The sequence below is a fragment of the Streptomyces sp. NPDC052496 genome, from assembly GCF_040679095.1.
Taxonomy (GTDB): Bacteria; Actinomycetota; Actinomycetes; order Streptomycetales; family Streptomycetaceae; genus Streptomyces.
This window is the reverse complement of record NZ_JBFAUH010000006.1, coordinates 57,672-113,352: the sequence shown is the minus strand read 5'-3', so window position 1 is coordinate 113,352 and position 55,681 is coordinate 57,672. Positions and strand designations below refer to the sequence as shown.

Annotated in this window: 53 protein-coding genes (2 of these 53 only partly in view); 19 read left to right on the top strand and 34 right to left on the bottom strand. The window is 71.7% G+C overall.

Annotated elements, in window-relative coordinates; genetic code table 11:
* Positions 1-845 carry the 5' portion of a hypothetical protein gene (locus tag AB0L45_RS10820; protein WP_365838260.1) on the bottom strand. It extends 316 nt beyond the left edge of the window, so the window shows 845 of its 1,161 coding nt (coding positions 1-845); it begins with the start codon at positions 843-845; its stop codon lies off the left edge, out of view.
* 204 nt (positions 846-1,049) lie between these two features.
* Positions 1,050-1,310, bottom strand: coding sequence for a hypothetical protein (locus tag AB0L45_RS10815; RefSeq protein ID WP_365838258.1), 261 nt, complete (start codon positions 1,308-1,310; stop codon positions 1,050-1,052).
* A gap of 144 nt (positions 1,311-1,454) precedes the next feature.
* Between AB0L45_RS10815 and AB0L45_RS10810 the strand changes: the two genes are divergently transcribed.
* On the top strand, positions 1,455-1,952 hold the full coding sequence (locus tag AB0L45_RS10810; protein WP_365838256.1) for a PPOX class F420-dependent oxidoreductase: 498 nt from the start codon (positions 1,455-1,457) through the stop codon (positions 1,950-1,952).
* Positions 1,953-2,013: 61 nt separating this feature from the next.
* On the opposite strand, the gene AB0L45_RS10805 is transcribed toward AB0L45_RS10810, so the two are convergent.
* Positions 2,014-2,742 (bottom strand): SDR family oxidoreductase, encoded by a 729-nt coding sequence (locus AB0L45_RS10805; protein WP_365838254.1) that lies wholly within the window; start codon positions 2,740-2,742, stop codon positions 2,014-2,016.
* A 162-nt stretch (positions 2,743-2,904) separates the two neighbouring features.
* Between AB0L45_RS10805 and AB0L45_RS10800 the strand changes: the two genes are divergently transcribed.
* Complete coding sequence (locus tag AB0L45_RS10800; protein ID WP_365838252.1) at positions 2,905-3,444, top strand: MarR family transcriptional regulator; 540 nt, start codon at positions 2,905-2,907, stop codon at positions 3,442-3,444.
* 63 nt (positions 3,445-3,507) lie between these two features.
* Here AB0L45_RS10800 and AB0L45_RS10795 read toward each other — a convergent pair whose 3' ends face one another.
* Positions 3,508-3,798: a lactococcin 972 family bacteriocin gene (locus AB0L45_RS10795; protein WP_365838250.1), complete on the bottom strand. Its 291-nt coding sequence runs from the start codon at positions 3,796-3,798 to the stop codon at positions 3,508-3,510.
* Between the two features lie 831 nt (positions 3,799-4,629).
* Between AB0L45_RS10795 and AB0L45_RS10790 the strand changes: the two genes are divergently transcribed.
* The 4 genes from AB0L45_RS10790 to AB0L45_RS10775 all read left to right on the top strand — a co-directional run bounded on the left by AB0L45_RS10790 (position 4,630) and on the right by AB0L45_RS10775 (position 8,882).
* Positions 4,630-4,920, top strand: coding sequence for a lactococcin 972 family bacteriocin (locus AB0L45_RS10790; RefSeq protein ID WP_365838249.1), 291 nt, complete (start codon positions 4,630-4,632; stop codon positions 4,918-4,920).
* Between the two features lie 137 nt (positions 4,921-5,057).
* Positions 5,058-7,166: a hypothetical protein gene (locus AB0L45_RS10785; protein ID WP_365838247.1), complete on the top strand. Its 2,109-nt coding sequence runs from the start codon at positions 5,058-5,060 to the stop codon at positions 7,164-7,166.
* 38 nt (positions 7,167-7,204) lie between these two features.
* Positions 7,205-7,870 (top strand): ATP-binding cassette domain-containing protein, encoded by a 666-nt coding sequence (locus AB0L45_RS10780; RefSeq protein ID WP_365838245.1) that lies wholly within the window; start codon positions 7,205-7,207, stop codon positions 7,868-7,870.
* Between the two features lie 55 nt (positions 7,871-7,925).
* The gene (locus tag AB0L45_RS10775) at positions 7,926-8,882 is read left to right on the top strand and encodes a serine hydrolase (protein ID WP_365838243.1); all 957 of its coding nucleotides are present in this window, start codon (positions 7,926-7,928) and stop codon (positions 8,880-8,882) included.
* 105 nt (positions 8,883-8,987) lie between these two features.
* Here the strand turns inward: AB0L45_RS10775 and AB0L45_RS10770 are convergent, their stop codons facing one another.
* From AB0L45_RS10770 to AB0L45_RS10760, 3 genes are all read right to left on the bottom strand, one after another.
* Positions 8,988-10,448 (bottom strand): glutamate synthase subunit beta, encoded by a 1,461-nt coding sequence (locus AB0L45_RS10770; protein ID WP_365838241.1) that lies wholly within the window; start codon positions 10,446-10,448, stop codon positions 8,988-8,990.
* Positions 10,441-15,072, bottom strand: a complete 4,632-nt coding sequence (gene gltB, locus AB0L45_RS10765) for a glutamate synthase large subunit (protein WP_365838239.1) — start codon at positions 15,070-15,072, stop codon at positions 10,441-10,443. Before gltB ends, AB0L45_RS10770 begins: the two co-directional genes overlap by 8 nt.
* 311 nt (positions 15,073-15,383) lie before the next feature.
* Complete coding sequence (locus AB0L45_RS10760) at positions 15,384-16,115, bottom strand: VIT1/CCC1 transporter family protein (protein ID WP_365838571.1); 732 nt, start codon at positions 16,113-16,115, stop codon at positions 15,384-15,386.
* Positions 16,116-16,450: 335 nt separating this feature from the next.
* Between AB0L45_RS10760 and AB0L45_RS10755 the strand changes: the two genes are divergently transcribed.
* The 7 genes from AB0L45_RS10755 (at position 16,451) to AB0L45_RS10725 (ending at position 25,505) form a co-directional block, all read left to right on the top strand.
* Positions 16,451-17,614 carry a LacI family DNA-binding transcriptional regulator gene (locus tag AB0L45_RS10755; RefSeq protein ID WP_365838237.1) on the top strand — a complete coding sequence of 388 codons (1,164 nt, stop codon included), beginning with the start codon at positions 16,451-16,453 and terminating at the stop codon, positions 17,612-17,614.
* A 275-nt stretch (positions 17,615-17,889) separates the two neighbouring features.
* Entirely contained in the window at positions 17,890-18,981 is a 1,092-nt protein-coding gene (locus AB0L45_RS10750; protein ID WP_365838235.1) for an ADP-ribosylglycohydrolase family protein, read from the top strand.
* Positions 18,978-20,414, top strand: a complete 1,437-nt coding sequence (locus AB0L45_RS10745; protein WP_365838233.1) for an ADP-ribosylglycohydrolase family protein — start codon at positions 18,978-18,980, stop codon at positions 20,412-20,414. Before AB0L45_RS10750 ends, AB0L45_RS10745 begins: the two co-directional genes overlap by 4 nt.
* Positions 20,411-21,649 carry an ADP-ribosylglycohydrolase family protein gene (locus AB0L45_RS10740; protein ID WP_365838231.1) on the top strand — a complete coding sequence of 413 codons (1,239 nt, stop codon included), beginning with the start codon at positions 20,411-20,413 and terminating at the stop codon, positions 21,647-21,649. Before AB0L45_RS10745 ends, AB0L45_RS10740 begins: the two co-directional genes overlap by 4 nt.
* Before the next feature lie 2 nt (positions 21,650-21,651).
* Positions 21,652-23,208, top strand: a complete 1,557-nt coding sequence (locus tag AB0L45_RS10735) for an ADP-ribosylglycohydrolase family protein (RefSeq protein ID WP_365838569.1) — start codon at positions 21,652-21,654, stop codon at positions 23,206-23,208.
* Between the two features lie 51 nt (positions 23,209-23,259).
* A complete protein-coding gene (locus tag AB0L45_RS10730; protein ID WP_365838229.1) occupies positions 23,260-24,540 on the top strand; it encodes a CoA transferase in 1,281 nt (426 codons plus the stop codon).
* Positions 24,537-25,505 carry a CoA ester lyase gene (locus AB0L45_RS10725; protein ID WP_365838227.1) on the top strand — a complete coding sequence of 323 codons (969 nt, stop codon included), beginning with the start codon at positions 24,537-24,539 and terminating at the stop codon, positions 25,503-25,505. The genes AB0L45_RS10730 and AB0L45_RS10725 overlap by 4 nt, the downstream gene beginning before the upstream one ends.
* 83 nt (positions 25,506-25,588) lie before the next feature.
* Here the strand turns inward: AB0L45_RS10725 and lgt are convergent, their stop codons facing one another.
* The 11 genes from lgt to hisI all read right to left on the bottom strand — a co-directional run bounded on the left by lgt (position 25,589) and on the right by hisI (position 36,022).
* Complete coding sequence (gene lgt / locus AB0L45_RS10720; protein ID WP_365838225.1) at positions 25,589-26,725, bottom strand: prolipoprotein diacylglyceryl transferase; 1,137 nt, start codon at positions 26,723-26,725, stop codon at positions 25,589-25,591.
* A 198-nt stretch (positions 26,726-26,923) separates the two neighbouring features.
* The gene (locus tag AB0L45_RS10715; protein WP_365838224.1) at positions 26,924-27,976 is read right to left on the bottom strand and encodes a thioredoxin domain-containing protein; all 1,053 of its coding nucleotides are present in this window, start codon (positions 27,974-27,976) and stop codon (positions 26,924-26,926) included.
* A gap of 461 nt (positions 27,977-28,437) precedes the next feature.
* Positions 28,438-29,256 carry a tryptophan synthase subunit alpha gene (trpA, locus tag AB0L45_RS10710; RefSeq protein ID WP_365838222.1) on the bottom strand — a complete coding sequence of 273 codons (819 nt, stop codon included), beginning with the start codon at positions 29,254-29,256 and terminating at the stop codon, positions 28,438-28,440.
* Positions 29,256-30,560: a tryptophan synthase subunit beta gene (trpB, locus tag AB0L45_RS10705; RefSeq protein WP_365838220.1), complete on the bottom strand. Its 1,305-nt coding sequence runs from the start codon at positions 30,558-30,560 to the stop codon at positions 29,256-29,258. The genes trpA and trpB overlap by 1 nt, the downstream gene beginning before the upstream one ends.
* A gap of 296 nt (positions 30,561-30,856) precedes the next feature.
* Positions 30,857-31,090, bottom strand: a complete 234-nt coding sequence (locus AB0L45_RS10700) for a tryptophan synthase subunit(beta) (RefSeq protein ID WP_365838218.1) — start codon at positions 31,088-31,090, stop codon at positions 30,857-30,859.
* Between the two features lie 9 nt (positions 31,091-31,099).
* The gene (trpC, locus tag AB0L45_RS10695; RefSeq protein ID WP_365838216.1) at positions 31,100-31,909 is read right to left on the bottom strand and encodes an indole-3-glycerol phosphate synthase TrpC; all 810 of its coding nucleotides are present in this window, start codon (positions 31,907-31,909) and stop codon (positions 31,100-31,102) included.
* A gap of 265 nt (positions 31,910-32,174) precedes the next feature.
* Positions 32,175-32,618 (bottom strand): DUF2752 domain-containing protein, encoded by a 444-nt coding sequence (locus AB0L45_RS10690; protein ID WP_365838567.1) that lies wholly within the window; start codon positions 32,616-32,618, stop codon positions 32,175-32,177.
* A gap of 424 nt (positions 32,619-33,042) precedes the next feature.
* On the bottom strand, positions 33,043-33,288 hold the full coding sequence (locus AB0L45_RS10685) for an HGxxPAAW family protein (RefSeq protein WP_365838214.1): 246 nt from the start codon (positions 33,286-33,288) through the stop codon (positions 33,043-33,045).
* Between the two features lie 87 nt (positions 33,289-33,375).
* Positions 33,376-34,029, bottom strand: coding sequence for a TIGR02234 family membrane protein (locus tag AB0L45_RS10680; RefSeq protein WP_365838212.1), 654 nt, complete (start codon positions 34,027-34,029; stop codon positions 33,376-33,378).
* Between the two features lie 93 nt (positions 34,030-34,122).
* A complete protein-coding gene (locus AB0L45_RS10675) occupies positions 34,123-35,646 on the bottom strand; it encodes an anthranilate synthase component I (RefSeq protein WP_365838210.1) in 1,524 nt (507 codons plus the stop codon).
* Between the two features lie 10 nt (positions 35,647-35,656).
* Positions 35,657-36,022, bottom strand: coding sequence for a phosphoribosyl-AMP cyclohydrolase (gene hisI, locus AB0L45_RS10670; protein ID WP_365838208.1), 366 nt, complete (start codon positions 36,020-36,022; stop codon positions 35,657-35,659).
* 548 nt (positions 36,023-36,570) lie between these two features.
* On the opposite strand from hisI, the gene AB0L45_RS10665 reads away from it, so the two are divergent.
* Positions 36,571-37,203: a TIGR03085 family metal-binding protein gene (locus AB0L45_RS10665; protein ID WP_365838206.1), complete on the top strand. Its 633-nt coding sequence runs from the start codon at positions 36,571-36,573 to the stop codon at positions 37,201-37,203.
* 55 nt (positions 37,204-37,258) lie between these two features.
* On the opposite strand, the gene AB0L45_RS10660 is transcribed toward AB0L45_RS10665, so the two are convergent.
* The 6 genes from AB0L45_RS10660 to AB0L45_RS10635 form a co-directional block, all read right to left on the bottom strand.
* Entirely contained in the window at positions 37,259-38,515 is a 1,257-nt protein-coding gene (locus AB0L45_RS10660; protein WP_365838204.1) for an ATP-grasp domain-containing protein, read from the bottom strand.
* Positions 38,496-39,431 carry an EamA family transporter gene (locus AB0L45_RS10655; protein WP_365838202.1) on the bottom strand — a complete coding sequence of 312 codons (936 nt, stop codon included), beginning with the start codon at positions 39,429-39,431 and terminating at the stop codon, positions 38,496-38,498. The genes AB0L45_RS10660 and AB0L45_RS10655 overlap by 20 nt, the downstream gene beginning before the upstream one ends.
* 9 nt (positions 39,432-39,440) lie before the next feature.
* Complete coding sequence (locus tag AB0L45_RS10650; RefSeq protein ID WP_365838200.1) at positions 39,441-40,139, bottom strand: YggS family pyridoxal phosphate-dependent enzyme; 699 nt, start codon at positions 40,137-40,139, stop codon at positions 39,441-39,443.
* Positions 40,136-41,104, bottom strand: a complete 969-nt coding sequence (locus AB0L45_RS10645; RefSeq protein WP_365838198.1) for a cysteine synthase family protein — start codon at positions 41,102-41,104, stop codon at positions 40,136-40,138. The genes AB0L45_RS10650 and AB0L45_RS10645 overlap by 4 nt, the downstream gene beginning before the upstream one ends.
* A 102-nt stretch (positions 41,105-41,206) precedes the next feature.
* Positions 41,207-41,773, bottom strand: coding sequence for a phosphoribosyltransferase family protein (locus tag AB0L45_RS10640; RefSeq protein WP_365838196.1), 567 nt, complete (start codon positions 41,771-41,773; stop codon positions 41,207-41,209).
* A 273-nt stretch (positions 41,774-42,046) separates the two neighbouring features.
* On the bottom strand, positions 42,047-42,949 hold the full coding sequence (locus tag AB0L45_RS10635) for a LysR substrate-binding domain-containing protein (RefSeq protein ID WP_365838194.1): 903 nt from the start codon (positions 42,947-42,949) through the stop codon (positions 42,047-42,049).
* 95 nt (positions 42,950-43,044) lie between these two features.
* Here AB0L45_RS10635 and AB0L45_RS10630 point away from each other — a divergent pair, with 95 nt between their 5' ends.
* Genes AB0L45_RS10630 through AB0L45_RS10620 form a run of 3 tightly spaced genes read left to right on the top strand, consistent with a single transcriptional unit; the run spans position 43,045 to position 46,443 of the window.
* Positions 43,045-43,749, top strand: coding sequence for a succinate dehydrogenase cytochrome b subunit (locus AB0L45_RS10630; RefSeq protein ID WP_365838192.1), 705 nt, complete (start codon positions 43,045-43,047; stop codon positions 43,747-43,749).
* A 1-nt stretch (position 43,750) separates the two neighbouring features.
* A complete protein-coding gene (locus AB0L45_RS10625; protein ID WP_365838190.1) occupies positions 43,751-45,700 on the top strand; it encodes a fumarate reductase/succinate dehydrogenase flavoprotein subunit in 1,950 nt (649 codons plus the stop codon).
* Positions 45,697-46,443 (top strand): succinate dehydrogenase/fumarate reductase iron-sulfur subunit, encoded by a 747-nt coding sequence (locus AB0L45_RS10620; RefSeq protein WP_365838189.1) that lies wholly within the window; start codon positions 45,697-45,699, stop codon positions 46,441-46,443. Before AB0L45_RS10625 ends, AB0L45_RS10620 begins: the two co-directional genes overlap by 4 nt.
* Before the next feature lie 46 nt (positions 46,444-46,489).
* Here the strand turns inward: AB0L45_RS10620 and AB0L45_RS10615 are convergent, their stop codons facing one another.
* From AB0L45_RS10615 to hisD, 10 genes are all read right to left on the bottom strand, one after another.
* Positions 46,490-47,257: a LysM peptidoglycan-binding domain-containing M23 family metallopeptidase gene (locus AB0L45_RS10615; RefSeq protein WP_365838565.1), complete on the bottom strand. Its 768-nt coding sequence runs from the start codon at positions 47,255-47,257 to the stop codon at positions 46,490-46,492.
* A 168-nt stretch (positions 47,258-47,425) separates the two neighbouring features.
* On the bottom strand, positions 47,426-47,635 hold the full coding sequence (locus AB0L45_RS10610; RefSeq protein WP_365838187.1) for a hypothetical protein: 210 nt from the start codon (positions 47,633-47,635) through the stop codon (positions 47,426-47,428).
* A gap of 103 nt (positions 47,636-47,738) precedes the next feature.
* The gene (gene hisF / locus AB0L45_RS10605) at positions 47,739-48,494 is read right to left on the bottom strand and encodes an imidazole glycerol phosphate synthase subunit HisF (RefSeq protein ID WP_125056857.1); all 756 of its coding nucleotides are present in this window, start codon (positions 48,492-48,494) and stop codon (positions 47,739-47,741) included.
* On the bottom strand, positions 48,491-48,886 hold the full coding sequence (locus AB0L45_RS10600) for a RidA family protein (RefSeq protein WP_365838185.1): 396 nt from the start codon (positions 48,884-48,886) through the stop codon (positions 48,491-48,493). The genes hisF and AB0L45_RS10600 overlap by 4 nt, the downstream gene beginning before the upstream one ends.
* The gene (priA, locus tag AB0L45_RS10595) at positions 48,883-49,608 is read right to left on the bottom strand and encodes a bifunctional 1-(5-phosphoribosyl)-5-((5-phosphoribosylamino)methylideneamino)imidazole-4-carboxamide isomerase/phosphoribosylanthranilate isomerase PriA (protein WP_365838183.1); all 726 of its coding nucleotides are present in this window, start codon (positions 49,606-49,608) and stop codon (positions 48,883-48,885) included. Before priA ends, AB0L45_RS10600 begins: the two co-directional genes overlap by 4 nt.
* Before the next feature lie 11 nt (positions 49,609-49,619).
* The gene (hisH, locus tag AB0L45_RS10590) at positions 49,620-50,273 is read right to left on the bottom strand and encodes an imidazole glycerol phosphate synthase subunit HisH (protein ID WP_365838181.1); all 654 of its coding nucleotides are present in this window, start codon (positions 50,271-50,273) and stop codon (positions 49,620-49,622) included.
* Positions 50,264-50,428: a hypothetical protein gene (locus AB0L45_RS10585; protein WP_030679859.1), complete on the bottom strand. Its 165-nt coding sequence runs from the start codon at positions 50,426-50,428 to the stop codon at positions 50,264-50,266. Before AB0L45_RS10585 ends, hisH begins: the two co-directional genes overlap by 10 nt.
* Positions 50,425-51,018, bottom strand: a complete 594-nt coding sequence (gene hisB / locus AB0L45_RS10580; RefSeq protein ID WP_003984418.1) for an imidazoleglycerol-phosphate dehydratase HisB — start codon at positions 51,016-51,018, stop codon at positions 50,425-50,427. The genes AB0L45_RS10585 and hisB overlap by 4 nt, the downstream gene beginning before the upstream one ends.
* Positions 51,015-52,130, bottom strand: coding sequence for a histidinol-phosphate transaminase (locus AB0L45_RS10575; protein WP_365838179.1), 1,116 nt, complete (start codon positions 52,128-52,130; stop codon positions 51,015-51,017). Before AB0L45_RS10575 ends, hisB begins: the two co-directional genes overlap by 4 nt.
* An 8-nt stretch (positions 52,131-52,138) precedes the next feature.
* Positions 52,139-53,461, bottom strand: a complete 1,323-nt coding sequence (hisD, locus tag AB0L45_RS10570) for a histidinol dehydrogenase (protein ID WP_365838177.1) — start codon at positions 53,459-53,461, stop codon at positions 52,139-52,141.
* Between the two features lie 359 nt (positions 53,462-53,820).
* On the opposite strand from hisD, the gene AB0L45_RS10565 reads away from it, so the two are divergent.
* Complete coding sequence (locus AB0L45_RS10565) at positions 53,821-55,386, top strand: oxidoreductase (protein ID WP_365838563.1); 1,566 nt, start codon at positions 53,821-53,823, stop codon at positions 55,384-55,386.
* A gap of 174 nt (positions 55,387-55,560) precedes the next feature.
* Positions 55,561-55,681 carry the 5' end (the start) of an LON peptidase substrate-binding domain-containing protein gene (locus AB0L45_RS10560; protein WP_365838175.1) on the top strand. The gene runs 701 nt beyond the window's last position, so only the first 121 of its 822 coding nucleotides appear in the window; the start codon lies at positions 55,561-55,563; the stop codon falls past the right edge of the window.

Below are 55,681 nucleotides of genomic sequence, written 5' to 3'. Positions count from 1 at the left end.
GCGCCGAGCACCTGGGCGTCCCGCAGCGACGGCAACGCGGCGACCGCGCGCCGGTCCTCCTCGGACAGCAGGGCCACCAGCGGCAGCAGCGACTCCCACAGCCCCTGCTCATGCACGGTACGGACGAGCCCGTCCAGCCGTACGGGGTCCTGGCGGGCGGCGAGCGTTGCCACCTTGGCACGCCGTTCCGTACCGGCCAGCCCGGCCACGGCCAGCGCCTCGGGCCACAGCCCGTTCCCGGCCGCCGCCACCACCGAGGTCAGCCGCTCCTCCCCCATCAGCTCCAGGATCGCGTCGAGCCGTTCGGGCATGTCGATGAAGAACCCGACGCGCAGCACCACCTCGTCGTCGACGGACCGCAGTATCCGTTCCAGGGCCCGGTCCCGCAGGTGGCCGACGAAGCGGCCCATCGTCAGGTGGTCGCCACGTTCGGCGAGGGCGACCGCGATACGGACCACGAGGTCCTCGTCCAGCCGGTCGACGATGCCGCCGATCCGGCGGGGGTCGAGATGGCCGCAGGACTCGGCGGTGAAGGCGACCGGCAGCTTCTCGATGATGTCGGCGGCGCGCCCGGGGTCCAGCCGGCCCGCCACGGAAGCGGCCAGCCGCGGCCCGAGGGCCTTCTGCGAGATCGCGGCGGCGACACCGGCCGGTACGAGCTTGGTGGCGGCGGCGATGCGGTCGAGCATGTCCGGCACGTCGTCGAAGAGCGCGTCGACGGTACGGGCGCGGAGCTGCCGCACGTCCTCGGCGGGCAGCCCGTGCAGGAACTCCAGCTGTTCCGGCAGGACGTCGAGCAGCTGGGCGATCTTCTGTGCCTCGGCGCGGTTGCTGAGCGTGTCCATAGAGATCACCGTCCGGTCGGCGGAAACAAAAACAACGGCTGCGAAGGCGCCGGCAACGCACCGCCCCCAACAGCCCCGGCCTCACCTCAGCCTCAGCCCCGGCCTCACCTCAGCCTCAGCCTCAGCCTCAGCTCCAGCCTCACCTCAGCCACTGCCTCGGCGTCAGCGTCAGCGTCAGCGTCAGCGTCGGCGTCAGCGTCAGCGTCAGCGGAAGAGAATGCGGCGCACGGGTCCGCGGGCGATGGCAGGCACCAGCTTCAGCGCCTCTTCGGCCGCGTCGTTCAGGCCTGCGGCGTGGCTCTCCTTACGGGCACGCAACGCGCGCGTCAGCACGCCGAGTTCTTCGGACGCGGCGGCCGCGAGGCCGGGCGGGGCCGGGGCGCCGAGCGCTTCGCTCAGGGCGCGGAACGCTCCGCTGTCCGCGCCCGCGCCGGCCCGTGCGCCTGTACTCGAACCTGTACCCACCAGTCCTCCCGGGGTGCGGCTACGACGGCTGCCCAGCAGGGTCGTGCCCGACTGACTTTTAGTCAATAGCGCGGACACGACAGGCCGCGCAGCCCTCGGAACGTCGCCGCCTTCGAGTGCGCTCCACGGCCTAGGCTCGTTCGTATGAGCCCTTCCATCGCCACCAACACCCGCGTGGACCTCGACGCCCTGCTGGAGTTCGTGCGCCCCCGGCACCGCGCGATCCTGCTCACCCGGCGCTCCGACGGCACGCCGCAGGCCTCGCCCTTGACCTGCGGCGTCGACGACTCGGGGCGCCTGGTGATGGCGACGTACCCCGAGCGCGCCAAGGTGCGCAACGCCCGCCGGGCGCCGTCGGTGAGCGTGCTCGTGCTGTCCGACGAGTGGAACGGCCCCTGGGTACAGGTCGACGGCGAGGCGGAGATCCTGGACGCGCCCGACTCGGTCGAGCCGCTGGTCGAGTACTACCGCAACATCGCGGGCGAGCACCCGGACTGGCACGAGTACCGCGCCGCGATGCTCACCCAGGGCAAGTCGCTGATCCGGGTGACGCCCCTGCGCTGGGGCCCGATCGCCAAGGGCGGCTTCCCACCCCGCCTGGTCGAGGACGAGGACGAGGACCGTCCCGAGCCAACGAACTGACCCCCGCCCCGCCCCCTACTCGGTCTCGATCTCAACCTCAATCTCAACCTCGATCTCAACCTCAACGCGTCTTGTACGCCCCACCATTGACGTTCAGCACCTGGCCCGTGATGTGCCGCGCACCCTCCGACGCGAGGAACGCCACCGCCGCCGCGACGTCCTCCGGCCGGCCCGCGCGGCCGGTCGCGGTCTCCTCCACCAGCTGGGCCCGCCGCTCGTCGGCGAGCTGGTCCCGGAAGAACTCGGTGGCCTCGATGTAGCCGGGCGAGACGACGTTGGCGGTGATGCCGCGTGCGCCGAGCGCGTTCGCCAGGTCGAGGTTCCAGGTGGTCAGGCCCGCCTTGGCCGCGCCGTACGCACCGGCCGAGCCGGCCCCACGGTCCGCGGCGATCGAGCCGATGTGCACGACGGCGCCGCCCGGCGCGAGCCGGTCCTCGACGGCCTTCGTGGTGAGAGCCGCGGTGAGCAGGTTGGCGTCGAGGTTGGCGCGGAAGGCCCGTGCGTACGAGGCCAGGTCGTCGCCCGGCCCGCCGTCCAGGTCGGTGTTGCCGCCGGCGTTGTTGACCAGCACGTCGATCCGCTCGGGCAGTTCGTCCAGGAGGCGGGCCAGTGCCGCGGGGTCGGTGTGGTCGCAGACGACCGCGCGGGCACCGGTCTCCTCGGCGGCCTTCTCCAAGGGCGCGGCGCGACGGCCGGTGACGGTGACCGCGTCGCCCTGCTCGGCGAAGTGCCGGGCGACGGCCAGGCCGATACCGGTGGCGCCGCCGGTGACCAGGATGGTGCGTGACATAAGCTGACTCCCGACGTCGATCGTTCAGACCTAAATGCAGACCTAAATTCAGACCTGAAGCCAGTTCCGGACCCGGGCCCCACCCAGGGCAGGACCCAAGCCCCGCTCCGGGCTCGTTCAGGCCTAAATTTAGACCTGAACGTACCACCCGCAGGAGGGCCCATGGCAAGCGCGGACGCCCCGTACCCCATCCAGGAGATCGCCGACGCCTGGGAACGTGAGCGCCCCGGCATGCCCGTCTCGTCCATCGGGATCGTCACTCCCCTGTGGCAGCTGGCGAAGCTGCTGGGCGACGACCGGCGCCGGGTGCTGGCCCGCGCCGGGGTGGACACCGCCACCCTGGACCTGTTGAGCGTGCTGCGCCGGGCCGGCACCCCGTACACCCTCAGCACCCGCGAACTGGCGGCTCGTTCGATGGTGACGGCCGGCGCGATCTCCCAGCGCGTCGCGCGCGCCGAACGCGAGGGCCTGGTGACCCGCCGCCCGGGCGAGGGCCGCCCCCGCACGGTCCTGGTGGAGCTGACCCCGGCGGGCCACACCCTCGTCGAACAGACCGTGGACCAGGTACTGCACCGAGAGACGGAACTGGTCAGCGGCCTGAAGCCGGACCAGCAGGACCAGCTCGCAGCCCTCCTGAAACTGCTCCTCCAGGACGTCCAGGCCCGCCTGGGAGACGACCGGATCACACAGGTCGGGGAATAGCTCACGGAGCGCCACCCCTACAGCGAACGGGAGCGGCGCCCGAGCCCCCGGAGGAGCTTCTCGTCAGCAGTTGGAGCGGTAGTACGTCTCGTTGCCCCACATCGCCTCTTCCGCCGACGCGTACGCCCAGCCCCTCGGCTGCACATCACCACTAGAGGCGTAGTACTTGCCCTTGACCGAGGAACCGTGACACTGCTTGAGGTGCAGGTAATTCGAGTACACAGTGTCGTCCTTGGTCCCGTAGTCCCACTGGCCGCCACTGACATTGACGGACGCGGCCACTGCCGGAGTAGCGACCCCGAGGGTGATGACGCCTGCCACGACGGCGGCCTTGAACTTGCGGCTGATCTGCACGAATAGCTCCCGTTCGACGAGTCCGGGGCCCGGTGGGCCTCGGTCGGGACGTAATGATCAGTTGGGGCATGCTCATGATCAATAGCAAATGAGCTGCATGTCTGGATCAAGCACCTGAGACACGACAAGACGCACCTCATCGGCCCGGCACGTGAACACCCCTCTCCGTCGCTCGCAGCCGGAGCAGGGCACCCTGGCCACAGAGGGCCTCCCACGCAACCAAGAGCATTCACAGGATCACTCAACGCCCTTGAGCAGCACGCTCGTTGACGCACACGTCGAGTCACGGGTCGGGCAATCGGAGGCCACGGAAAACTCGTCCGCCACACCTGCCGACTCCAGCCCCCCGCCCGCATCGCCTGGCCCACGACCAGCCCCTTAGCAAGCCGCCCACTTTCGAACGTCCGCTGGCCGATTGCCATCCGTACGACTACCGGCCACCAACTTGTCGAAGTTGAGTGCGCGATGGAAGGGCCGGTCACAGCCTCGCGGGTGGGTGCCGACCCCAGTGGCGACTGATGGCGCGCGGCCCCGGAAGGCCGGCGCCTGTAGGCGTTCGACTGCGAGGCCGACAGACAACCAGGCTGCGCCACAACGCACTTGACTGTTGCCGCACAGTAACCGACCGGAGCTCGGGCAACCGCATGCGAAGGCCAGGAGAACGATGACGTGCCGCCTCCGAGCGCCGGGCCGGCATGCGCGCCGTGTCACGCCTTAAGGCCTGATTCCAGACATGCAGCCCATTGGCTATTGATCATGAGCATGCCCCAACTGATCATTACGTCCCGACCGAGGCCCACCGGGCCCGGACTCGTCAAACGGGAGCTATTCGTGCAGATCAGCCGCAAGTTCAAGGCCGCCGTCGTGGCAGGCGTCATCGTCCTCGGAACCGCTACACCGGCACTGGCCACGAAGGTCAACGTCAGTGGCGGTACATGGGACTACGGCTCCAAGGACGACAACGTGTATTCGAACTACTACCACCCCACGGCGTGTCACGGTTCCTCGGTCAAGGGGAAGTACTTCGCCTCCAGCGGAAACACCGACAAGGGGCTGTGGTCCTACGCCTCGGCCGAAGAGGCGATGTGGGGCAACGAGACGTACTACCGCTCCAACTGCTGACCGACACCACCGGGTTCGGTGCCCGTTCGGGCACCGAACCTGAGCTGTGGGGTCGCAGCTACGCCCCCACAGAGCGGTCATCACGTCCAGTCAGCCCCACCAGACGCGCTCCCCGAGTGCGCTGAGCTAGGTAACCGATGCTGCACCGAGGGATAAAGTTCGTCTACGCTGCCGTCTTTGCGTTCTCCGCGATGGTGGCGTTTCTGTTCTTGCGCGGGTTGGACGAGCACTGGGTGCTGGGGCACTCAGCTGTGGTCTGGGCACTTGAGTCCGACGATTCCACCAGTGGCGCGCAAGTAGCTCGCGATGTGGCGTCATTCGCGGCCGACCACAGGGTCTCGGTCGCCCGCGAGGTGCCGGATCTCAAAGACCCGGACGGCCGACGGCACCTGTATCTCACCTCCGGCGACCCGGGTTCCGAGCAGGCCGAATGGCTGGACTCCGGATACCCGTCGTTCGGCCGGGACTACCGGACCGAGGTCCACCCACTCACCGAGATCGGGCAGCGTGACCCACGCGGCTTTTATTACGTATTCGGGCCGCCCGAGACCGGCGACGCCTTGGTGCGCGAGTTCGCCGGTCTCGGTCTTCGCGCGAGTGTGCACCATCCTTTGTCATTCGCTGAACTGGCTCCTCTCTACCTGGACGGGGTGCTCGCCTGGTCCTTGGGGGTGATAGCTCTGGCCGCGGTGACGATGACGGGCGCCGGCGTGCTGCTCAACGCGAAGACCTACGGAGTGCTGCGCCTCCAGGGAAAGTCGTTCGCCGCCGTCTTTCTTCGTGATCTGCGTCAGCTGGCGGCTTTCTCGGGAGTCACCGTCGGGCTGGTGATCGCCGCTGTTATGGCACTTCTCGGCCTGTACAACGGTCTCGCCTGGCTGAGGCTGTTCGCTCTGATGTCCGTAAGCTTGGCCGGCCTCCTCGTGATCTTGATCCTGGCAACCCATGGGATCGTGCTCGCCCTCACCTTCAAGACCGATGTACTTCGGGCCCTCAAAGGTGAGCTTCCGGCCCGTACGGCCTCTTTTGCCGTGTACCTCGTGCGCGTGCCCGCCTTGTTGCTCGCCCTCAGCATTGCCACCTCCGTAGTCCTCGCCGGTCAGGACATCGCTTCTCGCGAGGACAGCCGCACCGTCTACGCCAAGGTCGGCGCCACCTCTGCCATACGGCTCAACGGCAGCCTCGGCGACCGGATACCGCAGATGGAGGCGCAGGTCGGCCGATGGCTGCGCCAGTCGGACGCGGCGGGCAAGGTGATCGTCGCCGGACGCCGGGAACTCCGGAACATCTCTCCGGGCGCCCTACCACAGGGGGAGCTGCTGATCGTCAACGAGAGATTTCTAGCCGAACAGCCCATCCTCGATCCCCAGGGGCATCCGTACCCGGCAAGCGAGCACGGTGCGAAATCCGCACGACGGCAGCAAGTGCGGCTTTTCGTCCCTGAGTCCCTCAGCCAGTACGCGGCAACCATCGCGGACAGAATCCCCGGGCTACTGAGTCCCGCCAAGCCGGAGCTCATCTCGAAGCAGCAGGTCCGAACACTTACGGCGAAGAACGGGCACCGGGTTTTCGGATACAACCCCGGCGACCAAGCCTATACTGCCGCCCGAAACTCCAAGGAAGACCGGTCCCTGGTACGCGACCCAGTCATCGTCGCCGTACCCAACGGATCTCATTTTCTCACGAACAACGCATACACCGCGTTCGCCACTCAAGGTGGCGTGGTTTTCCCCGACCCGGATGACATTCGTACGGGAATATCCCGGAACAAACTGGAAACCTATGTGGTTGCCATCCGGCCTGTGGGACAGAACGCCGCATTGCAAATGCGTGACGCGGTGAATGATTTTCGGCTGCAGATATTCGACCTGTTGATGGCCCTGGCCGTGCTCCTGATAACCGGCGTTGGCGTCTGCATCGTCTATTCACGCAAGAACGCTCAGTCGATCTTCGTCAAGCACTTCAGCGGCTGGCGGTTCACCGCGAACCACCGAACGCTTCTGGCAGTCGAGGGACTGCTTGCCGTACTCCTGGCAGCTTGGGTTCCCTTCCATGCTTGGCAGCAGAACCAAGACCTGAAGCGGTACGCAGCTCTCGGCATTCCTGCGCCTCGTCCGCCCGTACAAGTCACCGCGCTGGACTTCGGCGTCACCACAGGATTGATTGTGGTCGAAGTCGGCGCAGTGCTTGTCGCACTGGCATTCTTCCACCGCCGTATCGCCAAGGAAGGGGCCGTCGGAGCATGACCGGCCCGCCGCACCTTCCGTTCAGCAGGAGCACCACTGTGATTGACATCGATAAATTGTCGAAATCTTTCGGCCGACACACGCTGTGGTCGGACGTCACCCTGACCGTCAAAGGTGGCGAGATGCTGGGTCTCGTCGGCCCCAGCGGATCAGGGAAGTCTACGCTCCTCAACTGCGTGGGACTGCTCGAAAAGCCTAACTCCGGCGCGATATGGCACGACGGGAAGAACATCACAGGATTCGGACGACGCCAAGTTCGGGCATTCCGGCGCGAAACCCTGGGCTACCTTTTCCAGAATTACGCCCTCATGGAGAACACCACCGTCGCGGCCAACCTCGAGGCCGCAGTCAAGCCACGGCGGTCACCCAGGGGAAGCCTTCCGGTCAGCAACTCCGAAGCCCTCGCCCGGGTCGGCCTTGCCGGGCGGGAGAAAGAGAAGGTGCACCAACTCAGCGGCGGCGAACAGCAGCGAGTGGCCCTCGCCCGGTTGCTGGTCAAACAGCCGAGCCTGGTGCTCGCGGACGAGCCGACCGGCGCTCTCGACCACGCCAACACCGTCATGGTCGTCGACATCCTGCGAGAGATGAGCGCGGCCGGCTGCGCCGTCGTCATCGCCACCCACAACGACTATGTACGTGACCGCTGTGACACTGTCTTCGCTGTTGATACAGGCTCCCTCATGCTGAATGCTCCCGCGGCATGAACGCCGACGACCCCACTCAGAAAGGCAGAGAAGCATCTTGCGCCATCGAATACGCATGTCAGGTTCCGGTCAGCGACGCCTCTCGGCGGTAACGGTTGTCACCGCCGCCCTCTCCTCGCTCCTCGCGGTCGCCGCCCCGGCGACGGCCGCCGAGGCGGCCGGAGCACAGCCGGCCGCCCCAAAGGTGGCCTGCACGTCTGCCAAGGATGGGCTGGCCGACCGGCTTTCGAAGGGCCTCGGCCAGGTGTTGAGTGCGCATACTTCCGGCCATACGTCATTCGCCCTGTACGACCGCACGAGCGACACCCGGTGCGCGTACGACGCGGACCGGCAGTACGACTCGGCGAGTGTCGTGAAGGTCGTGGTGCTGGGCACCCTCTTGCGGCAGGCCCAAGAAGAACAGCGCATTCTGACCGCGGACGAGAAAAAGCTCGCGGAAAAGATGATCACGAGGTCGGACAACGACGCCACGACCACGCTGTGGAAGCGGGCCGGCCTCGGGCGGATAAACAGCTTCCTGAGCCTCGCCGGAATGCACAACACCGTGCCGGACACGGAAGGGTACTGGGGGCTGACTCAGATCAACGCTGCCGACCAGCTGACCCTGCTGCGGCTCCTCACGTCCGACAATTCCGTGCTCACCCCCTCCTCGCGCGCCTACGCCCTGGACCTGATGAACCGGGTGATTCCCGAGCAGCGCTGGGGCGTTCCGGCCGGCGCGCCGGCGGGCGCGAAGGTGCATGTGAAGAACGGGTGGCTGCAGCGGTCCGCGGGGGGCTGGCGGGTGCACAGCGTGGGCGCGTTCACCGGACAGGGGCACGATTACGGTCTCGTCGTCCTGACCGCGGACCACCCCGGCATGCCCGCCGGCGTCAAGGTGATCGAGAACGTGGCCCGTACGGTGCACCAGGAACTCAACGGGAAGGCCGCGGCCACGGCGCAGAAGCCGAGCAGCAGGGCCGCCCTCCCCCGTACGTCGGACGGCTCGCTGGTGCCCGACACCGGACGCTGAATCCGTCACACATAAGTCGCGGCGCCTGCCCTCCGGTCGGGGAGGTGGACAGGCGCCGCGGGTGTTCCGCACGTCGTTGTGCGGGACATCTGTGAGCCGGGGCCGCTACACGGTCAGTGCGCGGTCCGTCGGCTTGATGGGCGCGGGCAGCGCGCTGGCGCCCGCGAGGTAGCGGTCCACGCCGCGCGCTGCGGAGCGGCCCTCGGCGATGGCCCACACGATCAGCGACTGGCCGCGGCCCGCGTCACCCGCAACGTACACGCCGGGGACGTTGGTCGCGAAGTCGGCGTCGCGGGCGATGTTGCCGCGCGCGTCCAGCTCCAGTCCGAACTGTGAGACCAGGCCGTTCTCCTGGTCGGTGCCGGTGAAACCCATGGCCAGGGTGACCAGCTGTGCGGGGATCTTGCGCTCGGTGCCCGGCTTCGGCTCGGGACGGCCGTCCTTGAACTCCACCTCGACCAGGTGCAGCCACTGGACGTTGCCGTCCTCGTCGCCCTCGAAGTGGGTGGTGGAGACGGAGTACAGCCGCTCGCCGCCCTCCTCGTGCGCGGAGGTGACCTTGTAGAGCATCGGGAAGGTCGGCCACGGCTGGTTCGGGTTCCGCTCGTCGCCGGGCTTGCCCATGATCTCCAGCTGGGTGACGGACTTCGCGCCCTGGCGGTGCGCGGTGCCGACGCAGTCGGCGCCGGTGTCGCCGCCGCCGATGACCACGACGTGCTTGCCCTCGGCGGTGATCGGGGCGACGGTCAGGTCCCCCTCCTGCACCTTGTTGGCGAGCGGCAGGTACTCCATCGCGAAGTGGATGCCGTTCAGCTCGCGCCCGGGGACCTTCAGGTCACGCGAGGTGGTGGCACCGGCGGCGATCACGACGGCGTCGTAGCGCTTGCGCAGCTTGGCGGCGTCGATGTCCCGGCCGATCTCCACCTCCGTACGGAACTTGGTGCCTTCCGCCCGCATCTGCTCGATGCGGCGGTTGATGTGGCGCTTTTCCATCTTGAACTCGGGGATGCCGTAGCGGAGGAGGCCCCCGATACGGTCCGCGCGCTCGTAGACGGCCACGGTGTGGCCCGCCCGCGTCAGCTGCTGGGCGGCGGCCAGGCCCGCCGGGCCCGAACCGATGACGGCGACCGTCTTGCCGGACAGGCGCTCCGGGGGCTGCGGGGTGACGTCCCCGTTGTCCCACGCCTTGTCGATGATGGTGACCTCGACGTTCTTGATGGTCACCGGCGGCTGATTGATGCCCAGCACACAGGCCGACTCGCACGGGGCTGGACACAGGCGACCGGTGAACTCCGGGAAGTTGTTGGTCGCGTGCAGCCGCTCGCTGGCGGCCGTCCAGTCCTCGCGGTACGCGTAGTCGTTCCACTCGGGGATGAGGTTGCCCAGCGGACAGCCGTTGTGGCAGAAGGGGATGCCGCAGTCCATGCAGCGCCCGGCCTGCTTGCTGATGATCGGCAGCAGCGAACCGGGGACGTAGACCTCGTTCCAGTCCCGGACGCGCTCCTCGACGGGGCGGGTCTTGGCGACCTCGCGGCCGGTGGTCAGGAAGCCCTTGGGGTCAGCCATTGATCGCCGCCTCCATCATCTTCTCGTGGGTCTCGGACTCGGAGAGCCCGGCTCGCTCGGCGGCGTCCTTGGCGGCGAGCACTGCCTGGTAGGTGGCCGGAATGACCTTGCTGAAGCGGGCCAGCGCGGCGTCCCAGTCGGCGAGCAGCTTCTCGGCGACGGTGGAGCCGGTCTCCTCCTGGTGGCGGCGCACGACGTCGTGCAGCCACTGCCGGTCGGTGGCGTCCAGCTCGGTGGATACGGCAGCGGTCAGCTCACGGTTGACGTTGGCCGGGTCCAGGTCGATCACGTACGCGATACCGCCGGACATACCGGCCGCGAAGTTGCGCCCGGTCTCGCCCAGGATGACGGCGTGGCCGCCGGTCATGTACTCGCAGCCGTGGTCGCCGACGCCCTCGGAGACCACCGTGGCACCCGAGTTGCGGACGCAGAACCGCTCGCCGACGCGGCCGCGCAGGAACAGTTCGCCGCCGGTGGCCCCGTAGGCGAGGGTGTTGCCCGCGATGGTCGAGTACTCGGCCAGGTGGTCGGCGCCGCGGTCCGGGCGGACCACGATCCGGCCGCCTGACAGGCCCTTGCCGACGTAGTCGTTGGCGTCGCCCTCCAGGCGCAGCGTGACACCGGGCGGCAGGAACGCGCCGAAGGACTGGCCGGCCGAGCCGGTGAAGGTGATGTCGATGGTGTCGTCGGGCAGGCCCGCGCCGCCGAACTTCTTGGTCACCTCGTGGCCGAGCATGGTGCCGACGGTCCGGTTGATGTTCCGGATCGCGATCTGCGCCCGTACGGGCTGCGCGGCCTCGGCGGTGTCCGCGGACAGCGCGTCGGCGGACAGCTTGATCAGCTCGTTGTCGAGCGCCTTCTCCAGGCCGTGGTCCTGGATGGTGACCTGGTGGCGTACGGCGCCCTCGGGCAGCTCGGGCACGTGCAGCAGCGGGGCCAGGTCCAGGCCCTGTGCCTTCCAGTGCTTGACGGCCTTGGAGGTGTCCAGCAGGCCGGCGTGGCCGATCGCCTCGTCCAGCGAGCGGAAGCCCAGCTCGGCGAGGATCTCGCGGACCTCCTCCGCGATGAACTGGAAGAAGTTGACGATGTACTCGGCCTTGCCGCTGAAGCGTTCGCGCAGCGTCGGGTTCTGGGTGGCGATGCCGACGGGGCAGGTGTCCAGGTGGCAGACGCGCATCATGACGCAGCCGGAGACCACCAGCGGCGCAGTCGCGAAGCCGTACTCCTCGGCGCCCAGCAGGGCGGCGATGACCACGTCGCGGCCGGTCTTGAGCTGGCCGTCGGTCTGCACCACGATCCGGTCGCGTAGGCCGTTGAGCAGCAGCGTCTGCTGCGTCTCGGCCAGGCCCAGCTCCCAGGGGCCGCCCGCGTGCTTCAGGGAGGTCAGCGGCGAGGCGCCCGTACCGCCGTCGTGTCCGGAGATCAGGACCACGTCCGCGTGCGCCTTGGAGACGCCCGCGGCGACCGTGCCGACGCCGACCTCGGAGACCAGCTTCACGTGGATGCGGGCCTGCGGGTTGGCGTTCTTCAGGTCGTGGATGAGCTGGGCGAGGTCCTCGATGGAGTAGATGTCGTGGTGCGGCGGCGGGGAGATCAGGCCCACGCCGGGCGTCGAGTGCCGGGTCTTGGCGACCCAGGGGTAGACCTTGTGGCCGGGCAGCTGGCCGCCCTCGCCGGGCTTGGCGCCCTGCGCCATCTTGATCTGGATGTCGTCGGAGTTGACCAGGTACTCGCTGGTCACGCCGAAGCGGCCGGAGGCCACCTGCTTGATCGCGGAGCGGCGCGCCGGGTCGTACAGGCGCTCCGGGTCCTCGCCGCCCTCACCGGTGTTGGACTTGCCGCCCAGCTGGTTCATGGCGATGGCGAGGGTCTCGTGCGCCTCTTGGGAGATGGAGCCGTACGACATCGCGCCCGTCGAGAAGCGCTTGACGATCTCGGAGACGGGCTCCACCTCCTCCAGCGGCACCGAGGGGCGGTCCGACTTGAAGGAGAACAGGCCGCGCAGCGTCATCAGGCGCTCGGACTGCTCGTTCACCCGCTCGGTGTACTGCTTGAAGATGTCGTAGCGGCGCGAGCGGGTGGAGTGCTGGAGGCGGAAGACCGTGTCCGGGTCGAAGAGGTGCGGCTCGCCCTCGCGGCGCCACTGGTACTCGCCGCCGATCTCCAGCGCGCGGTGGGTGGCGGCGATGCCGGTGGCCGGGTACGCCTTGGCGTGCCGGGCGGCGACCTCCTTGGCGATCACGTCGAGGCCAGCGCCGCCGATCTTCGTGGTGGTGCCGTGGAAGTACGCGTCCACGAAGGACTGGTCCAGACCGACGGCCTCGAAGACCTGCGCGCCCCGGTAGGAGGCGACGGTGGAGATGCCCATCTTGGACATCACCTTCAGGACGCCCTTGCCGAGCGCCTTGATCAGGTTCTTGATCGCGACCTCGGGGTCGGTGTCCTTCGGCAGGAAGGTGCCGGCGCGGACCAGGTCCTCGACGGACTCCATCGCCAGGTACGGGTTGACGGCGGCGGCGCCGTACCCGATGAGCAGCGCGACGTGGTGCACCTCACGCACGTCACCGGCCTCCACGAGCAGACCGACCTGGGTGCGCTGCTTGGTGCCGATGAGGTGGTGGTGCACCGCGGCGGTGAGCAGCAGGGACGGGATCGGTGCGTGCTCGGCGTCCGAGTGCCGGTCGGAGAGCACGATCAGGCGGGCGCCGGCCTCGATGGCGGCGTCGGCCTCGGCGCAGATCTCCGCGATACGGGCGGCCAGCGCGTCGCCGCCCCCGGAGACGCGGTACAGGCCGGAGAGGGTGACGGCCTTCATGCCCGGCATGTCGCCGTCGGCGTTGATGTGGATGAGCTTGGCCAGCTCGTCGTTGTCGATCACCGGGAACGGCAGCATGACGCTGCGGCAGGAGGCCGCGGTCGGCTCCAGCAGGTTGCCCTGCGGGCCGAGCGAGGAGATCAGTGAAGTGACCAGTTCCTCGCGGATGGCGTCCAGCGGCGGGTTGGTGACCTGCGCGAACAGCTGGGTGAAGTAGTCGAACAGCAGCCGCGGGCGCTCGGAGAGGGCGGCGATCGGCGAGTCCGTGCCCATGGAACCGATCGGCTCGGCGCCGGCCTTGGCCATCGGCGCCAGGATGACGCGCAGCTCCTCCTCCGTGTAGCCGAAGGTCTGCTGGCGGCGGGTGACCGAGGCGTGGGTGTGCACGATGTGCTCGCGCTCGGGCAGGTCGGCCAGCTCGATCAGGCCCGCGTCCAGCCACTCCTGGTACGGGTGCTCGGCAGCGAGCTGCGCCTTGATCTCGTCGTCCTCGATGATGCGGTGCTCGGCGGTGTCCACCAGGAACATCCGGCCGGGCTGCAGGCGGCCCTTGCGCACGACCTTGGCCGGGTCGATGTCCAGGACGCCGACCTCGGAGGAGAGGACCACCAGGCCGTCGTCGGTGACCCAGTAGCGCCCCGGGCGCAGACCGTTGCGGTCCAGGACCGCGCCGACCTGGGTGCCGTCGGTGAAGGTGACGCAGGCCGGGCCGTCCCAGGGCTCCATCATCGTGGAGTGGTACGCGTAGAAGGCCCGCCGCGCCGGGTCCATGGAGGTGCTGTTCTCCCAGGCCTCCGGGACCATCATCAGCACCGAGTGCGGCAGCGAACGGCCGCCGAGGTGCAGCAGCTCCAGAACCTCGTCGAAGGAGGCCGAGTCGGAGGCGTCCGGCGTGCAGACCGGGAACAGGCGCTCCAGGTTCTCGCTGTTGCCGGTGGCGTCCGCGAAGAGCTTGCTGGCGAGCTGCGACTCACGGGCCCGCATCCAGTTGCGGTTGCCCTGGACGGTGTTGATCTCACCGTTGTGGGCGACGAAGCGGTACGGGTGGGCCAGCGGCCAGCTCGGGAAGGTGTTGGTGGAGAAGCGGGAGTGCACCAGCGCGATGGCGGTGGCGAAGCGGCGGTCGGACAGGTCCGGGAAGAACGGCTCCAGCTGCCCGGTCGTGAGCATGCCCTTGTAGACGATGGTGCGCGCGGACAGCGACGGGAAGTAGACGCCCGCCTCGCGCTCGCAGCGCTTGCGCAGCACGAACGCCTTGCGGTCCAGGGCGAGGCCGGTGTCCTTGCCGTGCTTGTCGGCGACGAACAGCTGGGAGAAGGCGGGCATCGTGGCGCGGGCGCCGTTGCCGAGCAGCTGCGGGGCCACCGGGACGACGCGCCAGCCGAGGACCTCCAGGCCCTCCTCGGACGCGATCGTCTCGATCCGCGAGACGGCGGCCGCGGCATCCTCGGCCACGGACGGCAGGAAGGCGATGCCCACGGCGTACGCGCCGGCGGCGGGCAGGCCGAAGGTGACGCTCTCGCGCAGGAAGGCGTCCGGGACCTGGAGCAGGATGCCGGCGCCGTCCCCGGAGTCGGGCTCGGAACCGGTCGCGCCGCGGTGTTCCAGGTTGCGCAGGACGGTGAGGGCCTGTTCGACCAGTGCGTGGCTGGCCTCGCCGGTGAGGGTCGCCACAAAGCCGACACCGCAGGCGTCGTGCTCGTTGCGGGGGTCGTACATCCCCTGCCGGGCGGGGCGCCCGTCCATGGGCGACCAGGGGGCGGCGCTGGCGCTGCCGGTGGTCGCGGAGTGCGTGGACGCGGAACGCATCGGCTCTCCCAACGTCGTCGTGGCATGTGAGGTGCCGAGGGACGACGTTGGCCCTCCGCGAAATTTCGTGCAGGTTACAGGATGGCTCGCTTCTCGAAAAGCGGATAGAGCCTTCCAGAATGCGGACACCACTCGTGGCGGTGGACCGGGGACGCGGGCGGACGGATCGGCCTCCACCGGCGTCGTGTGCGTCGTTTTCGAGCAGGCGACATTGCCCGCAACGCTTGGGCCTTATGCCCGGCCCCCAGTCGAACGAAACCGCCAAGTAACAGTTTAGTTATGCGAGCGCCCGCATAGCGCTGCACGAGGGGTCACCCTACGGCCGTACCGAACAATGCGCCCAGGACGTACGTCACACCCGCCGCCGCGCCACCCAGGGCCAGCTGCCGCAGGCCGCTGAACCACCAGGACCGCGCCGTCACCCGCGCCACGACGGCCCCGCACCCGAAGAGCCCCACCAGCGCCAGCAGCACCGCGGGCCACAGCTGGGAGGCGCCCAGCAGGTACGGCAGGACGGGCAGCAGGGCGCCCAGCGCGAAGGAGCCGAAGGACGAGACGGCGGCGACCGCCGGGGAGGGCAGGTCGGACGGGTCGATGCCCAGCTCCTCGCGGGCGTGGATCTCCAGCGCCTGCTCCGGGTCCTTCGACAGCTGCTTGGCCACCTCACGGGCCAGCTTCGGCTCCACACCGCGCGACTCGTAGAGCGCGGCCAGCTCCTCCAGCTCGTCCTTGGGGTGTTTACGCAGCTCACGCCGCTCCACGTCCAGCTCGGCCAGGACCAGCTCCCGCTGAGAGGCCACCGAGGTGTACTCACCGGCCGCCATCGAGAAGGCGCCGGCCGCCAGGCCCGCGAGACCGGTGATGATGATGGTCTGCTGCGAGACCGCGCCGCCGGCGACACCGGTCATCAGGGCCAGGTTGGACACCAGTCCGTCCATCGCGCCGAAGACGGCGGGGCGCAGCCAGCCACCGTTCACGTCGCGGTGGGTGTGGTTGTCGCGGTGCGCAATGTGGGTGGGCGCCGAAGCGTCCATGACATCCATGACGGACATATGAGGACCCGTTCCCTTCTCGCGAGGTGTGGGCCGATGTCGGCGCTTCCCCCTTCGACACCTCGAAGCTATGCGCCGCTCACCCTGTCGCGCTAGCAAGGAAGGCCGAACTTACCGCGCTGACCTGCGGGTTTGTGGGAGGGGCGGGCGGTGGTGAGGGGTGGATCACATGGGATGGGGTGCGGCGGGGTGCGGCGGGGTGCGGCGGCGCGCGGCGGGGTGCGGGAATCCGCATTCAAGACTGCGGAAAACCTCAGTGCGGTGGGGGTGGCGGAGCGGGATTCTGTAAACGTTTTCAGTAGCCGGTGCGCGAAGGGGCGTTGGGGATGGGACCGAAGGTGGGAGAGCGGGAGTACGGGAGTGGTGGGACGAGGGCCGGGGGCGGTGGCGGGCCGGGGGTGCGGGCCGACGGTGGGCCGGGGGCCGCCGATGGCGGCGGGGCTGGGGCCCGGCTCGGCGGGGCGCCCACCGTGGAGACCATCGCGGCGCGGGCCGGGGTGTCCATCGCCTCCGTGTCGCGGGTGCTGAACGGCCACGGGGCACGCCCCGACACGGTCACCCGCGTCGAGCGGGCCGCCGCCGAACTGGGCTATGTCGCCAACGCGGTGGCCCGCTCCCTCAAGGGCGGCCGCTCCATGCAGCTCACGTTCGCCATGCAGGACATCGGCAACCCGGCCTACGTCTCCATGGTCCGCGAGATACAGGCCGTCATGAAACCGGCGGGCTACCGCCTGCTGCTGCACTCCACCGACGCCGTCGTCGCGGACGAACTGGCCGTGCTGCGCGACCTCGCCGACCGGACGAGCGACGGGCTGATCCTGTGCCCGATCCGCGTCACCCCCCGGCATCTGGAGGCCCTCGCCCGGGCCGCCCGCCCGGTCGTCGTCATCGGCTCCCTGCCCGACGGCCCACCGCACGGCCCGCTCGTGGACAGCGTCCGCGCCGACTCCGTGACCGGCGCCGCGGCAGCCGTACGGCATCTGGCCGAGACGGGCAGACGCCGTATCGCTTTCGTCAACGGCCCCGCCGACACGGTGCCCGGCCACCACCGCGCCCTCGGCTACCGCACCGGCCTGGAGTCCTGCGGCATCGAGCTGGACCCGACGCTGACGGCGACCACGGACTTCACCGTCGAGGCGGGTGCCGCGGCGCTGCACGGGCTGCTCGACGCCCGGCCCGACCTCGACGCCGTCTTCTGCGCCAACGACCAGCTGGCGCTGGGCGGTTCGCAGGCGCTGCACTCCCGAGGCCTGTCCATTCCCGGTGACGTCGCGGTGGTGGGTATGGACGACACGCTCCTCGCCCGGGCCGGGTGGCCGCCGCTGACCAGCGTGGACCTGGGATCGGCCGAGCGCGGCCGGATCGCGGCACAGATGATGCTGGACCGGCTGCGCGAGCCCGCCGGCGCTCCGCGCGCACCGGCCCGCCGCGAGACCGTCATGCCCCGCCTGATCGTCCGCGCTTCCTCCGCTCCGGTCGATTCCATATGACGCCCGGCCGGGGTGTGCCGCCCCGGCCGGACACCCCGCGTCGGGACCGCCTCCCGGTCGCCCGCTGCTCGCCGCCTCCGGGTCATCCGCCACTCGCCGCATCCCGCTCGGGACGCGCTCGCGCGTCGCACGGCGCGTACGTCCCCGTACGTGCCCGCCAACGCCCGCCCTGCTCCGCGCCCTTCGCCCCCTCCCCTCGCTCCTCCACCGGCCTCCCCGCCGCCCCTCACACCACCAACCGCCAACCGCCAACCGCTCAACAGATCGGCACGCACATGAGCGCACTGCACCTTCCGCTCCCGAAGCCCCCGTCGGTCCGGCGCCCGCTGTTGCGCCCGGTGCCGCCTCCCCGGTCCGAGTGCCCCGCCGGTCTGCGGGAGCGCGCCCGCGGCGCCCTGCTCGGTCTCGCTGTCGGTGACGCGCTCGGCGCCCCCGCGGAGAACATGAAGCCGTCGCAGATCCGTCAACGCTGGGGCCGTATCGAGGGTTTCGTGACGGACGACCCGGCCGGTACGGACGACACCGAGTACGCCGTCTTCTCCGGGCTGCTGCTGGCCGAGCACGGCTCGTCGCTCACCGTGGCGCACGTCGAGGCGGCCTGGCACCGGTGGATCGCCGACCTGGACGAAGGCCCGTTCCGCGGCGCCGGTTTCAGCGAGCGCGGCACCTTGGAGAACCTGCGCCGCGGGCTGGCCGCCCCCATCTCCGCCCAGCACCGCCACGCCTGGAGCGACGGCCTGGCCATGCGCGCCGCGCCCTTCGGCGTCTTCGCCGCCGGCCGCCCCGCCGAGGCCGCCCGGCTCGTCGCCGTGGACGGCACGGTCAGCCACGAAGGCGAAGGGATCTACGGGGGCCGGGCCGTGGCCGCCGGTGTCGCCGCGGCGATGGTGGCCGGGTCCACGGACGCCGTCATAGCAGCGGCGCTGTCCGTGGTACCCGAGGACTCCTGGACCGCCCGCTCGCTGCGCCGCGCGGTCGCCGCCGCCCAGCGCTCCCGGCTCACCCCGGGCAGCACCCAGCTCGGCACCGAGCGCGCGGTCCGCTCCGCCGTCGTCATCGGCGGCTATCCGTGGACCGACCTGGCGCCCGAGGCGGTGGGGCTGGCGTTCGGCGCGTTCGCGGCGGCGCGCGGCGACTTCAGCGCCTCGGTGCTGACGGCGGTCAACATGGGCCGGGACGCCGATACGACCGCGGCGGTCGCGGGCGCTCTGGCGGGTGCGCTGGGCGGTGCCGGAGCCGTCCCGGAGGAGTGGGCGCGGGCCATCGGCCCGGTCCGCGGCAGTTGCCTTCCGTCCATGGCCGGCTATCACGTCCTGGATGTCGCGGAGTTGCTCACTCCCCTGCCGGACGAGGTGACGGCGTCATGACCCGCGAGCCGCGCCCCGCGGGCGAGCGCCGGGCCTCGGCGGAGGCCGGTGCCACCACGCTCACCGGCGCCACCTTCCCGCCACCCGCTCGGTCCGATGCGGACCGGTCACCGGCCACCCGTCCCCCACCGAGGTGCACCGGAGCGGACCGGCGCGGCGCCCCGTTCGCGGCCGACGATCTCCCGTATGACGACGCGAGTGCCGTACCGGGCCGTATCGAAGGGCTGCTGCTCGGGCTGGCGGCGGGGGACGCCGCCGGGTGGCCGGCGGCGCGCCACCGGGCGGCGCGGATGCCTGAGTGGACCCGGCGGCTGACCCGCGAGCTCGACACGTTCGCCGAGCAGAACGCGACGACCACCCTGCCCGTCCCCATCGCCCTCAACCAGCCGCCGGAACCGCTGCGCCTGGGCCCGTCGGACGACGCCGAATGGGCGGCCTTCACCGCGGAGGCCGTCCTGACCTCCGCGGGCACCCCGCTCGGTGACCTCGGCCGGGACCGCCGGCTGCGCACCGCCATCGACCTCGCGTGGAACGCGCTGGCCGACGAGATCGCCGCCGCCGCCGAGCGGGCGCCCGAGGTCGAGTCGGCGGTGCTGCCCCTGCGCGCCCGCATCTCCGTACGGGCCGGGCTCGGCAACCTCGCCGCCGGACTCCGCCCGCCGGCCACCGGCCACGACAACCCGCACTTCTTCGACGACGCCGCCTGCGTACGGGCCTGTGTGCTGGCCGTCGTCCACCCCGGCGATCCGCTCGCCGCCGCGGAACTGGCCGAGTTCGACGCCCGGTACACCCAGGACGGCGACGGTGTGCACGGTGCGCGTGCCATGGCCGCCGCCGTCGCGGCGGCGCTCGGCGGCGCCTCGGCGGCCGCCTGCGCCGACGTGGCGCTGGCCCAGTTGCCGGAGGGGACGGAGATCCGCCGCAACGCCCTGCACGCGGTACGCCTGGCCCGCGCCGTGGCGACGGACCGTCCCGGCTCCTGTACCGGTTCCGGTGACGCGTTCGCCCTCGTGCCCACCCTGGAGCACGAGATCGTCGATCACGTCTACAGCTACGGCATCGCCGCGGCCGAGACCGTCCCGGTGGCGCTCGCCCTCGGTATCGCGGGTGGTGGCCGGCCGGCCGAGGCCGTGCCCGCCGCTGCCTGCCTGTCCCGCGTCGCCGACTCCGCCCCCGCGCTCACGGGCGCGCTGACCGGAGCGATCAGCGGTGCGCCCGGCCTCCCCGGCAGCTGGCGTGGCGCCTGCCGAATCCTCTCGGGGTGCGCACTGCCCCGCCTGGCAGGCACCGACCTCGTCGAACTGGCGGCGCGACTGGCCCGTACGGAATTGACCGCACCCCAGCCGACCGCCCACCCGCCGGGGACACCCCAGAGTCCCCGGCCCCGCCCTCGTACGTCGGAACCCCGTCCCGGAAGGACCGACCGGTCATGACGTATTCCGCCTCGCCCACACCCCAGCCCCAACCCCAACCCCGACCGCACGAACGCCAGGCACAGGTGCAGGCACCGCCGCAGGCAGAGTCCTCGTGCCCGTCCCTGGAGGACCGGGCGATCGGCTGCCTGGCCGGTGCCGCGGTCGGTGACGCCCTCGGCGGGCCCGTCGAGGGCTGCACACCGGAGCAGATCACAGCGCGGCACGGTGGCCGCGTCACGGGCATCGTCGGCCCCTTCCACGCCGACTGGCGCACCGCGCGGCCGCTCGCGCCCTACCACAAGGGCGACGGACACGTCACCGACGACACCCTCATGACCCATGCGCTGGTGCGGGTCTACGAAAAGGTCCGCGATCACCTGGACGCGTACGCCGTCGCCGAGCACCTGGTGCCCGACCTGATCGACACGCCCCGCTGGATCCCCGAGCTGGAGGCCGAGGCACTCCCGCTGCACCGTCTCTTCCTCGCCGAGAAGTGGCTGGTGACCCGGCTGCACTACGGGCACATCGACCCACGCGAAGCGGGTGTCGGCAACATCGTCAACTGCGGCGCGGCGATGTACATGGCGCCGGTCGGCATCGTCAACGCCGGTTACCCCGAAGGCGCTTACGCGGAGGCCCTGGACCTCGCCGGCGCCCACCAGTCCTCGTACGGACGTGAGGCCGCCGGCGTCTTCGCGGCCGCGGTGGCCGCCGCCTGCAAACCGCGGGCCACGCCCGCCTCCGTGGTCGAGGACGTACTGCGCCTCGCCAAGGACGGGACACGGGCCGCCATCGAGGCCGTCTGCGAAGTGGCCGGCGGGTACACGGACTTCGAGGCCGCACTGACGCCCCTGCGGACGGCCGTCGCGCCCTTCGACACGGTGGGCCCCGTCTACCGGGAGCCCTCCCTCGGGGCACGGCGCCCGTCCCGGACGCACGCCATCGAAGAGCTTCCGATCGCCCTGGGCATGCTGCTCGTCGGCGCGGGCGACTTCCGCAGCACCGTCCTGGGCTCGGTCAACTACGGACGCGACTGCGACTCCATCGCCACCATGAGCGGCGCTGTCGCGGGGGCCTTGCACGGTGCGCGCACGATTCCCGTGGAGTGGGGCGAGGACGTCTCCCGCGCGAGCCGGCTCGACCTGCGCGCCCCGGCCCTGGCGCTCGCCCGGGTCGCCCGCGAGGTCTTCGCGAGGGACCGGCAGCGCCGGCGTGACCACGAGCACGCCTTCGCCACGATCGCGGGTGCGTGACGGTGCGCCGGCAGCCGGGCGAGACCCCGGACCAGCGGCCCGGAGCCCTGCGCCTGACCTGGGTGCAGCCCGAGGACCTGATCGGGCACGAACTGCGGCAGGCCGCCGAGGACGGGCGCGACGCCTCGGCCGTCGAACGCCGCTGGCGCACGGCGGGCGGCCACCCCGCTCCCGACCGGTCCGGCGCTTCACCCCGCCCGGCGGACCCGGGCCTGCGCGCGCTGGCCGGCCGGCTGCTCGACGAACTCGCCGATCTGCCCTCCCCCTCGGCCGACGACGAGCCCACCGACCTCCCCGCGATCAGAGCGGCCTGCCCCGACTGGCCGTCCACGCCCGCCCCGGCCCCAGCCTCCGTCACCACCGCCGGGGCCCGGTCCGCGTCCACCCACCCCACAGCGGCCCCGCCCGACTCCCTCCGCCCCCGGCTGGAGGCCGCCTGGCTGGGGCGGGCGGCCGGGTGTCTGCTCGGCAAGCCGGTCGAGAAGCTGCCGCTCGCCGGGATCCGCGCACTCGCCCGGGGAACCGGCAACTGGCCGCTGCGCACCTGGTTCACCGAGGCCGGCCTGGACCCGGCGATCGCCGCCCGCTACTCGTGGAACACCCACAGCCGTGCCACCTCGCTGGCCGAGAACATCGACGGTATGCCCGAGGACGACGACCTCGACCACCCGGTGCTCGGGCTGCTGCTCCTCCAGCGTCACGGCCACGGCTTCCGCACCACCGACGTGGCCCGGCTCTGGCTCGACGAGCTGCCCGCGGGCCGGACGTTCACCGCGGAGCGCGTGGCGTACCGCAACCTCCTGGACGGGATCGAGCCCCCGCACACCGCCTCCTACCGCAACCCCTTCCGGGAGTGGATCGGCGCGCTGATCAGGGCGGACGTCTTCGGCTGGACCCGCCCCGGCGACCCGGCCGCGGCAGCGGCAGCCGCCTGGCGGGACGCGACGCTCACCCATACGGCCAACGGTGTGTACGGGGAGATGTTCGCGGCGGCCGCCATCGCGGAGGCGGCGGGCGGGCACACGGACGTGCACGGCTGCCTGCGGGCCGGGCTCGCCGTCGTACCGCGGCAGTCGCGGCTGGCCAGGGCCGTCCGGTTCGGTATCGAGACGGCGCAGGACGAACCCACCGGCTCCGACGCCGGTTTCGCGGACGTCGTCGACCGGCTCCACCGCGCCTTGGGGCACCACCACTGGGTGCACGTCCTGCCCAACGCGGCGCTGCTGGCCGCCGCCCTCACCCACGCGGACGGCGCCTTCTCCGGCTCCGTCTGCCGGGTGGTGTCCGGCGGCTGGGACACCGACTCCAACGGCGCGACGGCCGGGTCGATCGCCGGCCTCCTGGCGGGGTCACCGCACGCGCTGCCCTCCCGCTGGACGGAACCGCTCCACAACCGCCTCACCACCACCGTCAGCGATCTGAACGGCATCGGTTTCGACACGCTCGCCACCCGCACCGCCGCACTGGCCGTCAGCCGGACCTCCGGCCTTCGCACCACCGACTCCCGTACCTCCGACACCCGCGCCACCGGCCGACCTCCACGAGACACCGGCCCTTGAACGCACCTCTCCCCCAACCCGGCACACCACCCGAAGAAAGCGAGGCACCCCATGCAGCACCAGGAACCACCCGAGACCCGCCCTCCCACCGCCTCAGACGCCTCAAACGCCTCAACCACCTCAACCACCCCGATCGTCCCCCCTTCCGGCCCCCTCGCCGGGCTGCGGGTACTCGACCTGGCCACGCTGTTCGCCGGGCCGCTGGCCGCCACGCTGCTCGGGGACTTCGGGGCCGAGGTCATCAAGGTCGAGCATCCGCGGCGGCCCGACCCGTCCCGCGGGCACGGTCCCGCCAAGGACGGCGTCGGCCTGTGGTGGAAGCTGCTCGGCCGCAACAAGAAGACCGTCACGCTCGACCTCGCCGCCCCGGGAGGCCAGGACGTCCTGCGCGAACTGGCCGCCGGCGCGGACGTCGTGATCGAGAACTTCCGCCCGGGCACCCTGGAGAAGTGGGGCCTGGGCCCGGCGGAGCTGACCGCCGTCAATCCGCGGCTGGTGCTGGCCCGGGTCACCGGGTTCGGCCAGTTCGGGCCGTACGCGCACCGCGCCGGTTTCGGCACCCTCGCCGAGGCGATGAGCGGGTTCGCCGCGCTCACCGGTGAGCCGGACGGGCCTCCGACGCTGCCGCCCTTCGGACTCGCCGACTCCATCACCGCGCTGACCTGCGCGTACGCCGTCATGGCGGCGCTGCGTGGCCGGGAGAGCACCGGCCGCGGCCAGGTCGTGGACCTGGCGATCATCGAGCCGATGCTGACGGTCCTCGGTCCGCAGCCCCTCTGGTACGACCAGCTCGGCCATGTACAGCCCCGTACGGGCAACCGCTCCGCCAACAGCGCGCCGCGCAACACCTACCGCACCGCCGACGGCGCCTGGCTCGCCGTCTCCGCCGCCACCCGGTCCGTCGCGGAACGGCTGCTGCGCCTGGTCGGCCACCCGGAGTTCGTCTCCGAGCCCTGGTTCGCCACCGGGGCGGGGCGGGCCCAGCACGCCGACGAGCTGGACGCGGCGGTGGGCGGCTGGATAGCGCGGCACGGCCGGGACGAGGTGATGGCCGCGTTCGAACGGGCCGAGGCGGCGGTGGCGCCGGTCTGCGACATCCGTGGGGTGATGGAGAACGAGCAGTACCGGGCGCTGGGTTCGATCACCGAGGTCCCGGACGACGAACTGGGCACGGTCCGGATGCAGAATGTCCTCTTCCGCCTCTCCGCGACGCCCGGCGCCATCCGGTGGGCGGGGCGCCCGCACGGCGCGGACACGGACGCGGTGCTGTCCGGTCTGCTCGGCCTGTCCGCGGCGCGGATCGCGGCGCTGCGTGCGGACGGTGTCGTATGACCGCCGCCACCGCACCGGCCGCTGCCGCGCCCGCCGTCCCGCCACTGACCTGGCTGTACGTGCCGGGTGACCGTCCGGCGGTGGTCGCCAAGGCGCTGGCGTCCGGGGCCGACGCGGTCGTGATCGACCTGGAGGACGCGGTCCCCGCCGACCGCAAACCGTACGCCCTGCGGGCCACCACCGAACTGCTCGCCGCACGACGGCGCACCGCCCCCGGCTCGGCTCCCGGGCCCGCCCTCCACGTCCGGGTCAACGCGCTCACCGGCCCGTACGCCGCGACGGAGATCCGGGCCCTCGCGGCCCTCCCCGCGCTGGACGGGCTGCGGCTGCCCAAGGTCGACAGTGCCGCCGACATCCAGCGCGCCGCGGCCTGGGCGTCCGCGGCCGGCTCCGGCGGCGCGGGAGCGGTGCCGCCGCTGCACGCGCTGCTCGAATCCGCCCTCGGCGTCGAGAACGCCTTCGCCGTCGCCACCGCGCACCCGGCGCTGCGTGGCCTCTCCCTGGGCGAGGCCGACCTGCGGGCCGAGTTGGGGATACAGGACGGCTCGGGGATCGGGGACGAGGACGGGCGGGGCGAGGACGGGCTGGGCGAGGACGGGCTGGGCTGGGCTCGCGGCCGTACGGTGATCGCCGCCCGCGCGGCCGGGCTGCCGCCTCCGCCGCAGTCGGTCTTCACCGCCCTGCATGACACCGAGGCGCTGGCACGGTCGTGCGCACGGGGCCGGGCCCTGGGCTTCCTCGGCCGGGCCGCGCTGCACCCGCGCCAGCTGCCGGTGATCGAGCGGGCCTACCTGCCCACCGCGGAGGAGGTCGAGAGGGCCATGGAGACGGTGCAGGCGGCAGTCGGCCGGGCCGGTGCCTGCGCCCTGCCCGACGGCCGCTTCGTCGACCCGGCCGTGGTCGCCGCCGCCCGTCGGGTCCTGGCGCTGGCGGCCCGCGGGGCCCGGCTCGGGGAGGAGCAGTGAGTCCGCCGGAAACGGCGGCGGCCGCCCCGACCCCGCTGGGTCCGGACGGCCTCCGTCGAGCTTCGGCGGTGCGCTGCGGTGCCTCAGGACTCCTTGCCGGTCCGGCTCCCGGCCCCGGCGTCCTTCGTCAGCTTCGCGGCGCCCTTGGCCACGCTCGCCTTGCCGCTGCCCGCGGTCTCGGCAGCGTCCTCGGTGTCCTCGGCGCTCTTGGCGTCCTTGGTGCTGTTGGCGTCCTCGGCCTCCGTGGCGCTCTTGGCTTCGGTGGCGCTCTCGCCGCCCTTGCCGCGCTGGTCGCCGTCGGCGGTCGCGGTCCCAGCGCCGGCCGTCTTCGTCCCCGCGCCGGCCGTCTTCGTCCCCGCGCCGGCCGTCTTCGTCTCCGCGCCGTCCACGGCCGCTTCCAGGGCGCCCGGCTCGACGACCTCCTCGCGGCCCGGGATCTTCTTTGCCGAGATCACGATGTAGGCGATGGAGAGGACGAGGCCGATGAGCGCGGTCCACACGTTCAGGCGCAGGCCCAGGATGTGGTGGGCCTCGTCGACCCGCATGTACTCGATCCAGGCGCGGCCGGCGCAGTAGGAGGCGACGTACAGCGCGAACGCCCGGCCGTGGCCCAGCTTGAAGCGCTTGTCCGCCCAGATCACGAGCACCGCGACACCGATGCACCACAGCGACTCGTACAGGAACGTCGGGTGGTAGGTGCCGCCGACCCGGCCGATGGACGGGTCGTCGCTGATCTTCAGCGCCCACGGGAGGTCGGTGGCGCGGCCGTACAGCTCCTGGTTGAACCAGTTGCCCCAGCGGCCGACGGCCTGGCCCAGGGCGAGGCCGGGCGCCAGCGCGTCCATGTACGCGGGCAGCGGGATGCCCCGGCGGCGGCAGCCGATCCAGGCACCCACCGCGCCGAGCGCGACGGCGCCCCAGATCCCGAGGCCGCCCTCCCAGACCTTGAAGGCGTTGAGGGGGTGGCCGCCCTTGCCGAAGTACGGCTCGTACGTCGTGATGACGTGATAGAGGCGGCCTCCGACGAGCCCGAAGGGCACGGCCCACACGGCGATGTCCGCGACGGTTCCGGAGCGGCCGCCGCGCTGGATCCAGCGCTTGTTGCCGAGCCAGACGCCGATGAAGACGCCGATGATGATGCAGAAGGCGTAGCCGCGCAGCGGGATCGGGCCGAGGTGTACGACGCCCGTGGAGGGGCTGGGAATGAATGCGAGGTCCATGGCAGGGATGACGCTACCGCGCCAGGTGGGCGCGGCGACAACCCACCCGGCTACGGCTGTGTAACGACCGTCACTCTCGGCGGTCGGGCACGCCGGGCCCGGTACCGGGCCGGTGCGGCGGCCCGGACCGAGCCGTCACCCCTCCGGCCCCGCCCGATGCGGCACCAGTCCGGTCCGGTGCCGCGCCGGACCGTCTCCTCACGGTGCCGGAACCCTCTCCCCGCTCCCGCCCGTGTGTCCGGCACCGGATCCGGCGCTGTGTCCCTGCCCGGCGCTGTGGCCGGCCCCGGTGCCGTGTCCGGTACCGGCGCCCTGACCGGTCCCGGCGCTGTGTCCCGCGCCGGCCGAGGCGCCCGCGCCCGCCGAGTGCCCGGTTCCGCTGCCCGCCGAGGCGCCGACCGTGCCGCCCCCGGTCTCCGTCTTTCCGCTCCCGGCCTTGACGCCGGACGGCTTGTCCCCGGAGGCCCCGCCGCCCGCCTTCTTGTCCTTGGCGGCGTCCCGCACCTTCTGCTTGAGCCCGTCGGGGGTGAGGTTCTTCTCGTCCGCGAGGTTCTTGCCGTTCAGCAGGACGGTCGGGGTGCCCCGGTAGCCGGAGTTGGTGAAGGCGCTGTTGGACTTGTATACGAAGTCCGTGTACGTGCCCTTGTCGACGCACTGGTCGAAGGTGTCACCGGCCAGCCCGTCCACCTTCTTGGCCAGCTGCTTGAGGTACTTCTTGTCGGCGAAGCGGTCCTGCTGCTCCGGCGGCTGGTTCTCGTAGAGCACGTCGTGGTACTCGCGGAAGCGGCCCGCGTCCTGGGCGCAGAGTGCGGCGTTGGCGGCGGTGACCGACCCCTTGCCCTGCATGCTGCCGTCGATGATCGTCGCGAGGTGGTAGTCGGTCTTGAGCAGCCCGGCGTCCTCCATCTCGTGGATGGCGCCGCGGAACCCCTTCTCGAACTGGGCGCACGCGGGGCAGCGGAAGTCCTCCCACACCGTGAGCGTGGACGGGGCCTCCTTCTTGCCGACCGGCACCGCGGGCTTGTCGCTGTCCTGGGTTCCCTTGGGCAGGGCCACCTTGCCACTGCCGGATTCATCGCCTCCCGAAGAAGCGGCCCAGACACCGACGCCGCCGGCGACGGCCAGCACCGCCACCACCGCTCCGGCGACCTTCAGCTGCCGGCCGCGCCGTTCGCGCGCCTTCTCCTTCGCGCGCTGGGCCTGGAGCCGCTCACGGGCGCTGTTCTTTTTGTCTTGATTGTTCTGGCTCACGCCCCTGAACAACGAAGCGGAGGGGCACCCTCGCACCCCTCCGCCGCGTTCTTCGTCCTAACGAGGGACAGCCCTGCCGGACACCGGCCCGGACACGCGCAGGCCCCCCACTCAGACGTGCGAGCGCCCACCCGAAAAGGCGGTCCACCCACCCGAGAAAGCGGTCCGCAGGCCCGAAGGCGCCGCCCGTACGCCCGAAAAGTCCGCCCGTACGCCCGAAGAGGCTGCCCGCCCGTCCTCCGGGAACGGGCGCTCCTCCAGGAACGGCCACCCTCCCCGAGCCGGACGCCCTCCCGGAGCCGGACGCCCTTCCCGAGCTGGACGCCCTCCCCGAGCCGGACGCCCTTCCAGGGCCGGCCACCTCCCCGGTACCGAGCGCCCCTCCAAGACCGCGCACCCCTCCAGGACCAGTCACGCCACCGGCCCCGGAGGAGCCGCCCAGACACCGCCGGGCCCGTGTGTCAGCCGCGCTTGCGTACGCCTGCCGCCAGGTCGCCGGCCAGGTCGCGGACGCCCGTGAGGCCGGCCTCCAGGTCGTCGCCGGCGTCCAGCAGCCGCTTGACGAAGGCCGACCCGACGATGACTCCGTCCGCGAACTGCGCCACCTCGGCGGCCTGTTCGGCGTTCGAGACGCCAAGGCCGACGCAGACCGGCAGTTCGGTGGTGGCCCGGGTGCGCCGCACCAGGTCCTGTGCCTCGCGGCCGACCGACTCGCGGGTTCCGGTGACGCCCATCAGCGAGGCGGCGTACACGAAACCGCTGCCCGCTTCGGTGATCTTCGTGAGGCGTTCGTCGCGGCTGCTCGGCGCGACCACGAACACGGTGGCCAGGCCGTGCTGTTCGGCCGCCGCGCGCCACACCCCGGACTCCTCGACCGGCAGGTCGGGCAGGATGCAGCCGGCGCCGCCCACCGCGGCCAGGTCGGCGGCGAAGCGCTCGACGCGGTACGCGTCCACCGGGTTCCAGTACGTCATGCACAGCACCGGCGCGCCGGTCGCCGCGTACACCTCGCCGACCGTACGGATGACGTCCTTGATCTTGACGCCGCCGCGCAGCGCGATGTCGTCGGCGGTCTGGATGACCGGACCGTCCAGGACCGGATCGCTGTGCGGCAGTCCGATCTCGACGACGTCGCAGCCGCCCTCGATCATCGCGGTGACGGCCCGTACGCCGCCGTCGACGGTCGGGAAACCGGCCGGCAGGTATCCGACCAGCGCGGCCCGGTTCTCCTCCTTGGCCGCGGCCAGGGTGCTGCTGAGCAGCCCGACGTTGCCCGCCATCACTTGCTCCCCTCGTCGTGCGCGCCGAGCGCGGTGTCCGTGGCGTCGGTGTCGTCGGCCTCCACCGCGTCGTCGGCGGGCGCCCCGTACAGCCCGAAGTACCGGGCCGCGGTGTCCATGTCCTTGTCGCCGCGTCCGGAGAGGTTGACCAGGACCAGTCCGTCCTTGCCCAGGTCCCGGCCGATCTCCAGGGCGCCCGCCAGTGCGTGGGCACTCTCGATGGCCGGGATGATGCCCTCGGTCTGCGAGAGCAGCCGCAGCGCCTGCATGGCCGCGTCGTCGGTGACGGCGCGGTATTCGCCGCGGCCGGTGTCCTTGAGGTAGGAGTGCTCCGGGCCGATGCCCGGGTAGTCCAGGCCCGCGGAGATCGAGTACGGCTCGGTGATCTGCCCGTCCTCGTCCTGGAGGACGTAGGAGCGGGAGCCGTGCAGGATGCCGGGGGTGCCCTCGGTGAGGGTGGCGGCGTGTTCGCCGGTCTCGACGCCGTGGCCGCCGGGTTCGCAGCCGACCAGCCGTACGGAGGCGTCCTGGAGGAACGCGTGGAAGAGGCCGATGGCGTTCGAGCCGCCGCCGACGCAGGCCACCGCGGCGTCCGGGAGGCGCCCGGCGCGCTCCAGGATCTGGCGGCGCGCCTCGACGCCGATGACCCGGTGGAAGTCGCGGACCAGGGCCGGGAAGGGGTGCGGTCCGGCGACCGTGCCGAAGAGGTAGTGGGTGCGGTCGACGTTGGCGACCCAGTCGCGGAACGCCTCGTTGATGGCGTCCTTGAGGGTGCGGCTGCCGGACTTCACGGCGATGACCTCGGCGCCGAGCATCCGCATCCGGGCGACGTTCAGGGCCTGCCGCTCGGTGTCGATCTCCCCCATGTAGATGGTGCATTCGAGGCCGAAGAGGGCGCAGGCGGTGGCGGTGGCCACGCCGTGCTGGCCGGCGCCGGTCTCGGCGATGACGCGGGTCTTGCCCATGCGCTTGGTGAGCAGCGCCTGGCCCAGCACGTTGTTGATCTTGTGCGAGCCGGTGTGGTTCAGGTCCTCGCGCTTGAGGAAGATCCGGGCACCACCGGCGTGTTCGGCGAACCGCGGCACCTCGGTCAGGGCGCTGGGCCGGCCGGTGTAGTTGACCATCAGGTCGTTCAGTTCGGCGGCGAAGGCCGGGTCCGCCTTGGCCTTCTCGTACTCGGCGGCCACCTCGTCCACCGCGGCGACCAGCGCCTCGGGGATGAACTTGCCGCCGAAGTCACCGAAGTAGCCTCCGGCGTTCGGGACCTGACCCTCCGGGTCCGGGATGAAGAAGTCAGAAGACATCCGACGTACTCCTCGATACGGGGCTCGCGCCCCGGAAGTGCGGGCATACGGGCATCACGGTGTGCGGTGCGTCCCGCCGGCCCCGGGCGCCGGTCGCGCGTACGGCGAGCCGGCGGCAGGGCGGGGACTGAGGAGCGCTGCACGGGCCACGGCCTTGCGGCGCCCCGTCCGGGCACCTGACCACGAGGGCAGGGGACGGGACGGAACGGCACACAGGCCGACAAGGCGAGAACGAGCCGACACAAGGGGCGAGACCCCCGTACGGGGATCAATCACCCACACTCGGCAACGAGCGGCTACAGCGCGCCGTACCGACGCCATCGCCGGCCGTTGATCTGGCCCGGCTCCGCGCCGATGTGGTACCTGACCCGCCGGCCGCGCACCCGGCGCGCCGGCGCCCGGCAGCCACGCGGCCGGCACCCACGCCCCAGCGCCGCGTGCGGATCGCGCGCGGCACCGGCCGCGGCGAGCACGCCGGCCGGCCCCGGGAGGGATCCCGGGCCGGGGCGGTGGGGGCGGGTGGCGGTCATGGTGCGGGGTCAGCCCCGTCCGTGCCGGATGGCGGGATGGGAACCGGCCGCGACCAGGTCGGCGACGGCGGTCTTCGGGTCCTTGCCGGTGACCAGCGACTCGCCCACCAGCACCGCGTCGGCGCCCTCGTTGGCGTAGGCGATCAGGTCGTGCGGTCCGCGCACACCGGACTCGGCGATCTTGACGATGTGGTCCGGGATCTCCGGCGCGATGCGCGCGAAGTTCCCGCGGTCGACCTCAAGGGTCTTCAGGTTCCGGGCGTTGACCCCGATGATCCGCGCACCGGCGTCCACGGCCCGCTGGACCTCTTCCTCGTCGTGCACCTCGACCAGCGGCGTCAGCCCGATCGACTCGGCCCGCTCGATCAGCGAGACCAGTGCCTCCTGCTCCAGCGCGGCGACGATCAGCAGGGCCAGGTCGGCGCCGTACGCGCGGGCCTCCCACAGCTGGTAGGCGGTGACGATGAAGTCCTTGCGCAGGACGGGGATGTCGACCCGGGCCCGTACGGCCTCCAGGTCGGCGAGCGAACCGCCGAACTTCCGCTGCTCCGTCAGCACGGAGATGACCGCCGCGCCACCCGCCTCGTAATCGGCGGCGAGGCCGGCCGGGTCGGCGATGGCGGCGAGCGCGCCCTTGGAGGGGCTGGAGCGCTTGACCTCGCAGATCACCGTGACGCTGTCGCCCTTGAGGGCCGCGACGCCGTCCTTGGCCGGGCGCGCCTTGAGGGCCCGCTCCTTGAGCTCGTCGAGGCCGACACGCGCCTGCCGCTCGGCAAGGTCGGCGCGGACTCCCTCGATGATCTCGTCGAGCACACTCACGCGAGCGGCCTCCTTCTTGAGCGGTGGAGGGTGACAGTCGCCCTCCGGGCCAGTTTCACCCCGTCAGGCTCTCCGATGGTATCCGTCGAGGGGCAAAGGTCTCACATCCGGTTGACGGCGGTCCCACCAGGTGGACGGAAAGGTCGGCCATCGGGCGATGAAGCCGCAGGTCGGGAAGGGTTTGTGGGTGCTGTGGCGGGGTCGCGTCACCCGTGATCCACAGCTCGCCCGGCGGCTCGGCCCGGCTGCCCGGGCGCGCTCTCCTTTACGGAGTCAGCCATTCCCCCGACGGGAGATTGCGTACGACCATGAAGGCCAGCAGCAGCCCGCCCAGCGCCCACCAGTGCCCCGCTCGCGGCCGCGGGCCCGCCGTCGGGAGTCCGCGGGCCGCCCGTACGGCCCAGGCCGTCCAGAAGAGCGAGAAAGCCGCGTAACCGGCGACCGCCAGGAGGTTGGCTCCGGCGGCCGTGGCAAGGTCGCCGTGCGCGACGGCGTGCGCGCTGCGCAGTCCGCCGCAGGCCGGGCAGTAGGTGCCGGTGAGCGCGAGCAGGGGGCAGGCCGGGTAGTGACCGGGCTCGTTGGGGTCGACCACCCCCACGAAGGCGAAGGAGGCGACGACGGCCGCCAGCACGCCGAGCGGCGCCGCCAGCCGCCGGACGAGGCCGTGGGCGGGGCGCGGGCGAACGGGCCGGTGGCCGGTCCCGGCCACCGGGACCGGCCCGCCACCGGCCGGAGCCGCAGGTTCACTCACGTGGCGATTGTGCTGCCGTACGGGCAGGGCCGCAGCCCACGGGCCGCCGTACGGACGACCGAACGCCCCACCGGCCCGACGGCCCACCGGCCCAGCCATCCAGCCACCCACCGGCCCAACGACCCACCGGCCCAACGACCCACCGGCCCAGCCACCCACCGGCCCACCGGCCCAACGACCCACCGCCCCAGCCACCCACCGGCCCACCGGCCCAACGACCCACCGCCCCACCCAACAGCCCACGGGCAAGCAGCCCCCCGAACACACAACAGCGCGCCCCCGGGCCTCCATACGGGTGATGCCTCCGGGGCACCTCTCCGTACGGGCCGCAGGGCCGCGCCGTCGTAGGATCCGCTGTCGCCGGGCCGGGCCCGGCGGGGACTCAGCCCTCCTGGGGCCGGGCCTTGGCCTGGCTGCGGGCCGTGCTGCCCTTGTGGCCGTTCTGCCCCATGCCCATCGCGCGCAGCACGCCACCCGCGACGGCGCCCAGACCGATCAGGACGATGCCGGCCCAGAACCCGGGGACGTTCGCCAGCACGGTGAAGGCGCCGGCGACGCAGAAGCCGATGAACGAGATGATGACGCCGGTCCAGGCGGCGGGAGTGTGTCCGTGGCCACTGCTCGACATGAGTGCTCCTCGTAGCTTTTTTCGCGCCTGAGTCGGGGCGCGGTGATCCCTCGCGGTCCATTGTCCCCGATGGCCGGGGCGCGGCCACTACCGGGTCGGGTCCTCACCCCGGTCCAGGGACTTCCACATCTCTTCCGGGCGGTCCGGGTCGGCGGCGGCGGAGCGGCGCGGGCCGCGGGGGGCCGCCCCGGCGCGCTCGTAGCGCCCGGACATCGCGGGCCAGTAGCGCCCGTACAGCAGTGCCAGCACGCCCGCGACCGCCAGCAGGAGGCCGCCGACGACCGCCGCCCAGGGCCAGAAGGTGTGCGAGACGTCCTGCACGCCGGCGTCGGAGAGCCCGGTCGCGGTGGCCGCCTTCGCGCGGAGCGCCGCGGTGTCGGAGATGCCGAGGTACGCGCCGACGACGGCGCCCAGGCCGCTGAGGGTGAGCAGCACGGCGACCGCCGTGCGGCCCGCCCCGCGTACGGCGAAGAGGGCCACCAGGGCGGCGAGCCCGACGATGGCGAGCGCGCCGGGCACGCCCGACACGTCCTGGCCCGAGGCGGTCTGCGGCAGCTGCCCCTGGGCGACGACGGCGGTGGCCTTGGCCCAGGTGCGGCCGGAGGCCAGCAGCACGACGGCGGCGCCGGCCGCGCCGGCGATCAGCGCCAGGGCCAGGCTCTTGCCGCTGCGCGCGGGCCTGGCCGGCGGAGACGACGGCGACGCGCTCGCGCCGGTGCGGGGGTGGTCTACGGCAGTCACGCCTACCACTGTACGGAGGCGGCGCGCGCGCTTCCCGCCCGCGGTCCCCCGGCCCCGGAAAGACCCTGCTCAGGCTCCGGCTCGCCGGCTCCCTCAGGCCCCCAGCCCGTTGGCCGTGTGCACCGCCCGCAGCACCGCCGCCGCCTTGTTGCGGCACTCCGTGTCCTCCGCCACCGGGTCGGAGTCCGCGACGACGCCCGCGCCGGCCTGGACGTACGCGGTGCCGTCCCGCAGCAGCGCCGTACGGATCGCGATGGCCGTGTCGGAGTCGCCAGCGAAGTCGAGATAGCCGACGCAGCCGCCGTACAGGCCGCGCCGGGACGGCTCCAGCTCCTCGATGATCTGCATCGCGCGCGGCTTGGGGGCGCCGGAGAGGGTGCCCGCGGGGAAGCAGGCGGTCAGCACGTCGAAGGCGCTGCGGCCGGGCGCCAGGCGGCCGGTCACCGTGGAGACGATGTGCATGACGTGGCTGTAGCGCTCGACGGACATGAAGTCGACGACCTCGACGCTGCCGGGTTCGCAGACCCGGCCCAGGTCGTTGCGGCCGAGGTCGACGAGCATCAGGTGCTCGGCGCGCTCCTTGGGGTCGGCCATCAGCTCGTCGGCGAGGGCCTGGTCCTCGGGAACGGTCGCGCCGCGCGGCCGGGTGCCCGCGATGGGGTGCAGCGTGGCCTGCCCGTTCTCGACCTTGACCAGCGCCTCGGGACTGGAGCCGACGATGTCGACGCCGTCCTCGAAGCGGAGCAGGTACATGTACGGGCTGGGGTTGGTGGCGCGCAGCACCCGGTAGACGTCCAACGCGGAGGCGGTGCAGGCGGTTTCGAAGCGCTGGGACGGTACGACCTGGAAGGCGTCGCCCGCGCGGATGCGCTCCTTCACGGTCTCGACCGCCTCCTGGTAGGACGCACCGCCCCACTTCGCCGTGTACGGCGGAAGTTCGGAGGGCGGCAGGGCCGCGGCGCTCGCGGGGGCCGGGCGGGCCAGGTCGTAGGCCATGGTGTCCAGGCGGGCCACGGCGTCCGCGTACGCCTCGTCCACGCCCGTGTCCAGGTCGTTGTGGTTGATGGCGTTGGCGATCAGCAGGACCGTGCCGTTCCAGTGGTCCAGTACGGCCAGGTCGGAGGTGAGCAGCATGGTCAGTTCGGGCAGCCCGAGGTCGTCCGTGGTGCTGTCGCCGATCTTCTCCAGCCGGCGCACGATGTCGTAACCGAGGTAGCCGACCATGCCGCCGGTGAAGGGCGGCAGGCCCTGGCCCTCGATGAGGTCCCTGGGGGTGTGCAGGGTCTCGACGGTGGCGCGCAGCGCGGCGAGCGGGTCGCCCTCGGTGGGCACGCCGACCGGCGGGGTGCCCAGCCAGTGGGCCTGCCCGTCGCGCACGGTCAACGTGGCGGCGCTGCGTACGCCGATGAAGGAATACCGGGACCAGGTACGGCCGTTCTCGGCCGATTCGAGCAGGAAGGTGCCCGGGCGTTCGGCGGCCAGCTTGCGGTAGAGGCCCACCGGGGTGTCGCCGTCGGCGAGCAGGCGCCGGGTGACGGGGATGACCCGGCGGTCCTTCGCGAGCGTACGGAAAGTGTCCAGGTCCGGTGTGGCGGTGCCGGTGGTTCCCGAGGTCATGGCGCGGAGCCTACTGCCCTTCGATGAGCACATCCTCATCGAAGCAGGTCCGGGCTCCGGTGTGGCAGGCGGCGCCGACCTGGTCGACCTTGATCAGGACCGTGTCCGCGTCGCAGTCCAGGGCTACGGACTTCACGTGCTGGACGTGTCCGGACGTGTCGCCCTTGACCCAGTATTCCTGGCGGCTGCGGCTCCAGTACGTGCAGCGGCCGGTGGTGAGCGTGCGGTGCAGCGCCTCGTCGTCCATCCAGCCGAGCATCAGCACCTCGCCGGTGTCGTACTGCTGGGCGATGGCGGGGACCAGACCGTCGGCGTCCCGCTTGAGGCGGGCGGCGACGGCCGGGTCGAGCTGGGAATCCAGGACACGGCTGCTCATGGGTCCATTGTGCCGTGTGCCGGGCAGGGGGTGCGCCGGGCGCTCCGCGGGCGGCCGGTGCGCCCGGTGGTCCCCGCGCGGCCGGTGCCGGTGGCACGCGGCGGCGCGCGCGGGCCCGGTGGCGTACGGCATCCTGCATCCATGACCCGCCAGCCGCCGCCTCCGGACGCCGACCGCACGGCGAAGGTCGCGGTGGCGGTACTGCTCGCGGTCTTCGCCGCCGGTCTGCTGGTCGCCGTCGTCCTGCTGCTGCGGAGCTGATCACATACGGCCACGGAACCGACCGCGTACGGCCGCGAACCGGCGCGCACGATCCCGGACCGACCACATACGACCCAGACCGACCACATACGGCCACGGACCGGCCGCGTACGCCCCCGGACCTACCGCATGCGCCCCGGACCGACCCCGCACGCCCCCGGACCTACCGCATACGACCCCGGACCGACCGCATACGGCCGAAAACCGCCCGCATACGACGACCAAGCCACCGCCCGCCGACGCGTGGCGCCGTGGCACCCGCCGGGCCCCGGTCGTAGGCTGGGCGTATGTCGACCCATGCGAAGCGTGAACGGCTGCTCCTTGCCGACCTGTTGGAGGGCGCCGGTCCCGACGCGCCGACGCTGTGCGAGGGCTGGGCCACCCGGGACCTCGCCGCGCACGTGGTGGTGCGCGAGCGGCGTGCGGACGCGGCCGGGGGCCTGGTCGTCAAGCCGCTGGCCGGCCGCCTGGAGCGGGTGCAGCGGGAGTTCGCGGCCAAGCCGTACGACGAGCTGCTGCGGCTCATCCGGACCGGCCCGCCCCGGCTGTCGCCGTACGCGCTCAAGCAGATCGACGAGGCGGCCAACACCGTCGAGTTCTACATCCACGCCGAGGACGTGCGGCGGGCGCGGCCGGACTTCACGCCGCGCGAGCCGGACCCGGTCTTCGCGGACGCGCTGTGGTCGCGTCTGGAGAAGATGGCGCGGCTGCTGGGGCGCAAGTCGCCGGTGGGTCTGGTGCTGCGCCGCCCGGACGGCCGGACGGCGGTCGCGCACCGGGGCGCGCCGGTCGTCACGGTCACCGGGGAGCCCGGTGAGCTGCTCCTGTTCGCGTTCGGGCGGCAGACGGCGGCCGATGTCGAGCTGGACGGGGACAAGGACGCGGTGGCCAAGGCGCTGGACGCCCAGCTCGGCCTGTGAGCCCGCCAGGGCCCGCGGCCCCGCCCCCGCTCCCGGCCCCCGTCCCCGAGTCCCGTCAGCGTTCCCGCCGCACCTCGTACAGCCCGTCCGTCTCCTGGAGTTCCAGCGCGCGCAGCCGCCGGTAGTCCGTCTCGATCTGCTGCTCGTCGTCGTGCAGGAGGTAGCAGACGCCGGGTGACGTCGCCGAGTCCACGGTGGGGCTGAGGAAGTCACCGGCCCGTACGCCGAGGTGGTGATCGGCGTACGACGGCAGCTCACGCAGCCGCTCGAAGCCGTCCAGGGACGTCAGGCGCCCCGCGAACGGGGAGATCAGCGAGACGTAGCGCAGCCTGGTGCGCGGCTCGGCCGGGATCGCGGTACGGGCGGCGAAGGCGGCCGGGTCGCTGCCGGCGAGGGCGGTCAGCTCCACGTGGTTGGTGCCGAAGCAGCGGCTGACCACGTGCGGCAGGATGCTGCCGGCCAGCCGGGCGCCGGTCTCGATCAGGACGGGCCCCTCGTCGGTCAGCATGACCTCGGAGTGGGCGGGCCCGTTGCGTACGCCGAGCGCGTCCAGGACGCCCAGGAGGTACGGCGCGAGGGCGGTGGCCGCCGGATCCCGCGCGGTCAGCGGCTCCTCGTAGTCGTAGATCGCCGCCCCGCTGCGGCCGCGCCGCTTGTGGTAGCGCCAGATCTCGGCGATGTGGTGGCGGCCGTCGACGCTGACGGTGTTGGCGAAGTACTCGGTGCCCGTCAGGTGTTCCTGGAGGACGACGGTCCGGTTGCGGTTCCCCTGGATGTTGGAGGAGCTGAGGATGTGGCCGAAAGAGGTGCACAGTTCGACCGGGTCGGCGCAGAAGAAGACGTTGTCGGTGCCCGCGCTGTCGGCCGGTTTGACCACCAGCGGCCAGCGGCCGTGTGCCCGCGCCCAGGCGAGGGCGGTGTCGAAGCGCGAGGTGCGCAGGGTGTCGGGGGCGCGCAGGCCGCCGGCCCGTACGGCCATGGCCATGTCGTACTTGTCGCGCCGCACCCGCCGCTCGTCCGGGGCGTTGCCGGGCAGGCCGAGGCGGTGCGCGAGGGTGTCGGCGAGGTCGACGCCGCTCTCGTTGCCGGGCAGGACGAAGGCGGGGGCGGCCGGGCGGACCGCGTCCAGCAGCGCCTCCAGGTCGCCGTCGTACACCAGGGACTCGGTGAACGCCCCCTGCGGGAAGGCCCGCAGAAGGTAGTCGGGCAGGGCCGGGGAGCTCTGCACATGGACACACTTGACGCCGAGTTCGGCCAGGGCGGCGGGCAGGAACCGGCCGCTGGAGTAGGCGTCAACGATCAGACACTGCATGGAGCCTGCTTTCCTGCGCCACCGCGGCCGGGGGCGCGCCCCGGCGGGCCAGCAGCCCGATCGCGATGAAGACGGTGATCACGGCGATGCCGAGGGTCGACGGCACCGAGAACGTCAGCCGGGAGTCGGCCAGCTGGACGAGGAGGGTCATGGCGGGGGCCAGCGCGCAGATCATGGAGGCGGTCATCGGGGTCACCTTGCGCACCCCGATCTGCACCAGATAGGCGGGGATCGAGACGCCGATGACGGCCACCACCGCGCCGGGCACCAGCGCCCGGCCCAGCTGTTCGGCCCCGGAGAAGGACGCCAGGGTCCAGCCGACCGCCGCCACCAGGCCGAACCGCAGGCCCATCACGGTGGATACGTCCACGCCGGCCGCGCCCAGGCGGGCGGAGAAGACGACGTTGGCGGCCCCGCCGGCGCCGGAGGCGACCGCGGCGCACAGGCCCAGCGTCATGGCCAGGGCGGCGCGGTCGCCCACGCCGCTGCGGCCGTCCAGTGACGCCCAGACCAGCCCGCCGAGGGTGAGCAGGATGCCGGCCGCGGAGAGGATCTCGCCGGGCAGTACGCGGTCCCGTTTCCACCACAGGGCCTGGAGGAGGACGGTGAAGGCGGGGCCGATGGCTATCGAGACGACGTTGGTGACGGCCGGTTCCATGAGCTTGAGGGCGTACAGGAGGGTCAGCCAGGTCACGGCGGTGGTGATGTTCAGCACGAGGAGGTCGGCGGCGTGCGCCCGGACGACGGCCAGCAGCCGGGCCGGGCGCAGCCGGACGGCGGTGAGCAGGCAGAAGAACGCTCCGGTGAGGGTGAAGGCGACCGCCGCCACGCTCCCCGGATCCACGTGCTGCAGGCGTTCGGAGGCGAAGACGTCCACCAGGGCGGAGAACAGGCTGAAGACGAACAGCGCGGTCACTGCGCCTCCTCAGGCCCGCGGGCGCGGGCCGAAGACCGCCTCGCCGACCCGCACCGTGGTCGCGCCTTCGGCCACCGCGGTCTCGAAGTCGGCGCTCATGCCCATGCTGAGCTGCCGCAGGCCGGACGCGGCGGCCAGCGCGCGCAGCGTCCGGAAGTGCGGGCGGGGGTCGCCTCCGTAGGGCGGGATGCACATCAGGCCGACGACGGGCAGGCCGTAGGTGTCCACGCACTCCTTGACGAACGCCGGCGCCCCGGCGACGGGCACGCCGCTCTTGTGCGCTTCGTCGCCGGTGTTGACCTGGACGAAGCAGTCCGGGCGGCGTCCGGTGCGCTCCATGGCGGTGGCCAGGGCGGCGGCGAGGCGCGGCCGGTCCACGCTGTGCAGGACGTCGAAGGCGCGGACGGCCGCGGTGGCCTTGTTGGTCTGGAGCGGGCCGATGAGGTGGAGGACCGTGTCCGGGTAGCGCTCGCGCAGCGGTGGCCACTTGTTCTGCACCTCCTGCACCCGGCTCTCGCCGAAGTCGCGCTGCCCGGCTTCCAGGGCGGCGCTGAGCGCGGGCGGGCCGTGGAACTTGCTGACGGCGACGAACCGTACGTCTCGGGACGGCACCCCGGCCGCCGCGCAGGCCCGGTGGAGGCGGCCGGTGACGGCGGCCAGGCGCGCCGCGAGGTCCGGCTCCGCCGTGGACGGGTGTCCGGTGCTCATGAGCCGGTCCCCGTCCCGTACTGCTCGTAGCGGCCGTCCCAGATGCTGAGGTACTTCCAGGCGGAGTCGAACAGCACGGTGACCACGACGTCTTCCGGGGGCAGGGTCCTGGCCAGCCGCTGGGCCGCGAAGATGTTGCCGCCCGCGGTGGGGCCGACGGGCAGGCCCTCCTCGGAGATCAGGCGTTTCATGGTGGACCAGCCGTCGTCGCCGGTGATCAGTCCGACCTCGTCGACGAGTTCTTCGCGCAGGTTGGCCGGTACCTTGCCGGGGCCCAGGCCCATCATGTTGTGGCTGTGGTGCTCGAAGGGCAGGCCGTTGCGCTTGGCGTACAGGGCGGCCGAGCGGTCCACCTCGACGGCCCAGGTGCGCAGGGCGGGGTGGGCGCTCTTGAGGACGTCGGCGATGCCGGTGAAGGTGCCGCCGGTGCCGATGGAGCAGATGAAGTGGCCGGGGGTCACGCCCGCCGCGCGCAGATCGGCGACGAGTTCGTGGCCGCAGGAGCGCCAGGCGCGCCAGTTGAGCTGGTTGGTGGACTGGTCGAGGAAGTGACTGCCGGGGTGTCCGGCCACGTACTGCCGGGCGGTCTCCTCGCCCTCCAGCAGGAAGCCGTCCGGGGAGGTCTCGACGACCGTTCCGCCCCATGACGCGATCTGTTTCCGGCGTTCCTCGGTCATGCCCTCCGGCATGACGATGACGATGCGGTATCCGCGCTGGGCGCCGACGCGGGACAGCGCGGCGCCGCCATTTCCGGTCGAACATTCGACCAAGGTCATACCGGGGCTGATCGTACCCGCTTTCTCCAGTTCATCGATCATGTAGGAGAAGACGCGGTCCTTGTGGCTTCCGGTGGGATTACGGAATTCGCATTTCGCGAATATCCGGGCGGCTCCGGGTTCGGCGATGTGGCGCAGTTCGTACAGGGGCGTGCGGCCGGTCTCGGTGCCGGGGTTGTTCGAGCTCACACGAAACTCCTCGGGCGGGTGTGAACGGTGTTTCCGGGCATGCGGAAGGAGCGCGGGAACGCGCGGCGCGAGGGCGTGCGGCGCCGTTCCCCGTGCGGCGTCTCAGCCCAGGACGGCGACCCGTCCGGAAGCCGGGTCGACCGCGATACGGATGACGGAACGGACCTCGATGCCGAAGCGGTCGGCGACCCGCTGCCGGCCGCCGTTCTCCGGTTTCTCCACCGCCACCAGGACTTCCTCGACCCGGGCACCGGCCGCCCGGACGGCCTCGATCAGGGCGATCAGGGTGCCGCCGGTGCTGATGGTGTCGTCGACGATCGTCACCCGGTCGCCCGGCTCGATGCCGTTGATGAAGAGCGTGCCCGTGAAGTACTCGCTGTCGATGGGCACCGAGATGCCGTGCCCGCCGAGGTCGTAGGTGTACCAGCGGGCGACGGCGAGCGGCAGTCCGACGGCCAGTGAGACCGCGCCGCCGAGGATCGCCCCCTTGTCCTCCTCGACCAGGATCTTCCCGGTCTCGAAGGTGCCCAGTTCGATCAGCCGGCGGGTCGCCTCCGCGAGGACTTCCGGGCGGAGTGCGGGTGACTGGTCGGTGAATTCATTTACCGAGGTGATATGCCGCCCCGATTTTACGGTCGGCGCACCCGCGTACACTTCTTCCAGCAACATCGGCATTCCTGGCCTTTCCCCCGTGGCGCCCATTGCTGTGCCGTTCTCCGGCAAGTGCAGCTGTTTTATCGCCGCAAAGGTAGAAAAGGCAATGGTCCCCTGGAAGTGTGCCCGGAAACAGCCTGTTCTCGTTGGGACCACTGTGCCGCACGCCGTTCACGCCCCCCGCCACCTGGGCACCGGCCTCGGCGGGGGCGCGCGTCCGCACGGCCGGGTGGCCGGAAACCGCCCTTTACCCGGCCTCGGAAAGGGTCGACGACGCGCCAGGTTCCGTCACGCGTCCGGCCGCTCCAGCCCCAGGTGTGCCAGCAGTATCCGCCGCAGTTCGCGGGCGGCCCGCGGCGGCGAGACGTCCCCCCGGTGCGCCACCGAGATCACCCGGTGCATGCCCGGGGTGGCGAAGCGGGTGACGCGCAGTCCGGAGCGTTCGGCGACCATGCTGGGGACGACGGCGACGCCCAGGCCCGCCCGTACGAAACCCAGCACCGCGTCCATCTCGCCGCCCTCCACCGTGAAGACCGGCTCGAAGCCGGCCGCCCGGCACGCCGCCGTGGTGAATTCCCGCAGGTCGTAGCCGCGCCGGAACATCGCCAGCGGCCGGTCCCGGAGGTCCTCGACGCGTATCCGCCGGCCGCCGCCCACCGGGGCCTGCCGGTCCGGCGCGGAGACCACGACCAGTTCCTCGCGCAGCAGTTCGGCGGTGGCCAGCGCCGGTGCCTGCTCCGGGAGCGGCGTGATGATGAGCGCGAGGTCCAGTTCGCCGGCCGCAAGGACGCGTACGAGGTCCTGCGACCCGTCCTCGTGGACGACCAGTTCCACGCCCGGGTAGGCGGCGTGGAAGACGCTCAGTACGTCGGGGACCAGGCTCGCGCACAGGCTGGGCGGCGCGCCGAGCCGCAGCCGGCCGCGTCTGAGCTGGGCGACCTCCTGCACCTCGCGCCGGGCGGTCTCGGTGTCGGCGAGGACGCGCCGGGCCAGCGGCAGCAGGGTCCGGCCCGCGTCGGTGAGGGTGATGTGGCCGCGCGCCCGGTGGAAGAGGTCCGCGCCCAGCTCCCGTTCCAGCGCCTTGATCTGCTGGGACAGGGAGGGCTGTGCGACGTGTTCACGCTCGGCGGCGCGGGTGAAGTGACGGGTGTCGGCGACCGCCACGAAGTAGCGGAGCTGCTGGAGCTGCATGGCGTCGATGATAGGCGGTGATAGGGAAAGCCTATGGAGATGAGCCGCACCATGTCTTGGACTGATGGGCCGGCCGGTCCCTAACGTCAGGACTCATGGCACTGGACACCCGGACGGAACGACGGCCGTCCTTCGCGGGCCTGCTGTGGCGCTCGACCGTCGGCAAGAAGACCGCGATGGCGGTCAGCGGCGTGGTGATGCTGCTGTACCTGGTCGCGCACATGCTGGGCAACCTCAAGATCTTCTTCGGCTCCGACGAGTTCAACGGGTACGCGCACTGGCTGCGCACCGTCGGCGAACCCTTCCTGCACCACGAGTGGTTCCTGTGGATCGCGCGGGTGGTGCTGCTGGCCGCCGTCCTGACCCACGGTGTGGCCGCCTTCCAGCTCAGCCGCCGCGACCTCAAGGCGCGGCCGAGCAAGTACGTCCACAAGAAGCAGCGCACGAGCTACGCCACCCGCACCATGCGCTGGGGCGGCGTCATCCTCGCGCTGTTCATCGTCTGGCACATCCTGGACCTGACGACGCTGACGGTGAACCCGCGCGCCGAGGCCGGGCACCCGTACCAGAACCTGATCGCCTCCTTCGACCGCCGGCCCGTCACCGCGCTCTACATCGTGGCGATGCTCGCCCTCGGCCTGCACGTCCGGCACGGGTTCTGGAGCGCCGCGCAGACGCTGGGCGTGGGCAGCGCCGCCGGGGACCGGGTGCTCAAGACCGTCGCCAACCTCCTCGCCCTGGTGCTGACGGCGGGCTTCGTCGCCGTACCGGTGGCCGTCGTGACCGGAGCAGTGAGCTGACATGACCTCGTACACCGCGTACGCGACCGGAGAGCCGGTCGCCGACACCAAGGCGCCCCAAGGACCGGTCGCCGAGCGCTGGGACACCCGCCGCTTCCAGGCCAAGCTGGTCAACCCGGCCAACCGCCGCAAGCACACCGTCATCGTCGTGGGCACCGGCCTGGCCGGCGGCTCGGCGGGCGCCACGCTCGCCGAACAGGGCTACCACGTCGTGCAGTTCTGCTACCAGGACTCGCCGCGCCGCGCCCACTCGATCGCCGCGCAGGGCGGCATCAACGCGGCGAAGAACTACCGCAACGACGGCGACTCCGTACACCGCCTGTTCTACGACACCGTCAAGGGCGGCGACTTCCGGGCCCGCGAGTCCAACGTGCACCGCCTGGCGCAGATCTCCGTCGAGATCATCGACCAGTGCGTGGCGCAGGGCGTGCCGTTCGCCCGCGAGTACGGCGGCCTGCTCGACACCCGCTCCTTCGGCGGCGTCCAGGTCTCCCGTACGTTCTACGCCCGCGGCCAGACCGGGCAGCAGCTGCTGCTCGGCGCCTACCAGGCGCTCTCCCGGCAGATCGCCGCCGGAAACGTCGAGCTGCATCCGCGTACGGAGATGCTGGACCTGATCGTCGTCGACGGCCGGGCGCGCGGCATCGTCGCCCGCGACCTGGTCACCGGCCGGATCGACACGTACTTCGCGGACGCCGTGGTCCTCGCCTCCGGTGGTTACGGCAACGTGTTCTACCTGTCGACCAACGCCATGAACTCCAACGCCACCGCCATCTGGCGGGCCCACCGGCGCGGCGCGTACTTCGCCAACCCCTGCTTCACCCAGATCCACCCCACCTGCATCCCGCGCACCGGCGACCACCAGTCCAAGCTGACGCTGATGAGCGAGTCGCTGCGCAACGACGGCCGGATCTGGGTGCCGAAGGCCAAGGGCGACACGCGCCCGCCCGCCGAGATCCCCGAAGCGGAACGGGACTACTACCTGGAGCGGATCTACCCCTCCTTCGGCAACCTCGTCCCCCGCGACATCGCCTCCCGCGCCGCCAAGAACGTGTGCGACGAGGGACGCGGCGTCGGCCCCGGCGGCCAGGGCGTCTACCTGGACTTCGCGGACGCCATCGCCCGGATGGGCCGCAAGGCCGTCGAGGAGAAGTACGGCAACCTCTTCGACATGTACGAGCGGATCACCGCCGAGAACCCGTATGAGGTCCCGATGCGGATCTACCCCGCCGTGCACTACACGATGGGCGGCCTGTGGGTCGATTACGACCTCCAGACGACCGTTCCCGGCCTGTTCGCGATCGGTGAGGCCAACTTCTCCGACCACGGCGCCAACCGGCTCGGCGCCTCCGCCCTCATGCAGGGCCTCGCCGACGGATACTTCGTCCTGCCTTCGACCATCAACGACTACCTGGCCCGCCACCCGCACCACGACGAGATCACCGCCGATCACCCCGCCGTCCAGGAAGCCCTCGCCGAGACGGAGGACCAGCTCAACCTCCTGCTGTCCGTCGACGGCGACCGCACCCCCGACTCCTTCCACCGCGAACTCGGCGAACTGATGTGGGAGCTGTGCGGCATGGCCCGTACGGAAACCGGCCTGCGCAAGGCCCTCGACCGTATCCCGCAGATCCGCGAGGAGTTCTGGCGCCGCATCAAGGTGCCCGGCACCGGCCAGGAGTTCAACCAGTCGCTGGAGAAGGCCAACCGCATCGTCGACTACCTGGAGCTGGCCGAACTGATGTGCCTCGACGCGCTGCACCGCGCCGAGTCCTGCGGCGGACACTTCCGCGAGGAGTCGCAGACCCCCGACGGCGAGGCCGAGCGCCGCGACGAGGCGTTCTCCTACGCCGCCGCCTGGGAGTTCACCGGCACCGGCACCGCTCCCGTGCTGCACAAGGAAGACCTGGTCTTCGAGTACGTCCACCCCACCCAGCGGAGCTACGCATGAAGCTCACCCTGCGCGTCTGGCGCCAGCACGACGCCGACGCCGAAGGCGGCATGTCCACCTACGACGTGGACGGCATCTCGCCCGACATGTCCTTCCTGGAGATGCTCGACACCCTCAACGAGGAACTGATCCTCAAGGGCGACGACCCGGTCGCCTTCGACCACGACTGCCGCGAAGGCATCTGCGGCGCGTGCAGCCTCGTCATCAACGGCGAGGCACACGGCCCTGAGCGCACCACCAGCTGCCAGCTGCACATGCGGGCCTTCCGGGACGGCGACACGATCGACGTCGAGCCGTGGCGCGCGGCGGCCTTCCCCGTCGTACGGGACCTGGTCGTCGACCGCTCTGCCTTCGACCGGATCATCCAGTCCGGCGGCTACATCACCGCGCCGACCGGCGCGGCGCCCGAGGCGCACGCCACGCCCGTACCGAAGCCCGACGCGGACACGGCCTTCGAGCACGCCGAGTGCATCGGCTGCGGCGCATGCGTGGCGGCCTGCCCGAACGGCTCGGCGATGCTGTTCACCTCGGCGAAGGTCAACCACCTCAACGTCCTGCCACAGGGCGCGCCCGAGCGCGAGACGCGGGTCCTGGACATGGTCGCCACCATGGACGACGAGGGCTTCGGCGGCTGCACCCTCGCCGGGGAGTGCGCCACCGCCTGCCCGAAGGGCATCCCGCTGTTCAGCATCACGCGGATGAACCGGGAGTACGTACGGGCGGCCCGCAAGGGCCGGCGGTGAAGCGGCCGCTGCCGTCCGGAACCCGGCGGGCCGCCGCCCGCCCCGCTCAGTCGAACGCGCCGTGCCGGCGCAGCCAGGCCATCGGGTCCACGGCCGACCCGTAGTGCGGGGTGGACCGGACCTCGAAGTGCAGATGCGGACCGGTGACGTTGCCGGTCGCGCCGGACCGCCCGATGCGCTCACCCGCGCCGACGCTGCTGCCCACGCCCACCCGGATCTGCGAGAGATGCGCGTACTGCGTGTACGACCCGCTGTGGTGCCGGACCACGACCTCGTACCCGTACGCGCCGCCCCAGCCGGCCTTCACCACGGTCCCGCCGCGGGCGGCGCGGACGGCGGTGCCGACGGGTACGGCGAAGTCCTGCCCGGTGTGCCCGTGCGCCCAGTGGCCGCCGCCGGCCCCGAACCCTGCGGTGAGCGTGCCACCGCGCACGGGCCGTACGGCATCACCGGCCGCGGCGCGCACGGAGGGCCGGGCGGCCGAGCGCGAGACGTGCCGCTGTGGGGTGGCGGCCGTACCGCTGAGCTTCAGTTTCGTACCGACCTTGACCAGGTCGGGATTGCCGCCGACCGCCGAGCGGTTGTTCGCGTACAACTTCGCCCAGCCGCCCTTCACCCCCCGCTTCGCGGCGATCTCGGAGAGGCTGTCACCGGGGGCGACGGTGTACGTCCCGCCGTCCGCGGCGGAGGCGACGGACGCGCCGACGACCGGCAGCGCGAGGGTGGCGGCCGCGGTCGAGGCGCGGGTGAGTAATCGCCCCGCACCACTGCGGCGACGGGGGGCTCGGTGACGGCCGGTCGGGGAGAACATCATCACGGGGGCGTCCTTCCGGTGGGCATCCGGGATCCGAACGCCAGCACGGTATGGAGGCCCCGGCCATGAACACAAGCACCACGGGAGAATCGGACAGCGGCTGTCCCGATAGGCCCGATACGCGCCCGGGTTCCGGTCCTTCGCAGTCGCGGTCACGTTCCTTCCCCGTCACTCGGGCGCAACGTGACCCATCTCGAACGAGCCGGTATCGCCGCTGCGGGCTCGGCACACAGCGGTACGCCGCTGCTGCCTTCTGCGTGCAACATCGCGGCGGACGATTCCGTGCGCCAGGCGCTCGACCGAGAGGCCCGATTTCTCGGCCTCGGCGCGCAGTCCGGCCAGTTCTTCCTCAGTGAGATCAACCGTGATCGCAGGCATGACCGCAGGCCAGGGCGTCCATCGGTGGGCTCGCCGCCTCAGCAACCACCACGAGTGACCGGGCGCACCTACGTTCGACCCACCTTCAGCCCTGCCGACCGGCTCACCGCACCGGATGCCCCGCCCCCCGCAGCGTCTCCTTCACCTCGCCGATCCGCAGATCACCGAAGTGGAAGACGGACGCGGCCAGGACCGCGTCGGCGCCGGCCTCGACGGCGGGCGGGAAGTCCGCCAGGCGGCCCGCGCCGCCGCTGGCGATGACCGGGACCGTGACGTGCTTGCGGACGGCGGCGATCATTTCGGTGTCGTAGCCGTCCTTGGTGCCGTCGGCGTCCATGGAGTTCAGGAGGATCTCGCCGGCGCCGAGTTCGGCGGCGCGGTGGGCCCATTCGACGGCGTCGATGCCGGTGCCCTGGCGGCCGCCGTGCGTGGTGACCTCGAAGGAGCCGGTCTCGGTGCGGCGGGCGTCGACGGACAGGACCAGGACCTGGCTGCCGAAGCGTTCGGCGATCTCGCGGATCAGGTCGGGGCGGGCGATGGCGGCGGTGTTGACGCCGACCTTGTCGGCGCCGGCGCGCAGGAGTTTGTCGACGTCCTCGGGGGTGCGGACGCCGCCGCCGACCGTGAGGGGGATGAAGACCTGTTCGGCGGTGCGGCGGACCACGTCGTACGTGGTCTCGCGGTTGCCGGAGGAGGCCGTGATGTCGAGGAAGGTCAGCTCGTCGGCGCCCTCCTGGCCGTAGACCTTGGCCATTTCGACGGGGTCGCCGGCGTCGCGGAGGTTCTTGAAGTTGACGCCCTTGACGACCCGGCCGTTGTCCACGTCCAGGCAGGGGATGACTCGGACCGCCAGGGTCATGTGCTCGTGGCCTCTCTGAATGCTTCGAGTTCGACTTCGACCAGTACGCGCGAGTCGGCGAAGCCGGAGACCACGACCAGGGTCGCGGCGGGCCGTACGGCGTCGAAGAGTTCCTTGTGGGCGCGGGCCGCCTCGTCCACGTCCCGCGCGTGGGTCAGGTACATCCGGGTGCGGATGACCGAACCGGCCCCGAGCCCGAACGGCTCCAGGGCCTCCAGCGCGTTGGCGAAGGCGACCTTCGTCTGCTCGTACGGGTCGCCCTCCCCGTACAGCACGCCGTCGACCAGTGGCATCGTGCCGGCGACCAGGACGCGGTCGCCGGCCGCCACGGCGCGCGCGAAGCCGATGATCTCTTCCCAGGGACTGTCGGTCTGCGCGCGCTCGATGGTCATGACGACACGGCCTCCAATGCCTCTTCCAGGGTGAATGCCTTGGCGTAGAGCGCCTTGCCGACGATGGCGCCTTCGACGCCTTCCGGTACCAGGGTGGCGATCGCGCGGAGGTCGTCAAGGGAGGAGACGCCGCCGGAGGCGACGACCGGCTTGTTGGTCGCGGCGCAGACGTTGCGCAGCAGTTCCAGGTTGGGGCCCTGGAGCGTGCCGTCCTTGTTGATGTCGGTGACGACGTAGCGGGCGCAGCCTTCGGAGTCCAGGCGGGCCAGCGTCTCGTACAGGTCGCCGCCGTCGCGGGTCCAGCCGCGGCCGCGCAGGGTGGTGCCGCGGACGTCCAGGCCGACCGCGATCTTGTCACCGTGCTCGGCGATGACCTTGGCGACCCACTCCGGGGTCTCCAGCGCGGCGGTACCGAGGTTGACGCGCGTGCAGCCGGTGGCGAGCGCCGCCTCCAGGGAGGCGTCGTCGCGGATGCCGCCGGAGAGTTCGACCTTGATGTCCATGCTCCGGGCGACCTCGGCGATCTGCGCGCGGTTGTCGCCGGTGCCGAACGCCGCGTCGAGGTCCACCAGGTGCAGCCACTCGGCACCCGCCCGCTGCCAGGCCAGCGCGGCCTGGAGCGGGTCGCCGTAGGACGTCTCGGAGCCGGACTCGCCGTGCACCAGGCGGACCGCCTGGCCGTCGCGGACGTCGACGGCGGGGAGGAGTTCGAGCTTGCTCATCGCGGAGGGTCCTAGAGGGTCTTGGTCCAGTTGGACAGCAGCTGGGCACCGGCGTCGCCGGACTTCTCGGGGTGGAACTGGGTGGCCCACAGCGGGCCGTTCTCGACGGCGGCCACGAACGGCTCGCCGTGCGTGGCCCAGGTGACCTTGGGCGCGCGGATGTTGGGGTTACCGACTTCCAGCTCCCAGTCGCGTACGGCGTAGGAGTGCACGAAGTAGTAGCGGGCGTCGGCGGGCAGGCCCTCGAAGAGGCGGGTGCCCTCCGGCGCCTGGACGGTGTTCCAGCCCATGTGCGGCACCACGTCGGCCTTGAGGGGGCCGACCGTGCCGGGCCACTCGTCCAGGCCCTCGGTCTCCACGCCGTGCTCGATGCCGCGGGAGAAGAGGATCTGCATGCCGACGCAGATGCCCATGACGGGGCGGCCGCCGGACAGCCGGCGGCCGATGACCCAGTCGCCGCGGGCCTCGCGCAGGCCCTTCATGCAGGCGGCGAAGGCGCCGACGCCGGGGACCAGCAGGCCGTCGGCGTTCATCGCCTTGTCGTAGTCACCGGTGATCTCCACCTCGGCGCCGACGTGGGCCAGGGCGCGCTCGGCGGAGCGGACGTTGCCGAAGCCGTAGTCGAAGACGACGACCTTCTTCGCGGGTGCGGTACTCAATTCCACACATCCAGACGGAGAATTCCGGCGACCAGGCACATGGCCGAGCCGATGCCCAGCAGGACGAGCACGCTCTTGCCCATCCCCTGCTTCCAGAAGGAGTAGAGCCCGCCGAGCAGGAAGAGGCCGAGGACGATGAAGACGGTGGACAGGCCGTTCACAGCGCTCCCTTGGTCGAGGGGAGGATGCCGGCGGCGCGCGGGTCGCGCTCGCTGGCGTAGCGCAGCGCGCGGGCCAGCGCCTTGAACTGGCACTCCACGATGTGGTGGGCGTTGCGGCCGTACGGCACGTGGACGTGCAGGGCGATCTGCGCCTGCGCGACGAAGGACTCCAGGATGTGCCGGGTCATCGTGGTGTCGTACGTGCCGATCATCGGCGCGATGTTCTCCGGCTCGGTGTGCACCAGGTACGGGCGCCCCGAGAGGTCGACGGTCACCTGGGCCAGCGACTCGTCCAGCGGGACGGTGCAGTTGCCGAAGCGGTAGATGCCGACCTTGTCACCGAGGGCCTGCTTGAAGGCGGCGCCCAGCGCGAGGGCGGTGTCCTCGATGGTGTGGTGGGTGTCGATGTGCAGGTCACCGTCGGTCTTGACCTTGAGGTCGAACAGACCGTGCCGGCCGAGCTGGTCGAGCATGTGGTCGTAGAAGCCGACCCCTGTCGACACATCGACCTGGCCGGTGCCGTCGAGATCGATCTCGACCAGCACCGAGGTCTCCTTCGTGGTGCGCTCCACGCGCCCAACGCGGTTCATCGGTTCTCCTTCAGTACTGCACGGACCGCGTCGAGGAACGCGTCGTTCTCGGCCGGGGTTCCCGCGGTGACCCGCAGCCAGCCCGGTACGCCGTTGTCACGGACCAGGACGCCCTGGTCGAGGATGGCCTGCCAGGTGGCGTGCTGATCCTCGAACCTGCCGAACTGGACGAAGTTGGCGTCGGAGTCGACCACCTCGCAGCCGGCCGCGCGCAGCTCGTCCACCAGCCGGTCGCGCTCGGTCTTGAGCTGTTCGACGTACTTCAGGAGCGTATCGGTGTGCTCCAGGGCGGCGAGCGCGGTGGCCTGGGTGACGGACGAGAGGTGGTACGGCAGGCGGACGAGCTGGACGGCGTCGACCACGGCCGGGTCGGCGGCCAGGTAGCCCAGGCGCAGTCCGGCGGCGCCGAACGCCTTGGACATGGTGCGCGAGACGACCAGGTTGGGGCGGCCCTCGATCAGCGGGAGCAGCGAGGGGCGGTGGCTGAACTCGCCGTACGCCTCGTCCACGACGACCAGCGCGCCGCCGGTGTCCGCGCGGGCGGCCTGCGCGGCCTCGTACAGCGCGAGAACCGTTTCGGCGGCGACGGCGGTGCCGGTGGGGTTGTTGGGCGAGCAGATGAAGACCACGTCGGGCCGGTGCTCGCCGATGGCCGCGACGGCCGCCTCGACGTCGATGGTGAAGTCGTCGTTGCGCGGGCCGGAGAGCCAGCCGGTGCCGGTGCCGCGCGAGATCAGGCCGTGCATCGAGTACGAGGGCTCGAAGCCGATGGCGGTACGGCCCGGGCCGCCGAAGGTCTGGAGGAGCTGCTGGATGACCTCGTTGGAGCCGTTGGCGGCCCACACGTTCGCCGTGGTGACCTCATGGCCGCCGGTGCGCGTCAGATAGGCGGCCAGGGCCGTGCGCAGCTCGACCGCGTCCCGGTCGGGGTAGCGGTTCAGCTCGCGGGCGGCCTCGGTGACCCGCTCGGCGATCCGCCGCACCAGCGGTTCGGGGAGCGGGTACGGGTTCTCGTTGGTGTTCAGGCGTACGGGGACGTCGAGCTGCGGCGCGCCGTACGGGGACTTGCCGCGCAGCTCGTCCCGGATGGGAAGGTCGTCGATCTTCGTCACGTGCTCGCTCACTCGCCCTGCGGGATCTTCCAGTCGAACCTGGCCTTCAGCGCCGCGCCGTGGGCCGGGAGGTCCTCGGCCTCGGCGAGGGTCACCACATGGTGGGCGACCTCGGCCAGCGCGTCACGGCTGTAGTCCACGACGTGGATGCCGCGCAGGAACGACTGGACGGACAGGCCCGAGGAGTGGCAGGCGCAGCCGCCGGTGGGCAGCACGTGGTTGGAGCCGGCGCAGTAGTCGCCCAGGGAGACGGGGGCGTACGGGCCGACGAAGATCGCGCCGGCGTTGCGCACCCGGGCGGCGACCGCGGCGGCGTCGGCGGTCTGGATCTCCAGGTGCTCGGCACCGTACGCGTCGACCACCTTCAGGCCCTCGTCCACGCCGTCCACCAGGACGATCGCGGACTGCCGGCCGGCCAGCGCGGTGCTGATCCGCTCGGTGTGCTTGGTGGCGGCCACCTGGGTCGTCAGCTCGGTCTCGACGGCGGCGGCCAGTTCGGCCGAGTCGGTGACCAGGACGGCGGCGGCCAGCGTGTCGTGCTCGGCCTGGCTGATCAGGTCGGCGGCGACGTGCGCGGCGTCGGCGGTGGCGTCCGCGAGCACCGCGATCTCGGTGGGCCCGGCCTCCGCGTCGATGCCGATCCGGCCCTTGAGCAGGCGCTTGGCGGCGGCGACGTAGATGTTGCCGGGGCCGGTGACCAGGTTGACGGGGCGGCACTCCTCGGTGCCGTACGCGAACATCGCGATCGCCTGGGCGCCGCCGGCCGCGTACACCTCGTCCACGCCGAGCAGGGCGCAGGCGGCGAGGATGGTCGGGTGCGGCAGGCCGCCGAACTCCGCCTGCGGCGGGGAGGTGACGGCGACGCCTTCGACGCCCGCCTCCTGGGCCGGGACCACGTTCATGACCACGGAGGACGGGTAGACCGCCAGGCCGCCGGGTACGTACAGGCCGACGCGCTCGACCGGCACCCAGCGCTCGGTGACCGTGCCGCCCGGGACGACCTTGGTCGTCACGTCCGTACGGCGCTGCTCGCGGTGGACGATCCGGGCGCGCCGGATCGACTCCTCCAGGGCGGCCCGGACGGCCGGGTCCAGCTCGGCGAGCGCGCGGTCCAGCGCCTCGGCGGGCACCCGTACGCGCTCGATGGCGACCCCGTCGAACCGATGGGCGTACTCGATCAGCGCGGCCGTCCCACGATGGCGCACGTCCTCGCAGATGGGCCGCACCTTCTCCAGGGCGGCTTCCACGTCGAACTCGGCACGGGGCAGCAGGTCGCGCAGGGCGCCGCCCTCGGGGAGGGCGTCACCGCGCAGATCGATTCGGGAGATCACCCCTCCAGTGTCTCAGACCCGCTCCCGGACCCGGGCGCCCGTATCACTCGGTGATACACAGCAGCGGGGCCGCGCGGGGCCGGCCGGCCCGCGGACCCGGCGCGGCGCGGAACCACCGCGAACCGGTGCTCACTTTTCGTGTTCAGCCGGTCACGCAGCGGGAATGGGGGTCGTACGGGCGTACGGAGTGACGGGGCGGACGCACGGGGGACCGGACCCGGCGGCGGGCGGGCGGCCTGCGGAAACGGTTGGACGCGGAGCCCGCGCACGCGGGACCGTACGGACCCGCTCGGGGGAGCGGGGAAAGGGGGACGAGCACGGTGGCCACGCCGGAGGAGGGCGACGCACCCGCGGAGCTGATGCTGAACCCTGCCGAGTGGAGCCTGTGGCAGGCGTTCCGCAACGGCAGCACCTGCGACCTGCGTACCGGTGACCCGGCCAGGGACGACCCGCACGGCCAGTTCCGGTGGGGCCCGGAGCGCCGGGTGCGCGCCCGCATCGTCGCGCTCCTGCTGCTGGAGGGACCGCCCGCACAACCCGGCCGGGTCTCCGCGCTGAAACTGGCAGGTGCGTACATCACCGACACTCTCGACCTTGCGGGCGGCACGATCAAGCCATTCGTGGAACTGCGCGACTGCCGCTTCCAGAACGAGGTCGTCCTGCCCGAGAGCCGCTTCACCACCCTGCGGATGGTCGGCTGCGCCATCCCCCGGGTCGAGGCGGCCCGGCTGCACACCGAAGGCGATCTGCACCTGCCGCGCTGCGTCGTCCGCTCCGGCATCCGCCTGACGGACGCCCACATCGGCACGGACCTGCTGCTCAACCAGACGGTGGTGCACAAGGACCGGCAGGGCCGCTCGGTGATGGCGGACGGGCTGACCGTCGCGCAGGACCTCCAGGCCGAGATGATGGAGTCGTACGGCGAGCTGTCGCTGCGCGGCGCGACCATCGGCGTGTCGCTCAGCCTGCGCGGCAGCCGGCTGAGCAACCCGTACGGGCGCCGCGCGCTGAACGCCCCCCAGATGACGGTCGAACGCACGCTGTACCTGACCGGCGCCGGCCTGGCCAGCTCCCCGTTCTCCAGTACCACCGCCACACCCCCGTACGGCATCGCCCACACCCCCACCCGCGGCACCCGTATGCAGCGCTTCGAGTGCGAGGGCGGCATGCGCCTGGACGACGGGCGCTTCGGCGACGCCGTCGACTTCGAGCAGGCGCGCTTCATCATGGAGGCCGACCAGGAGCTGTCGCTGCGCCGCATCCAGACCCCGGAACTGCGCTTCCTGGGTGAGCGGCCGCAGCGCGGGCGGGTCATCCTGTCCGGCGCGCGGGTGGTCAACCTGGTCGACAAGGCGGCGAGCTGGCCCGGGCTCGGCGGCCTGTGGATGGCGGGCTTCAACTACGAGACGCTGATCCCGCGCGGCCACTTCCCGCTGTCCCGGCGACTGGAGTGGGTGGCCGCCGCCACCCCGGAGTACGCGCCGGAGCCGTACGAGATGCTGGCCGCCGCCCTGCGCAGCAGCGGCGAGGACTCCGACGCGCGCGAGGTGCTGCTCGCCAAGCAGCGGCGGCGGCGCGAGACGCTGCCGCTGGCCGCCAAGCTGTGGGGCATCCTCCAGGACTGGACGGTGGCGTACGGCTACCGCCCCGGGCGGGCCGCCGTGTGGATGGTGATCCTGTGGGCGCTCGGCACGGTCTACTTCGCCCAGTCCCCGCCGCCGGCCCTCAAGCCCGGCGAGGCGCAGCCCTGGAACCCGTACCTCTACTCCCTCGACCTGCTGCTGCCGGTGATCGACCTGAACCAGGGCGCGTCGTGGAAACCGGACGGCGGCGCCCAGTGGGTCGCCGCGATCATGATCCTGGCGGGCTGGGTCCTGGCGACGACGGTCGCGGCGGGCGCGTCACGGCTGCTGCGACGGCAGTAGGAGCGCGCAGGGGGCGTGCGGCCGGTGGCGCGCCCCCGGTCCTGGCCAGAGCCGGTCCGGGCCCGTTCCCGGGCCGTACGGCACCGGCACCGGGGCCGCCGTCCCCTTCCCCCGCGGCCCCGGATCGTGGGGCGCGAGCCACTCCCGCCTCCACAGGCTCTAGGCTTACGGGCTGTGACCTCCGTGCGCCTACCGCTCTTCCCGCTGAACTCGGTGTTGTTCCCGGGACTCGTCCTCCCGCTCAACGTCTTCGAGGCGCGGTACCGGGCGATGATGCGCGACCTCCTCGCCCTGC

What these genes read in the sequence shown, in the direction of transcription:
- AB0L45_RS10810 (WP_365838256.1), top strand. Translation starts at nt 1,455, where the DNA reads ATGAGCCCTTCCATCGCCACCAACACCCGCGTGGACCTCGACGCCCTG.
- AB0L45_RS10805 (WP_365838254.1), bottom strand. Translation starts at nt 2,742, where the DNA reads ATGTCACGCACCATCCTGGTCACCGGCGGCGCCACCGGTATCGGCCTG.
- AB0L45_RS10800 (WP_365838252.1), top strand. Translation starts at nt 2,905, where the DNA reads ATGGCAAGCGCGGACGCCCCGTACCCCATCCAGGAGATCGCCGACGCC.
- AB0L45_RS10785 (WP_365838247.1), top strand. Translation starts at nt 5,058, where the DNA reads ATGCTGCACCGAGGGATAAAGTTCGTCTACGCTGCCGTCTTTGCGTTC.
- AB0L45_RS10775 (WP_365838243.1), top strand. Translation starts at nt 7,926, where the DNA reads ATGTCAGGTTCCGGTCAGCGACGCCTCTCGGCGGTAACGGTTGTCACC.
- AB0L45_RS10770 (WP_365838241.1), bottom strand. Translation starts at nt 10,448, where the DNA reads ATGGCTGACCCCAAGGGCTTCCTGACCACCGGCCGCGAGGTCGCCAAG.
- gltB (WP_365838239.1), bottom strand. Translation starts at nt 15,072, where the DNA reads ATGCGTTCCGCGTCCACGCACTCCGCGACCACCGGCAGCGCCAGCGCC.
- AB0L45_RS10760 (WP_365838571.1), bottom strand. Translation starts at nt 16,115, where the DNA reads ATGGATGTCATGGACGCTTCGGCGCCCACCCACATTGCGCACCGCGAC.
- AB0L45_RS10755 (WP_365838237.1), top strand. Translation starts at nt 16,451, where the DNA reads ATGGGACCGAAGGTGGGAGAGCGGGAGTACGGGAGTGGTGGGACGAGG.
- AB0L45_RS10750 (WP_365838235.1), top strand. Translation starts at nt 17,890, where the DNA reads ATGAGCGCACTGCACCTTCCGCTCCCGAAGCCCCCGTCGGTCCGGCGC.
- AB0L45_RS10745 (WP_365838233.1), top strand. Translation starts at nt 18,978, where the DNA reads ATGACCCGCGAGCCGCGCCCCGCGGGCGAGCGCCGGGCCTCGGCGGAG.
- AB0L45_RS10740 (WP_365838231.1), top strand. Translation starts at nt 20,411, where the DNA reads ATGACGTATTCCGCCTCGCCCACACCCCAGCCCCAACCCCAACCCCGA.
- AB0L45_RS10730 (WP_365838229.1), top strand. Translation starts at nt 23,260, where the DNA reads ATGCAGCACCAGGAACCACCCGAGACCCGCCCTCCCACCGCCTCAGAC.
- AB0L45_RS10725 (WP_365838227.1), top strand. Translation starts at nt 24,537, where the DNA reads ATGACCGCCGCCACCGCACCGGCCGCTGCCGCGCCCGCCGTCCCGCCA.
- lgt (WP_365838225.1), bottom strand. Translation starts at nt 26,725, where the DNA reads ATGGACCTCGCATTCATTCCCAGCCCCTCCACGGGCGTCGTACACCTC.
- trpA (WP_365838222.1), bottom strand. Translation starts at nt 29,256, where the DNA reads ATGGCGGGCAACGTCGGGCTGCTCAGCAGCACCCTGGCCGCGGCCAAG.
- trpB (WP_365838220.1), bottom strand. Translation starts at nt 30,560, where the DNA reads ATGTCTTCTGACTTCTTCATCCCGGACCCGGAGGGTCAGGTCCCGAAC.
- AB0L45_RS10700 (WP_365838218.1), bottom strand. Translation starts at nt 31,090, where the DNA reads ATGACCGCCACCCGCCCCCACCGCCCCGGCCCGGGATCCCTCCCGGGG.
- AB0L45_RS10685 (WP_365838214.1), bottom strand. Translation starts at nt 33,288, where the DNA reads ATGTCGAGCAGTGGCCACGGACACACTCCCGCCGCCTGGACCGGCGTC.
- AB0L45_RS10675 (WP_365838210.1), bottom strand. Translation starts at nt 35,646, where the DNA reads ATGACCTCGGGAACCACCGGCACCGCCACACCGGACCTGGACACTTTC.
- hisI (WP_365838208.1), bottom strand. Translation starts at nt 36,022, where the DNA reads ATGAGCAGCCGTGTCCTGGATTCCCAGCTCGACCCGGCCGTCGCCGCC.
- AB0L45_RS10665 (WP_365838206.1), top strand. Translation starts at nt 36,571, where the DNA reads ATGTCGACCCATGCGAAGCGTGAACGGCTGCTCCTTGCCGACCTGTTG.
- AB0L45_RS10660 (WP_365838204.1), bottom strand. Translation starts at nt 38,515, where the DNA reads ATGCAGTGTCTGATCGTTGACGCCTACTCCAGCGGCCGGTTCCTGCCC.
- AB0L45_RS10650 (WP_365838200.1), bottom strand. Translation starts at nt 40,139, where the DNA reads ATGAGCACCGGACACCCGTCCACGGCGGAGCCGGACCTCGCGGCGCGC.
- AB0L45_RS10640 (WP_365838196.1), bottom strand. Translation starts at nt 41,773, where the DNA reads ATGTTGCTGGAAGAAGTGTACGCGGGTGCGCCGACCGTAAAATCGGGG.
- AB0L45_RS10635 (WP_365838194.1), bottom strand. Translation starts at nt 42,949, where the DNA reads ATGCAGCTCCAGCAGCTCCGCTACTTCGTGGCGGTCGCCGACACCCGT.
- AB0L45_RS10630 (WP_365838192.1), top strand. Translation starts at nt 43,045, where the DNA reads ATGGCACTGGACACCCGGACGGAACGACGGCCGTCCTTCGCGGGCCTG.
- AB0L45_RS10625 (WP_365838190.1), top strand. Translation starts at nt 43,751, where the DNA reads ATGACCTCGTACACCGCGTACGCGACCGGAGAGCCGGTCGCCGACACC.
- AB0L45_RS10620 (WP_365838189.1), top strand. Translation starts at nt 45,697, where the DNA reads ATGAAGCTCACCCTGCGCGTCTGGCGCCAGCACGACGCCGACGCCGAA.
- AB0L45_RS10615 (WP_365838565.1), bottom strand. Translation starts at nt 47,257, where the DNA reads ATGATGTTCTCCCCGACCGGCCGTCACCGAGCCCCCCGTCGCCGCAGT.
- AB0L45_RS10610 (WP_365838187.1), bottom strand. Translation starts at nt 47,635, where the DNA reads ATGCCTGCGATCACGGTTGATCTCACTGAGGAAGAACTGGCCGGACTG.
- hisF (WP_125056857.1), bottom strand. Translation starts at nt 48,494, where the DNA reads ATGACCCTGGCGGTCCGAGTCATCCCCTGCCTGGACGTGGACAACGGC.
- AB0L45_RS10600 (WP_365838185.1), bottom strand. Translation starts at nt 48,886, where the DNA reads ATGACCATCGAGCGCGCGCAGACCGACAGTCCCTGGGAAGAGATCATC.
- priA (WP_365838183.1), bottom strand. Translation starts at nt 49,608, where the DNA reads ATGAGCAAGCTCGAACTCCTCCCCGCCGTCGACGTCCGCGACGGCCAG.
- hisB (WP_003984418.1), bottom strand. Translation starts at nt 51,018, where the DNA reads ATGAACCGCGTTGGGCGCGTGGAGCGCACCACGAAGGAGACCTCGGTG.
- AB0L45_RS10565 (WP_365838563.1), top strand. Translation starts at nt 53,821, where the DNA reads ATGCTGAACCCTGCCGAGTGGAGCCTGTGGCAGGCGTTCCGCAACGGC.